The organism is Bacillus sp. FJAT-47783, from assembly GCF_022808615.1.
Taxonomy (GTDB): Bacteria; Bacillota; Bacilli; order Bacillales; family Aeribacillaceae; genus Bacillus_BZ.
The window spans coordinates 57672-115342 of the sequence record NZ_JAKZKS010000010.1 but is presented as its reverse complement, the minus strand read 5'-3'; the positions used below and the strand labels follow the sequence as shown (position 1 = coordinate 115342).

Below are 57671 nucleotides of genomic sequence, written 5' to 3'. Positions count from 1 at the left end.
GGAAAGACAGGAATTCCTATTTTTGATGCGATGATACGGTTTCTTCAAAAAACGGGTTGGATTGATCATCAATCAAGATTAGCTATTGTATCCGTGTTAAAAGAAATGAAAATTGATGAACAAGAGATTGCACGAGAATTAGCGAAACTATTGATCGATTACGAGCCGACTATTCATCTTCATTATATAAAATCTTGCGATAAAGTCATTCATCCGATTAAGCTCTCAAAAAAAATAGACCCAGACGGAGAATTCATTAAACGGAACATTCCGGAATTAAAGCATATACCAACGAAATATATACACGAGCCTTGGAAATATCCCGGATTCTTTTATCTAAAATATGATGCACCCGTTATGGACCTTTACAAAGTATATACAAATAAAAAACGCCCTATGAAAGTACATGAGGAACAACTAACATTTGACATATAAAAAAAGCGATTCGAGCTTACCGAACCGCTTTTTTGTCTATAATTATACATTTGTTATCTATGTGTATGCTGTTTGTTTAATGCTTCTCGATGGAAAACGAAATATAAACCAAAGTTTATAACGCTCAATGTTCCGATTAATACAGATAGGGGTAGCTCTTGCATAAAACCTGCTATAACACCAATTGCTAAGCAAAATATAGCTACTAAAAGATAAAAATATTTCATGACCGAAACGACCATGTCAAAACTCCCCCTTTTTGTTATGTAATCGCTTACACTTAGTATAACGGAAATGTCACAAAAAAGAAACATAAAATTCACAATTTGTTCAAAAAAATATCTTGAATTATGAAATTTGGAAGTATGGTGGGAAAATAAATGAGGCTGTCAAAAAGTCCATTTGTGCGTAAATCTCTCCAAAATTAAGACCTCAAGAATGCTGTGAAATCAACATTCTTGAGGTCTACTTTTTTAGAATTCTGGGCGTAAATACCACTTTTCGGACAACCCCGAAATGAATCATTACGCTTTATCTAGTTTTGGGTTCGGTTTTGGAGCTTTTTTCGGTTTAATATATAGACCGAGTTCTTTTTTCTCTTTTGTTAGTGCTTTATAAAGTGATATCAACATTAACACCATGATAATTGAAAATGGAAATGCTGATATAATTAATGCATTTTGCAATCCTTGTAGCCCGCCTGTGTAAAGAAGAATGAGAGCAATCGTTGATTGGGCAATTCCCCACGTTAACTTCACCGTGTTAGGTGGAGTTAATGAACCGTAAGTCGTTTGCATTCCAAGAACGAATGTAGCGGAGTCTGCCGATGTAACAAAAAAGGTACCGATTAGCGTAACGGCAATAACCGATAAAATGGTGGTTAATGGGATTTGGTTAAATACGGCAAACAATGTCTCTTCTGTCGCATATGCAGTTAAGTCGGTAACACCTGTTGCTTGAATATCAATAGCGGTCACACCGAAAACAGAAAACCATAAAAAGCTAATGAGAGGAGGCATTAATAGTACACCAATTAAAAATTCTCGAATTGTTCTTCCTTTTGAAACCCTTGCGATAAAAATTCCAACAAATGGTGACCAAGACATCCACCAAGCCCAGTAAAAGATCGTCCATCCGTTAATCCAGCTCCGATGTTCTTCATTTAATGGGGCAATTCGGAAGCTCATCCGAACGATATTTTGAATATAAGCCCCAATCGTATCTGTAAACATATTTAAAATCAATAAAGTAGGGCCGATAATAAGTGTTAAAACAAATAAAGATATAGCTAAAATCATATTCGCATTACTTAAATATTTAATTCCTTTACTAAGTCCAGACCATGCACTTATTAAAAAGAGAACCGTTACAATGGCGATAATTAAAAATTGGACAAAGAAATTATTTGGAATACCAAATAAAAAAGAGAGCCCTCCATTAATTTGTGTGGCACCGAAGCCTAAAGTAGTAGCGACACCGACAAGTGTTGCAAATACGGCAATCACATCAATCATAACGCCAACTTTGCCGTCTGCTTTTTTTCCTAATAATGGAGTTAATGATGCACTGATTAATCCAGGCTTGCCTTTTCTAAACTTAAAATAAGCAAGGGATAAAGCGACAAGAGCATAAATTCCCCATGCATGAATCCCCCAGTGGAAAAATGTATAAAGCATTGAATCTTTTATTGCTTTTGCTGATCCGGCTTCTGCAAGAGGAGGACTCACAGCAAAGTGAGAAAGCGGTTCAGCTGCACCGTAGAAGACAAGACCAATCCCCATCCCAGCACTAAAGAGCATCGCAAACCAAGATACACGACTATATTCTGGTTTTTCATCCGGTTTTCCAAGTCTAATCGTTCCAATCGGGCTAAAGATTAAAAAGAAACAAAAGACGACAAATATGGTAACGATAATTAAATAATACCAGCCAAATGTGTTAGTAATCATACTTTGCAATTTGCTTGTAAATGATTCAAAGCTTGTCGGTGTAAATACGCCAAACAACACCATGACAAGGACTATCGATAACGTAATCCAAAAAACATTCGATATTTTCCTCAATTCATATTCCCCTTTCCATGCATAAAAAAAACGATAAAAATCCAATAACGAATAATATTTACCCTTTTAAATTGCCCATTAAACGTCATTTTTAATTATTTACCTTATTTTCTATTAAGTAAAGAAAATTGTTGACAACATGTATATACAAGAATACAATGAAATCATAACATGTATATACATGATTCAAGGGTATGAAAGCGATTTATTTTTTTTAGAAAATATGAAAACGATTTCTAGGGGGGTTAGTATGAATCCGTATCAAGAACAAGTGCATCAAATTATTGACGCCATTGGTGGAAAAGAGAACATTCAAAAAGCGACACATTGTGTAACACGCCTACGCTTAATCCTTCAAGACGAAGGAAAGGTAGATCAAAAAAAACTTGAACAAATTGAAGTTGTCAAAGGATCATTCTCTACAAATGGGCAATTCCAAGTCGTTATTGGTCAAGGAACCGTTGAAAAAGTATACAATGAATTGTTAGCGCAAACAAACCTTGAAAAAGCATCAAAAGACGATGTGAAAGAAGAAGCAGCCAAAAATTTAAATGTTTTGCAAAAACTTATAAAAACGTTAGCTGATATTTTTATTCCGATATTACCTGCTATCGTAACAGCTGGTTTACTTATGGGTATTAACAATGTTTTAACAGCTCCTGATTTGTTTTATAAAGGACAAGCACTTATTGATGTTCATACAGAATGGAAAGATATAGCGGGAATTATTAACTTAATTGCTAATACGGCATTTGTATTTTTACCAGGTATTATCGGATGGTCAGCAGTAAATAAATTCGGTGGAAGTCCATTGCTTGGGATTGTACTCGGCTTAATGCTTGTACACCCTGACCTCTTAAATGCTTGGGGGTACGGTGCTGCACAGCAAGAAGGTGCAATTCCAACGTGGAATTTATTCGGTTTAGTAGTTGAGAAAGTTGGTTATCAAGGACAAGTTTTACCAATCCTATTTGCTTCTTATGTGTTAGCGAAGATAGAAGTATTTTTGAAAAAACGTATTCCGGACTCATTACAATTGCTCCTTGTTGCCCCGATTGCGCTATTAGTGACCGGTCTTGTATCGTTTATTGTCATTGGTCCTATTACATTTACAATTGGGAATGCACTAACAGATGCGGTGGTCGGAATTTTTGACGCCGTACCAGCAATCGGTGGTTTATTATACGGAGGTCTTTATGCACCGCTTGTTATAACAGGTATGCATCATACGTTTTTAGCTGTTGACTTACAGCTAATCGGTACAACAGGTGGAACGTTCTTATGGCCAATGCTTGCGTTATCAAACATTGCCCAAGGTTCTGCCGCACTTGCAATGATGTTTGTAACGAAGGATGAGAAGTTAAAAGGTTTAGCGTCTACATCTGCAATTTCCGCATTTTTAGGCATAACAGAACCAGCGATGTTTGGTGTGAACTTACGCTATCGTTTCGCATTTTTATCAGCGATTACCGGCTCAGCCATTGCTGGATTGTACATTACCGTAAACGGGGTTCAGGCGAAATCAATTGGTGTTGGGGGATTACCAGGAATCATCTCCATTTTTGCTGAAAATTGGGGATCCTTCATCATTGGAATGATCATTGTGTTAGTCGTACCTTTTGTTGCAACTTACTTGATCGCGAAAATGAAACTGAAGAAATAAAACGATATAAAAACGATACGAGTGAAAAACATATTTCACTTGTATCGTTCTCTGTATTTGAAATAGATACAAAGTAAAAGGAGTAAGTGTAGATGAAACAACCTTGGTGGAAAAAATCAGTCGTCTATCAAATTTATCCGAAAAGCTTTTATGATACAACCGGAAATGGTGTTGGGGATCTTAAAGGAATAATTCAAAAGCTAGATTACTTAAAGACATTAGGGGTAGATGTTGTTTGGTTAACACCGATTTATCAATCTCCACAAAAAGATAATGGATACGATATTAGTGATTATTTTCAAATTCATAAAGAATATGGAACGATGGAAGATTTTGATCAATTATTATTAGAAGCGCATAAGCGTGACATGAAAATTATTATGGATATTGTCATTAACCATACTTCAACAGAACATCCATGGTTCCAAGAGGCAAAAAAAGGCAAGGACAATCCGTATCGTAACTTCTATATTTGGAAAGAGCCGAATGAAGACGGGAGTGCTCCGACGAATTGGGAGTCAAAATTTGGAGGAAACGCGTGGGAGTATGATGAAAAGACCGGACAATACTATTTACACTTATTTGATGTAACACAAGCGGATTTAAACTGGGAAAATGAAGAATTACGGGAAAACGTATATAATATGATGCACTTTTGGTTAAAAAAAGGTGTAGACGGCTTTCGCTTAGATGTTATTAATTTAATTTCGAAAAATCAAGATTTCCCAAATGATTACGATGGGGATGGAAGAAGATTTTATACGGACGGTCCGAAAATCCATGAATTTTTACAGGAAATGAATCGCGAAGTGTTTTCAAATTACGACATGATGACAGTAGGCGAAATGTCTTCTACTTCCATCGACCATTGTATTCAATATACGAAACGGGAAAATCAAGAATTAAATATGACTTTTAACTTTCATCATTTAAAAGTGGATTACCCGAACGGAGAGAAATGGACAGTTGCAGATTTTGATTTTTTAGCATTAAAGAACATTTTATCAGAATGGCAAACGAAAATGAACGAGGGTGGAGGTTGGAACGCCTTGTTCTGGTGTAACCATGACCAACCGCGAATTGTTTCAAGATATGGAAATGATGAGAAGTATCATAAAGAGTCTGCCAAAATGCTTGCAACAACGATTCATATGATGCAAGGAACACCTTACATTTATCAAGGAGAAGAAATCGGGATGACTAATCCGAATTTTCAATGCCTTGAGGACTATCGAGATGTGGAATCTATAAATATGTTTCATATTTTAAAAGAAAAAGGAATGGATGAAAAAGAGATATTAACGATTTTACAAAGTAAATCGCGTGATAATTCTCGTACACCTGTGCAGTGGAATCGGGATAAGCACGGTGGTTTTACAAAAGGAACTCCATGGATTAAAGTGGCATCAAATTATGAACAAATTAATGTAGAAGATGCAATAAAAGATCAAGATTCTATCTTTTATCATTATCAAAAGCTGATTCAACTCCGGAAAGAATACGATGTCATCATAGACGGAGATTACCAGCTTATTTTAGCAGATCATCCGGAAATTTTTGCTTATGTTCGAAATGCGGAGAGCGAAAAACTTCTTGTCGTCAACAATTTCTATGGAAACACTACAACATTTCTTTTGCCAGAGGAAATAGATTTAGAAGGTTATAAAGCGGATATTTTACTTTCAAACTATGATGACTCATCCGAACTTTTTGATCAAGTAACACTTCGTCCGTACGAGTCCATTGTATATCATCTGAAAAAGTAAGTAACCGATAAAAGGCATAGGTCGTCTATTAGATGACCTGTGCTTTTTTATCATTCTTTCACCGAAGTGATGAATAAATCTGAGAAAGTGATGAAAAAATGCGAGAAACTGATTGATAAATTTGAAAAAGTGATGAAAAAGACTTAAGAAAGTGATGAATAATGGAGTGAGAGGTGATAAATAACAATAAATTCTTTTGAGATGGTACAATAAATGAGGATTTAATAGTAGAAAGAAGGCTTTATCGTGGAAAAACTCAAATATTCACTCATTATTTTGCTTGGGGCATGTAGTTACGGAATTTTATCGATGATTGTAAAACTAGCTTATTCTGAAGGTTTTACAGCGAGTGAAGTTGTCGGTAGTCAATATTTTCTCGGATGGTTCATGATTCTCATACTATTTCTTTTTACGAACAAAAAAATGGAAAAAGGAAAGTCTCTTTTACTTTTAGGATTAATTGGGATGATGTCTACATTAACAGGAAAATTCTATGGAGAAAGTCTTGAGGAAATTCCAGCATCGATCGCGGTTGTCCTATTGTTCCAATTTTCATGGTTAGGGATACTATTGGATGCTTTCGTAAATCGAAGGAAGCCAACAAGAGAAGAAGTTATTTCGATTTTTGTATTAATGATTGGTACATTCATGGCTGGTGCGATATTTGAAGAAACTTCTTTTCAATGGACATGGCGAGGGGTATTTTTTGGCCTTTTAGCTGCGGTAAGCTTTACATTTTTTATTTTTTTTAATGGAAAGGTAACAACCAATCTATCTGTTACAGCTCGGACATTTATAACGGCTACTGGTTCTGTCATTATGGCGCTTGTCGTTTTGTCACCTGAAGTCCTTTGGAACGGGTCGATTTCCCAAGGGCTATGGAAATACGGGATTCTTCTAGGTTTATTTGGATTGATTATTCCGGTATATTGTTTTAGTATAGGTGTACCGAAAGTAGGAGCGTCTCTATCCTCCATACTAGGAGCATTCGAGCTTCCAACCGCGATTTTAGCTTCCGCCTTTGTTTTGCATGAACATATTTCTCGATTACAGTGGGTTGGAATCTTTCTTATATTAATTGGCATGTTTATTCCTCAACTGGCGAATCGACAGAATCATTCTATACAAAACGAAGAATTGAAAAAGGCTTAAACATAGAACACAGTACTAGTAAATAAAAGTGGTGAAAGTATGCGGAAAAACAAGTATTATGCCATTTATTCTGAATGGGCTGAGAAAATAAAAGCGGGAGTGATGAAACCAGGAGAGACATTACCTTCCGAACATGAATTGACAGAAATGTACAACACAAGCCGTGAGACGATTCGAAAAGCACTGAATTTACTTGCACAAAATGGATTCATTCAAAAGATTCGAGGAAAAGGATCCATTGTATTAGATGTCCAAAAAATGAGTTTACCATTCTCAGGTCTTGTTAGCTTTAAAGAAGTAACTGAACATAGTGGGATGAAGGTGGAAACGGTTGTTCATCAAATGGGGCTAATGAAGCCAAACGAATGGATTAAACAAAAATTAAAAGCTACAAATCAGGACGAGGTATGGGAAGTCATTCGTTCAAGATGTATTCATGATGAACATATTATTTTAGATAAAGATTATTTTTTGAAAAAGTTTGTCCCCTTTTTATCGAAAGAAATTTGTGAGAAATCTATATACGAGTATTTAGAAAAAGACTTACATTTGACTATTAGCTTTGCGAAGAAAGAAATTATTGTCGAGGAATGTACCGAAGAAGACCGAAGTTTACTAGACTTAGATGGCTTTGATCATATCGTAGTTGTGAAAAACTACGTATATTTAGATGATGCGACACTGTTTCAATATACAGAGTCCCGCCACCGTTTAGATAAATTTCGTTTCGTTGATTTTGCAAGAAGAGGTGTTTAAGGCTACCTGAAATAGGTAGCCTTTCTAAGTATTCGGTTTGTCATCATCTCGTGCATTTGGAAGTGGATCAATTTTGTAAGCATCCTCAGAATTGACCGAAGTTTTGATTGTGTATAAGTAGGAGATGATCATCAAAATGAACATGAAGGTAAAAAAGATGGTCGTTAACCAATATCCAACCATAAAAAATCCTCCCCCTTTGTACACATATATGCGAACGGGGAAGGGTACAGAAGTGAAAACTATGACATTTTTCTTAAATTGCCTAGCTCCTCGGCTATTGCCTGCATTTCACTTGGACTAAACATACTTTTCTTCATCACTAAATCATAAATGTCCTTTAATTCTTCATACATTTCCTCGTTAAAATGAGAAGGCTTTATCGCTCCAACATTAAGCATATTAAGCTTCTCGGTAATTTTTGTAATCATATACTCGATATTTTCAGGGGATTTTTGAGATAAGTTCAATGGTTTCATCCTTTCAATGTTCATAGAACGTTTTGGCTTAAATGATTATGTTCTATTGTAACATGTTTTTTTTGATTCAAAACGGTTTGTTGAAATTTAATCACTGGAGCCATATGATAAAAGAAGAACAAGAAGTTTTCATGTAACATCAGGAGGGTAAAGAATGGTAAAAGTATTATTCGTTTGTTTAGGAAATATATGTCGTTCTCCGATGGCTGAAGCGATTTTTCGCGATTTAGTGAAAAAAGAGGGGCTAGAAAATCAAATAGAAATTGATTCAGCAGGAACAGGAGATTGGCATATCGGAAAGCCACCTCATGAAGGAACGCAAAATATTCTCAAGTTAAACGAAATTTCGTATGAGGGGTTAAAAGCTCGACAAGTCGCTGAAAAGGACTTAGAGGAGTTTGATTATATTATTGGAATGGATACACAAAACATTGGAAACTTACGGCGATTAGCTCGAAATAAAAAAACAGGAAGAATCCACCGTTTATTAGATTATGTAAAAGACGCAGATCTAGTTGACGTTCCAGATCCATACTTTACGGGGAATTTTGAAGAAGTATATGAAATGGTAGTGGAAGGATGTAAAGCATTATTAGGAGAAATAAAAAAAGAGTACAACTTTTCATGAGAGGGGAAAATAAATGGGAAACGAGAATAAACTGTTAAAAGGTTTGTTTGTTGGAGCCGCGGTTGGAACGGCGATTGCCTTATTGGATAAACAAACAAGGAAAGAAACGTTGGAAAAAGGAAAGCAAGCAGCGGACTGTATGAAGCAATACATCGATCATCCATCTCTTGTGACAGATATCCTAAAAGAGAAAATGAGTGAAGTAAAAGATACGATAAAAGAAGTCTCGGATGATTTAACGTTTATGAAAGATAAAGTGAACGAATTAAAAGAGCTTACACCACAAGTCATTGACATTATTGAAGAAACAAGAGAGAAATTAAGAAACCGAATGGATGAAAAAGAGCTTCACGATTAAATAGAGGTGATGATATGACTAACCGGCAGACTTACCTGAATTTTTTTAGAGAGATCATTCGCAGGTTCTCACGTCATCAAGTGGCTGGGCTAGCTGCTGAACTCGCCTTTTTTTTCTTACTATCCTTATTTCCATTTCTCATTTTTTTATTTACTCTTCTCGGGTTTTTACCGATTTCAGCTGAGGAAGTACTGCAATTAGTCAGTCAATATGCTCCCGGAAATACGATGGCATTCATTGAAAGTTATGTTCGTTCGGTAGTTGATACCCAAAGCGGAAAACTCCTTTCTCTTGGGATTATCGGAACTCTATGGTCTGCATCAAATGGGATTAATGCGATTGTCCGAGCCTTAAACCGGGCTTATAATGTGGAGGAAACTCGAAATTTTTTAGTCGCAAGGGGAATGGCCATTGTTTTAACGTTTGCGATGATTTTTGTGATCATCTTTGCGTTACTTCTTCCTGTATTTGGTCGAGAAATTGGTCTATTTATTTCATCTGTCTTTGGATTATCTTCGATGTTTTTGACCGTCTGGAATACGATGAGATGGTTAGTTAGTTTCGTTATTTTATGTATCGTTTTCTGTGGTCTTTATTTCTTAGCTCCAAATAAACGTGTGAAAGTAACAGAAATCTATCCAGGGGCACTATTTGCTACTGTCGGTTGGATTGTCGTATCATTAGCCTTTTCTTCTTATGTTGGGAACTTTGGGCATTACAGTGTTACATACGGAAGTCTTGGAGGAGTTATCGTCTTGTTAATTTGGTTTTATTTATCGGGTTTTATTATTATATTAGGTGGAGAAATTAACGCCATTATGTACCAACGATACCACCAAATCCCTTCATAATTGCATTGATTGTTGCACACGTTAAAAGAGAAACATTTTACATTTGGGGGGATTTGCTATGTCAAAGACATCTAAAAAAGGCGGAAATCATACGAAACAAAGCTCAAAAAATAAACCAACACAAAAAACTAGTGGTAGCGCAAATGGACAAAACGGATACCATTAAGACTTGGCTTTTGCCAAGTCTTATTTTATTTCAAAAAAAAATAGACACCCTCATTTGGTGTCTTATGCCGTTTATAACGATTGTTATGTTATTACAGGTAAATTATTCACTCATTTGCATATAGGAATGATACGTCATGGAATAAATATGTTCAATATCAGCATCCGTCATGTACATAATCGACTCTTGGTCAATATCCTTCATTTTTGTAATAAATTGAATCATATTTTTACGCTCTTGTCTGCTCATAATAAATTTTCCTCCCCTTTATTGTTATGATACAGTTTATTAATTTGTTAATCCTATTATATAACAGAATGGTCGAAAAGTTCAAACAATTTTTTAAAAAAAGTGCCCTTTTTTTGCTGTTAACTGTGACTTGTGCATTCATATTTAAAAGCGTTACAGGTTGCTTCCACTATATTCGGAAATTTATCCTTCCTATGCCTTCGTATTCATGGTAATTTTGAAAATAGAAAAAGAGCAAGTATAATGAAAAAGTCAAAGGAGTGGTCAAATATGGAATTTAAGATGAAGGAAATTGGCTTTACAACGAATTTACCATACGGTGAATTACATGTAGCCGGAGATGAAGAATACGGTTTTCGTCCATTTCAATTAATGGTTTCATCGATTGCGGTTTGCAGTGGGGGCGTATTAAGAAAAATATTAAAGAAGAAACGAATAAACATTGAGGACATGACCATTAAAGCTGATGTAGAACGAAATGAAACGGAAGCGAACCGTATCGAAAAAATTCACTTACACTATCGTATTACAGGTCATGACTTAGATGAATCTAAAATCCATAAATCAATCGAACTAGCTCGCAAAAATTGCCCGATGGCTCAGTCTGTTGAAGGAAGCATCGACATTGAGGAGACGTTTGAATTACTTCAGTTGTAAATCATCAATTCTTCGTGTAGTTGGGGGAATTGATGAGTCAGCGAGAGAAGTGACACTAAAAAAGTAATTGATGACAATACTTGTACATAAATGTCCGTTCATCCTAGTAATTATAGAGGGATACATACAATATGTAATTCGGAAAAACAATAGTAGATAGAAAAGAAATTGTGATAAAGGTGGTCACGCTTGTGTTTAATCGAATTTTTCTTTTTATTGTATTAATAGGTATGCCACTTTCGATTGTTGGGAGTTTACTGAATTGGGCATCATTATTCATGTTTGTCATTTATTGTGTAACAATTATTGGTCTTGCAAGTTTTATGGGAAGGGCAACAGAAAGCTTGGCGATTGTAACTGGCCCTCGAATTGGTGGGTTGTTGAATGCAACGTTTGGAAATGCAGTTGAGCTGATCATTTCCATTTTTGCGTTACAGGCGGGGCTCATTGAAGTCGTTTTAGCTTCATTAACGGGATCTGTTTTAGGAAACCTACTATTAGTAGCAGGACTTTCGTTTTTCGTTGGAGGTCTAAAATATAAACGGCAAACTTTTAATGTTTACGATGCACGACATAATGCAGGATTATTGATGTTTGCTGTAATTGTAGCTTTTGTGATCCCGGAAGTGTTTGCTCAAACAATGGACGAACAAAAAACGATTGCTTTAAGTGTTGGGGTGTCCATGATTTTAATTGGTCTTTATTTAGCGGCTTTATTTTTCAAGTTGGTAACACATCGAGGTGTGTATCAACATAAAGAAGAAGAGGTAGAAGCCCATGAGGAAGAGCCGGAATGGTCTGGAAAAATGGCCATCGCCATTTTATTTATTTCAACAATTGCCGTCGCATACGTTTCAGAAAATTTAGTTCATACATTTGAGACGGTAGCGGAAAGACTTGGTTGGAGTGAATTGTTCATCGGGGTTATTATTGTAGCCATTGTAGGGAACGCAGCTGAACATGCATCAGCCATTATTATGGCTTATAAAAATAAAATGGATGTTGCCGTTGAAATTGCGGTCGGATCGACATTACAAATCGCAATGTTTGTTGCTCCAGTATTAGTCCTTCTCTCTCTTTTTTTCCCAACAACGATGCCGCTCGTCTTTAGTTTACCTGAATTAATTGCAATGGCTACGTCTGTTTTACTTATGATTGTCATTTCAAATGATGGCGACACGAACTGGTTTGAAGGAGCGACATTATTGGCAGCTTATATTATTATGGGAATCGGATTTTATTTATTATAGACAATATGAGAAAGTTGCTTTTTGTGTAAAAATGAGAAAGGGAACCATGTTAAAACAGCAAAAAAGGACTCTGTGCCATTACACAGAGTCTTCATCATGTAGGACGAAACGAAAACATTAGGAGAAATAGAAAAAACTTTCGGATACTGCTTATATTTATTATACTACATTTATTTAAGTGTGTAAATATTCTGATTTATTCAATAGAAAGTATGGGGGAAAATGATGTTAAAACGTTTTATTTTTTATTTTTTCGGTTTAATGATTCTTGGCTTAGGCGTTTCATTGACAATTAAAGCAAATATTGGTACAGGAGCATGGGATGCATTAAATGTAGGATTATCTCAAGTTAGCGGATGGACGGTCGGGACGTGGGTAATTCTTGTCGGATTGTTGTTGATTTTTGTCAATTCTTTTATAAGCAAAGAAAGACCGATGATGTATTCGATGTTAACACCTATTCTCATTGGTTTTACGATTGATTTTTGGATTATGGTTGGCTTAGATGATTTACAATTTAATTCTATTTTATTAAGATACATTTTATTTTTCATCGGGTTATTTCTCATTGCGGTTGGTGTTTCTTTTTATTTACAAGCGAATATTGCACCGAATCCCGTGGACCAATTCATGCTTTCATTAAATAAGCGATTTGGAATGAGCCTAATGATGGCGAAAACGATCGGCGAAGTGTTGGCGCTTATTCTTGCGATATTTCTAAACGGACCTATTGGTATAGGAACGATTATTATTACGATTATTATCGGTCCGATTATCCAGCTTTTTTACGGACCCGTTCAATTATTGTACAAAAAATGGAAGGTTGTTTAATAGGATAAATTTTATCCTGCTTGAAAAAACTACACATAAAGGCTTTTTTGAAAGGAGTATAACATAATGAGAAAAGTAGCGTTCTTTTCTTTTATCCTGCTTTTATTATGTAGTTTTTCAAGTCCAACTTTAGCTGCTAATTCAAAATTGAAAATCCCAAATTCCGTCATGGATATTTCTCAGGAAAACACGTATCCAAATCCAACGCAAGATGTACCTGAATTACAACCGAGTGATTTAACGAAGGAATTAATGGAATCGGCTGAGGTAGACATAGAAAATCCGGACTTAATTAAAATGTTGAATGAGTCTAACATCTCTCCTTCACCCGTTGCGATTGGATATCGCGCGACAATTTATTTAGGGCATTGGGCATTAAATTATGAATCAACGGAAACAGCAGCAAACTGGGAATATCAAAAAATCAATATGAACCACAACGATAACCGCGGTGGGAAATCCGCTGTGCAAATGCGGTATAAGCAAGGAGCACAAAAGCGGGTTGCGGGTGGATTAACAGCAAAAATTCCAAAAGCAGAAGATGTCCAAAAAATGATGCTCATAAATGCCGTACAAAAAACAAAATTACCATTATCGTTTGATACGGTTGTAGGTGTAGGAACAAAACTAGATAACGTGTATAATATTCCACCTAAAAAAATGGGGTATTTATACGCATACGTACCAGCCATTAATGAAAAAGGGAAAGTAACGTACGGAGAAGTGTACTTAGTTTTACAAGGAAGTAAGAAAAAGCTTGTCGTAAAAAATATTACGCATCAAGGAATTGGTGCTTGGATCCCGATACAAGACCGCGTTTCACTAGGATTTGTCATTTCAGACCAACCGAGATAATGTTGAAGAAACCGAGCTATTATAGCTCGGTTTCGATGTTTCAGAATAACTATTATTCGTGACTTGCATCAATAACTATAGAGTCGTTTTGAAGAGAGCATTTACTGCTTAATAAATAAACTCATTTTGGTTAATACTTACAAATAAACGATAAAAAGAGGGTAAAGTAAATGATTGAAAAGGGGAAAATTTCAGCCTTTCAATTGGCCATCATGATGTTTCCGACGATTGTTGGCACGGCAATTATTGGCGTTCCAACGGTAACAGGTAAATTTGCGAAGAATGATTTATGGCTTTCACCGATATGGGCCTCTATCACTGGGGTTGTAGCTGTGTATATCGCTTTTCAGCTACACAAATTTTACCCAAAACAGACGATTATTCAATATAGTGAACAAATCGCTGGTCGGTTTGTAGGTAAGATTCTAGGATTACTGTTTCTATTCTTCTACATCTTAATGAATGGTCAAAGTATTCGTATTTATGCGGATTTTATTGTTGGGGCTACTCTTTATAACACTCCGATTAGCATTGTGATTGCGACGATGATTCTTATCTGTACTTTTGCTACTCGTGCTGGGTTAGAAGTGTTAGGAAGAATGGGGCAGCTTTTTTTCCCTGTTTTTACATTTCCGCTTATTATTATGATCATTTTTTTAATTCCTGATTTAGACGTAAGGAATATTTTTCCGATTATGGAGCATGGTCTTTTGCCTTCCATTAAGGGAGCATATGTGCCTCAAGCATGGTTTGCTGAGTTCTTTCTCATTTCTTTCCTCATTCCGTTCGTAACGGATAAAGACAAAGGATTGAAGTGGATGGGAATATCGATATTTTCTGTGATGATTTCCTTTGTGATCGTGAATCTCTTAATTCTTTTTTTTATAGGAGAGATTGGGGCAAAGGATAATAATTACCCCTTGTTAATGGCTGCTCGTTATATTGGTGTTGCTGGCTTTTTTGAAAACTTAGAATCGGTTGCGATCTCAGTATGGGTTTTAGGAAACTTTGTGAAGTTCTCAGCCGTTCATTATTGTATTGTTCTCGGCACTGCGCAATGGCTGAATCTTTCTGATTATCGACCGATTGTATTCCCATTAGGCATGTTGACAATGGTGTTTAGTTTTTGGGGAATGCCAAGTCAAATCGATATCATACACTATCTTGTTTTGACTGGATTTCCTTTATACTCATTATTGATCCAAACGATCATCCCGTTATTGCTGCTTGGGATTGCGATTGTTCGAAAAGGGAAAATGAAAAAAAGAGAGACTTAGTATAAATCATTTTGCTGTTTTCTGTTTATCTCCCCATTTACATAAAAACCAGCAAACGAAAACATTAACACCTATTCCGAGTAGCAATAAGCAAATAAACCCAAAGGGAGTATTTAGAAATTGTTGATAAAAAGCTGTGTCATGCATTTAACATCACCCTTAATAGTTTTAGCTAAGAGGAATATTTGATGAATGTAAAAATCGGGAAATGAAGAAGGGGTTTTTAAAGGTGAAAGGCAAGCTTGAAGACGGGAAAATTTCCAGTTACCAATTTAAATGTTTAGTCATTTTATTTACCATTGGGACTACCATTCTTGTTATACCGAAAGGGTTAGCTTCCAATGCAAAACAGGATGCTTGGATTGCAGCTATTTTTGGTGTTGGTATCGGAGTATTTGTTATTTGGATCTATAATAAGTTAAGTATTCGGTTTCCTCATATGACCTTCGTTCAAATGAATGAGACGGTTTTTGGAAAATGGCTAGGAAAAGGATTTTCCGTAATATTTTTATCAATGTCGTTTACTTATACAGCAATCGTCATGTTTTATACTGGCAATTTTATACGAACACAGCTATATCCTGAAACGCCTCTTGAAATCATTCATATTGTTTTAGCCCTTATATTGGTAATGGGTGTACGTCATGGACTTGAGACATTTACTCGGACGGCAGAAATCTTCCTCTTGTTTTTCTTCTTTCTTTTTGTATTTTTAGTTATTTTTATTTCTCCGCAAATTCAATTTGAAAATATAGAGCCCGTATTCGATGTAGACGCAAAACCGTTGGCAAGTTCCATGTTATCTTTAGTTGTTACATCTTCCATTAATTCAGTCGTACTATTGATGATTTTCCCTGCTTATGTTAATCAAACGAAAGAATCGCAAAAAGCGTTTCTTATTGGAAACCTCCTTGGAGGGTTTGTGATGATCATGATTACATTGCTTTGTATTTTCGTGCTTGGGGCAAATATTACGGCAATGCAAATGTTTCCTAGTTACGCACTTGCGAAAAAGTTAGATGTTGGGAACTTTATTCAACGAATCGAAGCGATGCTTGCCATCATGTGGTTTATATCTGTCTATTTCAAAATGGTGATCTATTTTTATGCTTCATGTTTAGGAATGGCGCAAGTGTTAAATTTAAACGATTATCGGCCGTTGATATTCCCTTTAGGGATGATTAGCGTTGTATTTTCTTTAACAGCTTTTCCTAACGTCGTTTACCAACAAGAGTGGGATACGAAAACGTCTGAACCTTTTTCGATATCAGTTGGCTTCATTTTGCCTCTTTTACTAATCGTGGTAGATAAAATTCGAGAGAAGAAATGTGAAAAAAATAGGAGGTAGCAATTAGATCTTTTCCTTTCATTTCTATATACAACTCCAGAGGTGAAATCTTCTGTTTTCAGAAGTTTCACCTTCTTTTTTTCTGAAGCAATGCAACGATTAATAGTAAAAGGGGGATGATTGTCAGCATAACTGGTAAGTAATAGGGGGTGGCCTTAATATCAAAATCACTAACTTCCATTAAATTTGGAAACCCCCAAAAGCTACATTCAAAGATGAGAATGCCTACAGGGAATATGATTGGTTGGTAGTTGGATAACTGAAGCCATTGAGCGGTTGTGAGTACACTCGCATAATAAAACATTGAAATTTTCACAAAAGAACCTAGAATCCACACCGCCATTAGGACAGATTCTAAGTTTTCGAAGAAATCAGCAACACTCACATATCTCGATGCATTCATTAGTGGAAAAAGGTTTTGTGCTACTGTTTGTCCGTAAACAAAATAAATCGATAAATTGGATAGGACTAAAAATAACATAATGACAAACACTGTAATCATTCCCGATTTCAGCCCATGTTTTTTATTAGCCAAAAAAGGATAAAGAAAGGTGATAAGAGATATTTCTGTGAACCATCCGATCGGAAGTAATGCCCCTTTTAAAGAAGGTGTTAATCCATTTTCTAATATTGGGAAAATATTATCCGTATTATAATCAGGAATAAGTATAAGAAGGAGAACGATGATCGGTACAACGAAAAGAGGGAAGAATAACTGTGCCATTCGTCCTAACGTCTCGATCCCTGTTCGAAAACCTAATCCACATAGAAATAGCATGGAAACAATAATAATGCTAATAGGAGTATAGGCGAAAAATGATGCTGAAAGAAACTCTGCATAGATTCGAACAATTTGTCCTGTTAATAGGATGAAAGAACATGTGTATGCAAAACCTAGTACTTTTCCTGGTATAAATCCAATGATATGCCTGCTATATTGAATAATCGTTTGGTTTGGGTGCATTTTTTGCAATTTGTCGATAATAAAAACGTTCATATATCCAATGAATGACGCCCAAATCGGGGATAGCCACAAATCTTGTTTTGCATAAGAGGCTGTAATACCTGGGACGGTTAAAATGGCCGTTGCGGCAATCGTAGGAAACATGATCAGCCCCATTTGGAGAGCTGATATTTTCCCTTTTTCCATTTTATTCACCATCCTTCCTGCATACTTTTCTGCTATCCATATGTTAATTTTCCATTATTTTAGAAATTGGTTTGAAAATCCATTCAATGAAAGTTGGAGGGCCCGCCATATTTGGTAGATCGAACAAAGATAAAACTCCAGCCAATAAAAGGAGAGTAAGGAATGCGGCTTTATCTTTCAGTGGATTTTGTTTCATTTTCGGCCATTCATACGCGATAATAGCGAAGATTACAAGAATGGCGATCATAAAAGTATCCCACTTCATTTTTTCTTCACCTCATCTTCTGGGAGACCCCCTGGAGTACTAATATAGCCGGGTCTACGAATATATGCTTCTACATCTAAGTCAAGCTTAACTTCAGGAAATTTTTCATCCCATTTTTTCTTTACTTTATCCCATTCCTTTGGATAAAAATGATGGAATTCAGAAGCAACATTCACGACGTCAGCGTTTAAGTCATTCTGAATCACGGCAAACGATGATTGTATTCTGTTTTCAATATCTTCTCGGTATTTTCTTTCAAACTTATCAATGATAGCTGGTTCCATCGTATTATAATTTGTTCCATTTTGTACGATGTCACCTTCCGTCTTTATTTTTACTGTAATTATCCACTGATTGTTTTTTATGGTAGGCTTCAAATTAACGGCCGTTTTAACAGGCATAAGTGATAATATTTTTTCTTCGCCTTCATCATCAATCTTTACATTAGCTGTGTAATCTTTAATTTCTTTTCGGAACCATAATAACCCTCGGGTATTTGTTTGTGAAATTTCTCCAACCATTTTATCTTTTTTAAAAACGGCTGTTCCTTTTATGATCGGTATGGTTTTCGTTTCCTCTTTCCCTTCTTCTGGAGGGAGTATTTCAACGAGAGGAAGAGCGGGAGCTTGGGCTTCACTTGTTAGCATCAGGTCTAGATCTTTCATCGTGACAAGCATCCCAATCTTTAAATCTGAAATTTCCCGGAGAACTTCAGATGAATAGCGTTCAATAGGTGGTATGAGGCTAAGAATTTTTTTTGCTTCACCTTTACTGACATACATATACGCCCTTTCTCTCGGTTGAGGGTGCCGAAGTAAAAAGTCCATCGTTTCTTGAATTCCGTTTTTCGCAAGCTCCTCACCAAAAATAAACACTTTGCAATGTCCCCAGAATATTTTCCTTGGAATATTTACTTGAAGTTTTGAGATGGCATCTGCCAAATTAATCCCAATGCCCGTTCTAACAATGGTTTGTTCATCTCCACCCGTACCCCCTCCGGATTCCCCTCCGCTTGATATAGCACGAGGGATAAATAGTTGAACGGATAGTTTAATTTGATCATCTTCATGATAATCGATCGCAGCAGCTGTAATGATAGCGAGATCATTTACTTCAACTCGATCCCAACATCCGGTTAATAAAATGACAATAATGCAAATAAGCTGTAAAAGACCGAACATTTTCAATGTGAGCCACCCCCTTTCGGATGATAGTTGAAAAAGAGCAAAGGAAGGAAATTTGTCTATTTTATTGGATATATCGAAATGAGCACAAGTTTAAACGGTCATATCTTTCTTATCACTTCGGGAGCTGTCATTTCACTTTATTCTCCTCCTTTTTCCGGGCTAGGTTTCATATGAGGGGCTTGACGAAATTTGTTGTATTCACCTGTTAGATGGGGGCGACTGTTCAACATCCACCAAGGTGATCGTACTAACGTATCCTTTAATTCGCGTCCCTTTAAAGGAGCAAGTGGTGTTAAGTACGGAACTCCAAAAGAACGTAATGTACATAAGTGGATGACGATTGTGATAAATCCGAGCATAATCCCAAGAAGCCCTAACGAACCGCCAAGTAATATCATCGGGAAGCGAAGCATTCGAAAGGAGACCCCAATTGAGTACCGAGGAATCATAAACGAAGCAATGCCTGTAATCGCTACTACGATTACCATAGGAGGAGAAACAAGACCTGCTTGTACAGCGGCTTGACCAATTACTAATGCTCCGACGATACTAACTGCAGCACCGACTTGCTTTGGTAATCGGACCCCTGCTTCTCTCAATGCTTCAAATGAAACTTCCATGATGAGTACTTCAATGATGGCAGGAAAGGGCACAGGCTCACGGGATCCTGCCATACTTAATAAAAGGCTTGTTGGCACCATTTCAGCATGAAACGTTAACACCGCAACATATAAAGAAGGTAAGAAAATGGCGACCGCCATAAACAAATAGCGCAACCAACGAATGAACGTACCAACGAAAAAACGTTGATAGTAATCTTCATGGGACTGTACTAAATTAAAAAAAGTTGCTGGTGCAATTAGTACAAAAGGTGAACCTTCTACAAAGATGGCGACACGCCCTTCTAGTAAATTTGAACAGACGACATCTGGCCTTTCTGTATTCAAAATTTGCGGGAAGGGTGAATAAGGATTATCTTCAATCATTTCTTCAATGTACGAGCTTTCTAATATCCCATCAATTTTAATTCTTTTTATGCGATTGGTTACTTCTTTAATTAATGTTTGATCGGCAAGACCTTCTATATACGAAATCATAATGTTTGTTTGTGTATAATCGCCAATTCGTATCGATTTCATTTTTAAAGCGGGACTTTTAATAATTCGTCTTACTTGCGATATATTGACAGCTAATGTTTCCGTAAATCCTTCCCGTGGTCCTTTAATCCCGACCTCTGCAGTTGGTTCTTCAATATTTCGTTTTTCCCATTTAAATAGCCCATAAATATACCCTTCATTTTCTCCATCAACGAGCAACACTGGTGCTCCAAGGGCAATATATTTAATGCAATCCTTCATCGTAAAGATTTTTTTCGTTTTGGAAATCGGTGTTTTCGATTCTAAAATAAAAGGTAATTTGTTTCGCTCAATATCTTTTTCATTCATTAATGGTGTTAAAATATGCTTGTCTATTTCTTCAACATTGCTGAGCCCTTCGATATATATAAGCGTTGCTTTGTACGTTTTGCTAATAAAAAATGTTCGAAAGACGACATCCTCACAATCCGCATAAATAGATTGAAGGAAATGAATATTTTGTTGCAATTCATTCGAGAGATATTGCTCAGTCTCTTCAAGTGGTTGCTTGGCCGTTTTTTTCTCCTTGATCCATTTCTCCCAAAATCGACTCAATGAAATGCCTCCATTCGAACATAAATATTCCGACCAGTTTAAGGAGTGGTATCTAAATTATTCCTTAATAAAACTATTTTTATGCAGGGATTAAAGGTTAACTCAATCATAAGTGGGCATATGGGACAATTTATGCATCAAAAAAACCTCAGGACATCCTGAGGTATCGTTTTTAACTATTCGTTTTTTCATCATTTGTCATCAACAATCGTTCTTCTGCCATTTTGATATGATGGTCATATAATGTTTGCGCTACTATTTTTCGTGTCTGTTTTGCTGCGTCAAAATAAAAGGAATCATCTACTAAACCCGTTATCGTATATTCATACCCATGAAAATGAGCATTTAACGATGTCATCCCATAGATTTGAAACGGTTCAATGATAGCTCCTGATGAATCTTTTTTCAATTGATGAGAAAGCTGCTCGTTTAATGTTTGACAAGCTTTTTCTAACACGCTGAAAACAAGATCAGGATTTTCATTAAAGCTTACAACTGCACGTTCGATGACACGCATTTTTTCAATATTGTAGTTTTGGATTTGCTTAATTTCTCCGTTACTAATGGTTAAAACTTTTCCGTTCCATTCCCTAATCTTTAAAGACCTAAGCCCAATTTCTTCTACAGTCCCATTAAAGGTATTGTTAATTGTAATAAAATCACCTTGGTGCAATTGTTTTTCATAAATTAGGAAGATACCAGCTAAAATATCACGAATTAAGCTTTGCGCACCAAAACCGATCACGATTCCAGCAATTCCGGCCCCCGCTAAAATACTGCCAAGGTCTTCAACAAACTTGGAAAGAAAATAGAAAATAAACCCGATTGTTGCGACATATTTCGTGATGGATCGGATTAAGCTTTCGATTGTTTTTTCTTTTCGTTCTTCAATAAAATCCGTTTTTTTAAAGAAGTTGTGAACAAATTTATTAACGAGCTGCACCACAACAATTAGAATAATTCCGGCTAATGTTATTTCTATGAACGGGTTTTTCAGCCATTCTTCCATCGTATTCACCTTTTACAAATTGGATTTTCGTGAAGTAAAGTCGATATCTTTATAATAACTATTTTTCACTAAAATATTTGGACCGAGACATTGAACGCTTGGGCAATGACAGCTTAATTGCTTGGCAATAGCTGATTCGTTCCATTTTTCATAAGCTGATAGAAGCGTATCTTGTTGAATGTTTCCAAGCGCTGGTGTATCACCGAAGTCGGTTACAATCACATCTCCCGTAAAAATATTTACATTTAAACGAGAACGACCGTCTGGATCATTACGAACGGTTACATTTTTACTACTATGTAGGCGTTCGATTAATTTTAGATCGTCCGGGTTATTACTACATGCATAGAAAGGTAATGTACCAAAGAGCATCCAAACCGATTCATCACGAATATCTAATAAATGATGAATCGCTTCACGAATTTCTTCAAGTGTCAATGTTTCAAGTGTACTAGCGAAATCACTTGGGTACATAGGGTGCACTTCGTGACGTTGACATTTCATTTCTTCGACGATTTGTTTATGGATTTTTTCTATATAAGGCAATGTTCGTTTGTTTAGCATCGTTTCGGCGGACACCATCACACCTGCATCGACGAGTGCACGGCTATTTTCGATCATGCGATCAAAATATTTGGCTCGTTGCTCATACGTAGGTTTCTTATCCATCATCGCAAAACCACCATCAACGAAATCGTCCAACGTTCCCCAGTTATGCGAAATATGTAGTACATCTAAATATGGAATGATTTTTTCATATCGCTTTAAGTCAAGGGTTAAGTTTGAATTGATTTGTGTGCGAATACCACGATCGTGTGCATACTTTAAAATCGGCACAACATAATTCTCGACTGATTTTAACGATAACATCGGTTCTCCACCCGTAATACTTAAAGAACGCAAAGTAGGCACTTCATCTAGCCGCTTTAAAATTAAATCAAGGGGAAGCGCGTTTGGATCTTTCGGTTGAAGAGTATAACCAACAGCACAATGCTCACAGCGCATGTTACAAATGGTCGTCGTTGTAAACTCGACATTTGTTAACATTAAACTTCCATACTCTTTCATATCTAAATAAGCTTCCCACGGATCATAAGACGGTGTGATTGAAGCTTGTTTATTTTCGACTATCATAAAAACTCGTCTCCTTTACACATTCAGCTAACAACACTGTATGTTATACTTCTTTTTATCAGAACATAGCAATAGATTTGCACCAATTATTTATTTTAGCATGTTAGTATATAATTGTAAGTAGATGTTGGATGTTGTAAAATTTTGACGAATTCAAGTAAGCTAAAGGGGAACACCGATTTTGAAAGGAGAACAATCCATTGGGAAAAGCAGTTTCTAACAAAGACGAGCAAGTAAAATATTTACGGAATCGATTAAGTATGTTTGTAGAAGTACTTGATTCCATTGATCCTGAAACAACAGATATTGAAGATATTGACCGTCTTATTTCCATGCTTGACGATTTAGAAGGAAAATACGAACGGTTCAAAAAAGATTGGGAAAAATAATTCCCAGTCTTTTTTTCTTAATGAACGGGATGTGCAAAAATGCATATCGAGTTGCAAAAGAGAGGGAAGTGATGCAATAGAGGCTTTTGAGATGCAAAAACAACACTTGATGTGCAAATGTTTTTAGATTCGTGCAATTAAGTGAAAAACTCGTGCAATTAATTGTAAGACAGGTGCAATTAAGCGGTTCGAATACGGAAAATCTATATAGAAGATATGATTTTGTCTATGTATCACTCATTACAACACTAAAAATGTTATTTCCACAACTTCCAATGGAAGATGTTACAATTGTAAGCTATTACAAATTCCTTTAAATGAAGAATTGGAAGGAGTATAATAAATTTTGAAAAAGGCAGAATTTTTTTGTTAAAAAGGGGAGAGCGGGATGGAAAAGCTTTTTGAAAGTATGTATGAGCTGATTGTTGAGACATCAACGAATTTACCGAAAGATGTTCGTCGTGCCATTTATAAAGCAAAGTTAAATGAAAATGCGGGAACAAGATCGGCTATGTCATTAGCAACGATTTCCGATAATATTAAAATGGCTGATGAAAAGGTTTCACCGATTTGCCAAGATACAGGGTTACCGACATTTAAAATTAAAGTACCTGTTGGGGTAAATCAACTCAAGGTGAAAGAAGTGATTAAAGAGGCGATCGTGAAGGCAACGAAGGATGGAAAGCTTCGTCCAAACTCTGTTGACTCATTAACAGGCAAGAACTCTGGAGATAACTTAGGTGAAGGATTACCTGTTATGAAATTTGAGCAATGGGAAAAGGATTATATGGATGTTCGTCTCATTCTTAAAGGTGGGGGTTGTGAGAATAAAAACATCCAATATAGTCTTCCGTGTGAGCTAGAAGGTCTTGGCCGTGCGGGACGCGATTTAGACGGAATTCGCAAATGTATAATGCATTCTATTTATCAAGCGCAAGGACAAGGCTGTTCAGCTGGATTTATCGGGGTTGGAATCGGGGGAGATCGTTCCTCTGGTTACGATTTAGCGAAAGAACAGCTTTTCCGCAGTGTAGATGATGTGAATTCGAACGAAGACTTACGCAAGCTTGAAGAATACGTGATGGAGAATGCAAACAAGCTTGGGATTGGAACGATGGGATTTGGCGGTGAAACGACGCTTTTAGGCTGTAAAGTTGGCGTGATGAATCGTATTCCAGCAAGCTTCTTCGTTTCCGTTGCATATAACTGTTGGGCATTCCGCCGTTTAGGAGTCAAAATTGACCCTGAAACAGGTGCGATTACCGACTGGTTATATAAAGACGGGGCAGATGTTGATTTAACAAATCAAGAAGCGAAAGAAGAAGCAGCGGCATCTTCTGAATCTGAAAATCGCGTTGTGACACTCCAAGCACCAATTACCGAAGAACAAATTCGTGAACTAAAAGTTGGCGATGTTGTGCAAATTAACGGTATGCTTTATACAGGCCGTGACGCCATTCATAAACATTTAATGGATCACGATGCACCCGTAGACTTAAATGGCCAAATTATTTACCATTGTGGTCCGGTTATGTTAAAAGATGAAGAAGGCAACTGGGAAGTGAAAGCAGCTGGTCCAACGACAAGTATTCGTGAGGAGCCTTACCAAGGAGATATTATGAAAAAGTTTGGAGTCCGTGCAGTAATGGGTAAAGGTGGCATGGGACCGAAAACACTAAAAGCGTTAAAAGAGCACGGTGGTGTTTACTTAAATGCTATTGGTGGCGCCGCTCAATATTATGCAGAATGTATTAAATCTGTTGAAGGTGTAGACTTATTAGAATTCGGTATTCCAGAAGCAATGTGGCACTTACGTGTCGAAAACTTTACGGCAGTTGTAACAATGGACTCTCACGGTAACAGCTTACACGAAGATGTGGACAAGTCATCTTTAGAAAAGTTAGCGGAATTTAAAGAGCCTGTTTTTAAATAATGGATGAAAGTCGGCAGATTTCTGCCGGCTTTTTTCAAATGGGAAAAAATCGTAGGGGAAAGATATGGACTGGCGCTTATAGCCGAAGTAGATGCGCATAAAGTTGAACTTGTTTCCGAAGTGGACGCCAATCGAAGAAAAGTAGCACATAAATTCACCGAACTAGCAAATAAAGTAGCATATAAAAATGCAAAGTAACTTAAAACCCCTCCAATTCACCCCATGAATTTCCGTACAACCCGTTTATCCCACTCTTAACGGGCAGTAAGACCCCCACCTCAAGATTCTGTAGTAAAGAAAAGAAGATAGGTGGAGGACTGCCCGTAAAGGTCCGAACATAAAGAACACAGACTAAGAGCGCCACGTCCTGTGGCAACGTCTGTGTAACCCACATCCTATGGGTCACAAGGGCCTTTAGGTCATCCCGTAGGGACTAACATTCAGTGGGGGATGAAAAAAACCCCCACTGAATGAAGTTTCACTTTATCCTCCTCCATTCAAAATCTTATTTGGAATTATTACCAGTATGAAGCGTTTCTCTCGTTCAGAAAATAAGAAAAAAGTGTCAGAGGAGGAGAGAACGTTTGAAACGTTTGTTATTTTTCATTAGTTTTTGCACCCTGTTAGTCCTAAATACACACACCACCTTTGCGATATCGAACGAAGCCATTCATTGGGGTTTTAAAAGAAGTACGAACCATGAGCCGCCTTTTGCCGGTAGACTTGACCCGTTACTAGAAAAGCACGGTGCTTTTTATTTAGGTGACACGAGTAAAAAGGACATTTATTTAACATTTGATAATGGATATGAAAACGGGTATACACCAAAAGTTTTAGATATATTAAAGAAGCATAACGTTCCTGCCACTTTTTTTGTCACCGGGCATTATTTAGATGATAAGCCTGAGCTTGTAAAAAGAATGGTGAAAGAAGGCCATATTGTTGGCAATCATTCGTGGAGTCATCCTGATTTAACAAAAGTAAGGGACGAACAAGTAAAAAAAGAACTCGACTTAGTCAGTGAAAAAGTAGAAAAGCTTACTGGTCAAAAAGGAACGATTTATTTACGTCCACCTCGAGGAATATTTAGTGAACGGACATTAGCTTTATCAAAGCAATATGGGTATCATAACATCTTTTGGTCTCTCGCCTTTGTTGATTGGAAAATTGATCAGCAAAAAGGGTGGGAATATGCGTATAATAATATTATGAAACAAATTCATCCAGGTGCGGTTATTTTACTTCATACCGTTTCAAAAGATAATGCAGATGCATTAGATCAAGTTATTCAAGATTTAAAAAAAGAAGGGTATCAATTTAAAAGCTTAGACGATTTAATGGTTGAAAAAGAGTTAGAACATCCGTATTTGTTTTCCCTTTGACAATGCTCGAAGGGTTTTTTATATTTAGGAAAAAGGTTAAGAAGGTGCAGTTAGCGATGTGGAAAAAAACGATTGAAGTAACACCTCCGTATAATTTTGATGAACTGTTAGAGCGGTCTGCCCTTGACCCATTGAATAAAATTGAATTCCATGAAAGAACGATGTATGTTCCTCTATATGATCAAGGCAGTCGGCCTTTTGTCGTATCTGTTCAAGCAACGGGAACAACAGATGAACCGACATTTGTCATCACTGGACATGATGAAAAGCAAAAAGAGCATGCCATACAAGAATTAGAACGTATCTTTCAATGGAATCATTCACTAAATGAGATTTACAACCATTTTTCAAAAACGAGTTTAGCTCAACTTTTTCAACAACATCATGGAACGCCTTTCATGCTTGATTTTCATGTGTATGACTGTTTAATGAAATGTATTATCCATCAGCAGTTAAATTTATCGTTCGCTCATCAGCTAAGTGCATCATTTGCTCGAACATTTGGTACAACTATTGATGGTGTCTATTTTTATCCAAAGCCGGAGGATGTGGCCAGTTTATCCTATGAAGACTTACGTTCAATGAAATTTAGTCAACGGAAGGCTGAATATGTTATTGATACATCGCGGTTAATTGCCGAAGGAAATCTTCCGCTTGATCATCTTTCTGATATGAGTGATGATGAAGTAATGAAAACACTTGTCAAAATACGTGGAATTGGGCCGTGGACAGTACAAAATGTCCTTATGTTTGGGCTCGGTCGGCCAAATCTTTTTCCAGTAGCAGATATTGGTCTTCAAAATGCTATAAAAAAATATTTTAACCTTGATCGAAAGCCGACAAAAGAAGAGATGGAAGCATACAGTAAAGACTGGTCCCCATATTTAAGTTACGCTTCTTTATATTTATGGAGGAGCATTGAAAAGAAACGGAGAGAAACAGAATGAAGAAAGTAGTCACTATTGAAAAAGGACAACAGTTCCCTTTAACGATTAAACGCCTCGGCATTAATGGAGAAGGCGTCGGATATTTTAAGAAGCAAGTTGTCTTTGTGCCTGGTGCCTTGCCAGGAGAAGAAGTTGTTGTGGAAGCAACAAAGGTTCATCCGAAATTTGCCGAAGGGAAGATTCACCGTTTTCGTAAAAAATCTCCCTATCGTGTTAAACCGCCATGTGAATATTATGGGGAATGCGGCGGTTGTCAGCTGCAGCATTTAGATTATCACCAGCAGCTTATTGAAAAACGAGACATCGTCATTCAAGCAATGGAACGCCATACAAAATTAAACATAGAGTCACTCGACATTCGCGATACGATCGGGATGGAGGAGCCATGGAATTATCGAAATAAAAGTCAGTTTCAACTACGAGAGTCTAAAGGGAAAGTCATCGCTGGATTGTACGGGTTAGAATCCCATCGCCTCGTTCCAATCCAATCTTGTATGGTACAGCATCCGCTAACAGACAAAGTGACACGGATTGTCAAACAAGTACTAACAGATTTTAATATTCCGATTTATGAGGAACGAAAGCGAACAGGGGTAGTTCGAACAATTGTCGTTCGCGCAGGGGTTGAAACAGGACAAGTACAAGTTGTCCTCATTACAGCGAAAAATGAATTACCACGAAAGCAAATAGTTGCAGAGGAAATTGTGAAACGAGCACCTGAAGTAAAATCCATTATGCAAAATGTGAACGGACAAAAAACATCGCTCATTTTCGGAGACGAAACGTTTCATATTTATGGGGAAGAAGCGATTCAAGAAACGTTAGGAGATTTATCGTTTGAATTATCCGCTCGTGCCTTTTTCCAGCTAAACCCGACGCAAACCGTAAAACTATACGATGAAGTGAAAAAAGCGGCCCAATTAACAGGTAAAGAAAAAATCGTAGACGCATACTGTGGTGTCGGGACGATTGGTCTTTGGCTCGCAAAAGAAGCAAAAGAAATTCGCGGAATGGATGTCATAAAAGAATCGATCCAAAACGCGAACGAAAACGCCAAAAAGCATGGTATTAAAAACGCCAAATATGTTACAGGAAAAGCAGAAAAATGGATGCCGAAATGGGCGAAGGAAGGATGGCGTCCAGATGTTGTTGTCGTCGATCCGCCAAGAACAGGCTGTGACGAACAATTCCTAAAAACGATTAAAAAAGTAAAACCGAAACGATTTGTCTATGTATCCTGTAACCCATCCACATTAGCGAAAGACATTCAATATTTAGCGGATCAATATAGGGTTGAATACATTCAGCCTGTGGATATGTTTCCGCATACGGCGCATGTGGAGTGTATTGTCTTGATGTCAAGGGTGGAAAAATAATAGTAGTTGAAGAATTGATATAATAAGGTTTTCCAGTGATTTGGAAGATTTCCAATCCTGGAAAATCTTATTTTATTTGGTAATAAATAAGGAGAAAAATCACCATGAAATAGGGTTGAGTTGATAGGACGACTTTTGTATATGTGAATTGACAGAATGAATGACTAATACTAATATTATTATCAAGAAAATATGTATATATATCAAGAAAAAATTGAGTAATATATAAATTTATGATATTGTAACACTAGTAGTTAATTATAGCAGTTTGTTAAAGAGTGGGGTGTTGAAATGAATGTTAGCTATAATAAATTATGGAAATTAATGATAGATCAAAATATAAATAAGACTCAATTAAAAGATAAAGCTCGTTTGAGTACTAATGTAATTGCAAAGTTGGGTAGAAACGAATTTGTGTCAATTGAGACATTATGTAAACTATGTAAAGTTTTAAATTGTAATATAGGTGATATTGTCGATTATGTTCCTGATGAACGAGAGGATTAATAGTATGAATGATTCTTCTCATATTTTGCCGAATAAAAATATTTTAAAACAAGCCACTATACAAGCAATTAAAGATCTTGGTGGAGAGGCTAAAACGAAGGAAATTAATACAAAAGTTGCAGAAAACCTCAATCTATCAGAAGAACTGCTTTCAATTGAAGATGAAAATGGCACGGGTACGATGTACGAATATAGAATGAGATGGATTAGGACAGAATTAAAAGGAAAGTTACATAACCCCAAAAGAGGTTATTGGATTTTAGTAGAAGATTAATAGAGTTGGAGTGTTATGATTTTGACAACAGAAGATATGTACGTATTAAAAAAAGAAGCATTAAAAAATATAGAGAAATTTCAATTAGAAGAGGCATTGAATGATTTTAATTATAAAATTGATAAAGATGGAAATTTGTTAATTCCGTACAAGCATAAAGGCTATACATGTAGTGATAAAAAGGAAGTTTTTGAGGACTCTAATGTTCAGGCACTTAGCTTTTTTTCAGGTGCGGGGGGATTAGATATTGGTGCTCAGCTGGCAGGTGTTAAAGTCTTATCTACTTTAGACTTTTACGAGGACAGTGTAGAGACTATTAAATCTAACAGTTTTTTTGACCATAGCTTACATTTGAATAAAGATATTAATGATGTTAAAGGCATTGATTTCTCGGATATTATTAAGAAAAATAATCCATCAAAGTTAATATTGCTAGGTGGACCTCCTTGTCAACCTTTTTCTAAAGCAGGTTATTGGGTTACTAATAAAAAAAGAAAAAGTTATGATGATCCTAGAAATATGATAGAGCAATACTTTAGAATGATTTCTGAAATTAAACCAGATGGATTTGTTTTAGAAAATGTAGAAAGTATAGTGCATCCGAGTAACAAGCATGCCGTTGAAAATATAATAGACCATATTGAATCATTAGGATATAAATATACAATTTTACGTTTAAACTCTGCTGATTATGGAATCCCACAAAAGCGAAAAAGGGTTTTCTTTTTAGCTACAAAAAAAGACATTAAGGCTGAGTTGGAAATAACGCATTGCGATATTAAAAAAACAAAAGATAATCCTGACTTATTACCATATGAAAGGGTAATTGATTGGATTGGAAAGTTCGATGATCCGGTATATATTGATGAGAAATATGTTAATACTTCCGGAAAGTGGGGAGAAGAGTTAACTTGGGTTCCGCCAGGGAAAAACTATATAGCATTATCGGAAAAAGCAGGTCACCCAAAACCGACATTTGTTGCAGGTAAACGTTATTGGAGCTCTTTATTGAAATTACATCCAGGACTACCATCTTGGACAATTATAGCAAGTCCCGGCCATTGGGAAGGTCCATTTCACTGGAATAATAGAAGACTAAATATAAGAGAAGCTGCGGCACTTCAAACATTTCCAGATGACTATTTATTTTCGGGGAGTTTAAGGTCGCAAAGAATGCAAATAGGTAACGCTGTACCTCCTCTACTTGCGAAAATTATTATTGAAGAATTAAGAAGGTGGTTATAGTGAATAAACCTAAAGTTGTGAGTTTGTTCTCAGGTGCAGGAGGATTGGATATAGGATTTCATAAAGCGGGATTTGAAATTGTTTATGCGTCCGATAATTGGGAAATAGCTTGTGAGACTCTCAGAGAAAACAATATGGCGAAACAAGTTGAGTGTAAGGATGTTAGAGAAGTAGATTTCGCTGATATTAAAAAAAAGAATAAAGACATTGATTGTTTAATTGGTGGTCCCCCTTGTCCACCTTACAGTCAGACTCGCCATTACTTGGTCGGTAAGAAAAATGGTCTAAATGATGAAAAATCTGGTTTTGCAGTACCTGAGTACTTTAGGGCTGTCGAACAATTAGAGCCTAAGGTGTTTTTGTTTGAGAACGTAGATGGTTTTACCTTCAAAACACATACCGAATCATTCGATTATTTAAAAGAACGTTCAGAAGAATTAGGGTATGATATCGAATATAAAGTCGTTAACTGTGCTAACTATGGAGTGCCACAAACTCGAAAACGTTTTTTTTGTGTTGGAGTTAAAAAAGGTCTAACCCCATTTATATTTCCTGAAGAAACACATGCAGACCCTAAAAAGCTAGATGGTAAGATGCCTTGGGTTACTTGTGGAGAGGCAATTGGTGAGTTTGATAATATTACGGAAGAAGAAAAAAAACAACGACCTGGATCGAAACATTATGATTTGTTTGTTGATATCCCACCAGGTGATAATTATCTTTATTATACAGAAAAAAGAGGTTGTAAAAACCCACAATTTAAATGGAAGTCTAGATATTGGACCTTTTTGCTTAAGTTAAGTCCAGAAAGACCTTCTTGGACATTACAAGCTAGCTTTTCAAATAACCAGGGTCCATTTCATTGGAAAAATAGATTTTTAAGAATAGAAGAGGCAAAAAGAATACAAACAATACCAGATGATTATTATTTAGTCGGTGATTTTAAAGAGCAATGGAGGCAAATAGGTAATGCAGTTCCCTCAAAAATGGCCTTTATATTAGCCAAAACTATTAAGGAGAGTTATTTCAATGGAGAGAAATGAAAGATATGAAGTCAATTCTCATGGAGAGATCGTTGTTGGAGAACCACAAACATTAACGCCAACGGAAAGGGATACTTTAATAGAAGAAATGTTTTCAATTAATGGGTGGGAATATACTCTTGTAAATCGAGTATCTGGAAACCATTACGAAATTAAATTAACAAATAATAATCTTGATATTGAAAAAAACATACAATTATTTCACGGGAATATAAGAAAAGAGGACCCTGATAGAAATAGAGCAGAAAAGAAAATACAATTAGGAGGGACAGACCCTAGAGAATATTTTGAAAACGGAATTATTTTAGGCTTCTATGTATTCGAGGATAAAACAACTTTGAGTAATGCAATAATCGTATCTTGGCCTATAGAAGAGGGGAAAAATTATCCAGGTAATCCGAGTCTTCGTGTAAACGCAAATACTGAAATTCAACCAGCTAAAAACGTTGGTTATTATATTGACAAAACTAGCGGTAAAAATTTAATAGTTTTTCGTCCAGAGTTTATTTATCATTTTCTAGAAAACTACAAATCGATTCATTATTCAGCAAATGTCGTAGGGGAAGCTGAGCAAGTAGGAGAAGGGGCACTAACTTTTGAAACTGGTTATAGGTCATCTTCAAACTTTCCACATAATCGAATTTTGTTCGGTGCACCTGGTACAGGGAAAAGCTTTAAATTAAAGAACGATATAGAAAAATTGTTAGAAACAGGAGGTGAATATGAAAGAGTAACTTTTCATCCTGATTATACTTATGCAAATTTTGTGGGAACTTATAAACCTGTTCCATATGTAAATGAAGAGAATAAAAATGAGATAACTTATGACTTTGTTCCTGGTCCTTTTATGAGAGTTTATGCGAAAGCATTACTTAGTAGTAAAACCGATAATCCAAAACCACAATTACTAATAATTGAAGAAATTAACAGGGCGAATGTGGCTGCTGTGTTTGGTGAAGTGTTTCAATTGCTAGATAGGGATGAAAAGTTTATCAGCGAATATCCTATTCAACCATCAGAAGATATAAAAAAATATTTAGTTAAGACAGTAGGAATTGAGTTTGAAGATATAGATGAAATAAGAATTCCCGATAACATGTTTATTTGGGCAACAATGAATAACGCAGATCAGGGAGTTCTTCCTTTAGATACAGCATTTAAAAGAAGGTGGGATTTTGAATATTTAAATACTGATAATGAAGAAAATCAAATTGCAAATAAATTCGTTGTTTTAGGAAAAGGGTCTTCTGCGAGAAGGATAGTATGGAATGAATTAAGAAAAGCAATAAACGATCGATTGTCTGCATTAAAGGTCAACGAGGACAAACTTTTGGGAACATTCTTTATCAGTAAGCATATAGTTGTGCCTGAAGAAGGTGATGAAATCGATTCAGAAACATTTACAAAAGTATTTAAAAATAAAGTATTAATGTATTTATTTGAAGATGCAGCTAAACAAATAGGTTCCTCATTATTTAAGGGGTGTAAAAACACTACAAGATATTCATACATATGTGATGAGTTTGATAAGAGAGGCATTGAGATATTTGGAAATGAAATCAGCGACTTGTTTCCAAAAGAAGATGAAATTGAAACGGATTCTTCGGAGGAGTCTGAATGATATCTAAATTTGTACGTGAAGAAAAGCATTATTCAAGAGATGAATTATTGAATATCTTTGAATGTAATTCTGAGGAATTAGTTCGTATTATAGATGATTTAAAAAAGCATGGTATATTAAAAGTTGTGAAGGCTAGTGATAAAGAACAAGACTTATCTGAACTTATAAGTCAAGATTTGGATATGATAGAAATTGATATAAAAAACACTGAATATAACTATGCATTTAAATTTGTTGGAGTTATTGCTATCAGAAATTATATAATAAAATGTTACCCTAAGTATATAAGGAAAGATAATCCCGTTGATGAATTGAAAGTGATTATAAAGGTATTAGAAAAATATAATTCAGACCAACAGTTTATCCAAATGTTTAATGATCTTGAGAGTACAATTAGTTTGAACTACTTGTCAGTAATAATATATATATTAAATGATTATTATGAGTACGGTATTTACACAAATACTAGCAACACCTTTGAAGTAAATGGAAATGGTGAAATTGATTGGAATAAAACAATTAATGGAACTTATCCGATTATCGCAGAAAATCGTCCATATTATACAACACTGTTCACAAAAAAAAGAACTGTGGATGAGTCAGATTACTTCAAGAGATTACATGAATGTGTTCTAACAAAACTTTCGCAGGACTTAGAAAAGGCGAATTTAATAGAACTTTTTGATATTTCACCTATATATTTATCAGATGAAGATTTAGACGACTTTGGGGATAAAGATTACATACTTTATCGACTTGAAAACGAAATAAATAGCCAGTTTATAACTCATAAACAGCTATTGTTAAAAGCATTATATGCTTATATAAGTAACGAGAATAATATATCAAAGATGGACGGATTTAGTTTTTTTGGTACTAAAAACTTCAATTTAGTATGGGAGAAAGTATGTGCTGAAGTATTAGATAATCATTTAAAGCGACCTTTGGGGACATTTAAGTTACCTCAATCCCTTCATGAAACTTATAATCAAGAAGACTCTTTAATATCATTAATTGAGAAGCCAATATGGACAGGGTATACAGTCCAAGGGGAAAGTTTTGATAAGGAAGCATCAAGGACTTTAACTCCGGATGTAGTAAATATCAAAGCAGATAAAGGCTCATATTCACTTATAATATATGATGCAAAATATTATAATATTACTCTTGAAAAGGATAAGAAATTGAGTGGACAGCCAGGTGTTTCGGATATAACCAAACAATATTTATATCTTTTGGCATTTAAAGATTTTCTAGAAAAACACTCAATAAGACATGTGGAAAACTATTTTTTACTTCCATCCGAACATGAAATCTTGGTTGATAAAGGATTTGTTCAAATGAGTATGTTTAATAGGATGAATCTACCCTTAATTAAACTGAAAATGCTACCTGCAAAAACAATATATGAGTATTACCTTAATGATACTGAGATTAGTTTATATGAATTAGAACATATGAACTGAAACTTTAAGGGGGAATTGTATATGGCGAGCAATCGTTCATTTAAAAATTATGTGGCGGTTAAGTTTGAAGATGAGCTATTTGCCGCCATAGAGTCCTTTATTGGAGAAAATAAGTATGATATTGATTTTCGGTTATATCGTGTTCAGAATATAGGGGATATTTATTTATCAGATATTGAAGTAAAATTCGTTTAAGTAAATAGTTTACCAGACACGAAAATTGAGTTTGATGTATGAGTAAAATATTTGTGGGATAAATAAATGAACCTCATTCCTAGTGAATGGCTACTAGAAGCCATTCACTAGGAATGAGGCCACCAAGCGATAGCGCGGTAGTATGCAAAATACGTGAAAAAGGGACTCTCTTTTTGTACAGTATTGTTTTGGAAAAACTTGCAAAGGAGAGAGTCCCTATGAGATATTTTACTGAAAAATTCCCAAGTTTAAAAGAGCTAGAACAAGGTTTGTTTTTTCTTTTACAACAAACATTTGAAAAAGTGTTTACAGAGATCTTGGAAGAGATTGATCGAGAAATCGCAGTGAGTCGAGACAAGAAACGATTTCAGATGAAGGACAAGCGTGGAGTCCAACTATATAAGTTGAACTAAAGAAATTCCTGAATGGCATTTGACTCCATCCTTACACAGAGGCGGTCAATGACTTTAATGGGATTTAAATTCTCCATAAAGGCATGGACGTTCTTCCGAATCTCAGCCGTCGTATGATGGAAAATAAGCATGAAGATATTATCAATCTGTTAAAAGAAATAACTAAATCTTTCAATGTAAGATATATTTCTGAGGATAGCAATGAAGACTTTGAAGAGCTAGCTAAACTATATGAGATTTTAGGATTAAGTATAACTATTGAATTTGATAAAATAACAGTTTCTGCTTGCATGGAAAGTGACTTTGCTAGAGTAGGTGAGATGTTTTCTGTTGAGTCCTGGATTAAAATAAATCATAAAGAAGTATATGATTCTTACAAATCTGCAATCGATGCTTATACTCAAGGTCATTCCGGCACTTGTATTGAATCTTGTAGAACGTGTATTGTAAGTCTATTTTCAAAATATAAAGGGACGGAAAGTTTTGCAAAGTGGATGAGAGGTGTTTTTAACACAAGTGGAGACAATGCAACATCAACAATTTCTGATTTAGATAAGGCCCTCAAAGCAGACCTAAGAAAAGCAGACTTAGCAGATTTTTTCAATGAAAATAGAGATGGAAAGCTAACAAAGACAAAGACAATTTATATGATTTACTCCATGATGTCAGATTATGGGACTCATAGAAATGAGAATAATATTGAAATGCCTACTATTGAAGATGCGCTGTTTTGTTTAAGACTAACGGATAGTATTCTGTTTTGGGTTTATTTGAAGAACAAATAGCTGCTTTATCAGGGAAAGTTTGGGTTAGCACCTGTCATAACCCCATTTTGTGAATATTTACCGTAAAACAAAATTTTGATAAAGTATTTAATCTTGTATGGGGATAGGAGACGATAATCTATGTCAACCATTAATGAGAGAGAATCATTTTTTGAAAGTATGTACGCTAATCATCCGGAAAAGTTCAATTCTGATTGGGAAATATATTCAAAACAAGAATGGGTTGCAACAAATCTGAGATGTGATGTTATTTATAAAAGCAAAACGGACGAAACACTTCACTTGGTTGAGATTAAACGCCATGAGGCTGATTACCCAAATATCGCACAGGTGATGGAGTACTTTGCAAAGTTAAAAATGAAAAGTATTAATATACATAAAGTTTATATATTAGCAAAAGGTTTTTCAGAGGAGTTAGAATCGGCTATGGAATACTGCAATATTACTCCTATGAAAATTAATTTTGAGACCATTGAGGAAATCAGAAGTTTTACGAATGATGAGATCGAAGGAATTTACAGTGAACCTTTAACCGTGATAAATAATGTTATTGGTGAGCTGCCTCAGTTTCCAAAAGAAATAGAGAATATTGATTATATGTTTAAGCAGTATAAAGATACACTAACGAGTACTCCACAGTCGCACTATTTTGAAATATGGGAGTTTAAAGTACCAAATCCGGGTAGGCAGTATTACCTGTTATCCATTAAGTATAATGGAGATTTGTATCACTTTAAAAGTAAGTTTGATTATATGGCCGGGACTAAAAAAAGTCTAATGGATTCTACAAGGAATTTTGCTTGGGATTTTTTCAAACTACATTGCTTGGATAAGTCCTACAAAAACGTCATCATTAGGTCGTACAATCCAACTAGAGGAGGAAAAAAATTAGAGGATACTTAACTGAAAATTGACGAATTTTTAATGGGAAATGTGAACCCTGAGTTGCATTAAAGTAGTGGAATTAATTCATAGATGAACGGGTCGCACATGGTTAAGACGGTTTTGTTTTCCGTGAAGATTGATATGTTCCCGTCTACCGATAGCCCCAAAAAAGCAGTAGATATGTTTCCGAGAACGGACACATTAAAATGACATTCATTCTGTCCTCTCGAGCCATGTGGAGTGTGTGGCATTATTAACCTTGATATAAGAGTATTTGTGTTCCAGAGCGCTTGAATGTGTTAGGGTACAATTGTTCACTCTCGCACGCTCTCGAAATGTTATAAAAAGGAAAAAACTAATAGGGGGAGTGGAAATGACCTTAAGTCACGATTCCTTTGTACCTTTAGAAATGTTTTACGAGATGAGGGAAAAGAGTGAGCAATTGTTAGAATATATTGATGGTGTAATATACATGTCACCTTCTCCATCTACAAAACATCAAAGAATATCGAGCCGTCTTCAATTAAGAATAGGGAACTTTCTTGAAGAGGAATCATGTGAAGTGTTTGTAGCCCCTTATGATATTGAATTAAAAAGTGAAGGAATAGAAGGAAATAAGATTGTGATTCCTGATATTAGTGTTATTTGTGAAAAAGGTGGTTTTACTGAAACAAAATACATCGGTGTTCCGACCCTGATAGTGGAAATCCTTAATCCGTCCAATCAATCGCATGATTTGATTACAAAACTAAATCTTTATATGAAGTATGGAGTAAAGGAATATTGGATTGTTAACAATCGTAACGGGTTCGGTCTCCTATCTCAAAATGTGAATTTACAAAAAAAATATAAAGTAAAATGCATATCAAATTACATCGCATATTCCGATGCTTTTTGTTCAAAAAATTAAATAGCCTAGTCTGTAAGGATTGGGACAACGCTAAGCACATTTCCAAGACGATTCCACCAACGGTAAAAAAACGCCCTCAACCAAAGAATGGGCTGGGGGCGTTTCTTGCCGTTTTATTTATTTAAATTCTTAATAGCATAATCGGCTTCTTCTTGTGTGAATTTTTCACCATGTTCAGAAGTCAGTTGGTCTCTTATCGCTTCTGGCGACATACTCATTGTTTCCTGATAACTTTTTGCCTTTTCCAAGGCGTTTTTATTAAAGTCTGCTTTCATATTATCAATTGCGTATTTTGCTTCGTCTTCAGAAAACTTTTCACCGTGTTCTGAAATAAGTTGTTCATAAATTCCTTGTTTTGACATATACATAGTTTCAGAGTAAGATTCAGCCTTCATCAAAGCGTTTGCTTTCCAATCAAACTCAAGATTATCCATTGCATACTTAGCAGATTCCACAGAAAACTTTTCACCATATTCTGAAACTAATTGATCAAAAATAGCACTTTTGGACATGTTCATAGTTTTTGCATATGATTCAGCTTTATTCAAAGCAGACTTATATTCTGCAGGAATATCATCCTCTGCCTTCGTATCTTCATTTTTTTGTTCCTCTTTTTTCTCCTCTGGTTTATCCTTAGTTACCGACTCAGTGACATCCAATTTACTTTCTTCTTTGTTTGCGTCCTCTTTTTCATCATCGTTGCCGTTGACAGCAGCACCAATAATAAGAATCGCAATTATCCATACCCACCATTTTTTATAGAACGGTTTTTTCTTTTTTTGTTGTTTCTCCACTTCCTGTACCACCTTTATATCATTTTGTATAAAATTATATGGTCAATCACCGTAACTTGGAGGAGTGAAATAAAATCCATAACTTGTTGTCCATTACAAACATCTATTTTACATTCATAATTGCAAAAAAATGGGGAAATAGAGATAAGTACATATTTCATAGAAATTATCAACCCCGACTTTTGGTGATGAGCCAATTATATCATATATCTAGTAAAATAGTATCATTATTTAAATAGCCTTAAATAAAAATTCCGCCCATTGGATTCGTTTTACAGTTGTCGACTGTTACATTTTCGTTCGCTTTAATGGACTCTATATAGTAGCGATTTCTACTTCCTTCATTAATAACATTTCATTCTGTTTTTTCTTCAAATAGAGTTCCACAATTATCAGTATTGAAATAGATATATAGTGTAAATCATCACTTTATTCCCTCTAAAAACCTTTGAAAATTTTCATATTCCTCCAGAACTTACATGACACGCCTCTGAGATTATATGCTACATTTTTTGCATATTATTTGGGGGAGTGTTGAACGTGATCATTTCCTATGATTTAGGCATCGGTTTAAAAGAATACGCAAAAAGAGAAAAGATGAATGCCTTTCCTGTGCTTGATACTTGTCCAAAAATGTCAGTGTCACGGACCAGGCAACCTTCATCGGAATGGGTATTACTTTCGAAATGGCATTTCAGAAGAGATGGAAGTGAGAATTCCTATCTGTCGTTTGAGGTGCTTAAACTGTGGAATCAACATTTCTATTCTACCAGATTTTCTCATCCCCTACTTTCAACATACCATTCAAACTATTTTAGATCGTATTCATCAATTTCTTGTAGATAAAAGAGTTAACAGAAGTCGCCATCTATTACGCTTCCACCTCCAGCGATTTCTCCCAAAACTCAATTGGCTCCATACGTACTTCGTTGGCTTAGGAAAGGTGGGTGGACGTATACAGGATCCATTCCAAGAAGCGATCAGGTACATTTCTTTGATTTAGGATGTGGGCGAATCTCCTTTTCTACGAACGAGTTGGGGACATTACTCTTGTCATGTCCCCCAAGTCTTGCCCTGAGTAAAATCATGCAGTACTTAAAAGGAAGGTCATCAAGGTTATTGCAAGATGAATTTCCAGAACTGAAGAAGAAATATTGGGGTTATCACTTATGGGCAAGGGGATATTTTTGTGCAACAGTGGGAACCGTGGCAGAGGAAATCATTCGAAATTACATCGCCAATCAATTTCGTGATGAAAAGAACGACATCTTCAGAATTGAGGAATGAGTTTAGTCAAGTTTAGTGTGCTTAAGTATAGATGCTTTAAGGTGACTTCTCAGTCTTAGATAACGACTTTAGTCGTCGACATTTATGTCTAAATCCACCTGCTTTAGCAGGTGGTCGTTTAAGAGTTTAATTTATGAAGAAAATCTAGTTAGACAACCAAAATATCTTGAGAGAACGTGGGTAGCCATAGGCATCAAAGGGTATCGAGTCGACTTCGATTTCGATGCTTGTCCCTTAGCGCTATTTAGGGACAAGTACTATTACTTTTGTTCAGATGGTACTCACATGTAGTTAATACTAGTAACATGTTGGGGGACTAGCACGGCTTAAACAATTTTCGCTGACATTTTTGTTAGCTCTTGCAACATTGCTTCGTTTATTACGATACCTAATCCTGGGGTGTCAGGTATCGTAATGTGAGGCGGTTCATACGTTAAGTTGCCGATATCTTTGCTAAACATTAATGGACCAGTAAGCTCATTGCTTAGAATATTTTTCTTAGCTGTAGCTAGGTGTAGCCCGGCTGATGAGGCAACAGACGATTCGACCATCGAACCAATTTGACATGTCAAGCCTGCCATTTCTGCTTGATGGACTAATTTTGTTGCTGGAAAAAGCCCTCCACATTTCATTAGCTTAATATTAATTTTATCTGCTGCTCGCTTTGAAATAACTTCTCGCATTTCCTTATTTCCATGTAATCCTTCATCAATCATGACGGGGATTAATGTTTTTTCTTTTACTTCGAGCAATGCGTCCATATCGTCGGCTAATACAGGCTGCTCGATCCAATCAATATCGCAATCTTTTACTCTTTGTAAAACATAGAGCGCATCTGAACTATACATCCATCCTTGGTTTGCATCAACTCGTATTGGAATGCCAGACCCTACAGCTTCACGCACTGCACGAATACGTTCCACATCCTTTTGTTTATCTGTACCGACCTTTAGCTTTAACTCTTTGTAACCATTCGCTATTGCCTCTTTAGCAATGGACGCCATTTCATTTGATTCTAAAATACTAATTACTTTAGCAATCTTTAATGAATCACGATATTTACCACCAAGAAGATTATAGACAGGTTGGTTAGCCGCTTTCCCCATTAAATCATAGCAAGCAATATCAATAGCTGCTTTCGCAGTTGGAGCTCCATATATTTTTTTATTCATTTTTTCATGAATTTTCTCGATATTAAAAGGGTTTTCACCAATAAGTTCGGGTGCAAGGATATTTTTAATCATTTCATAGGTGCTCTTCCATTCTTCCCCAGTTACATGCTCATCAGGAGTGCCTTCTCCATACCCTATTAAACCGTCATCCGTTTCTATCTTTACAATAATCGAGGGCATGTCATTGTATGTGTGATAACTGACAATAAATGGTGTGATAAAAGGGAGTCTTATTCCAAACAATTCGATTGACTTAATTTTCATCTTCTCTGCACTCCTTCAGATAACGTAAAACAGAAGTCGATATGAGTTCGACACCTCTGATTAACATTTGCTCATCGAAATCAAATTTAGGATGGTGATGACCGTGTATATACGTAGAATTACCAACACCGATAAACGTATAAACAGCTGGGATTTCTTTTGAGTAATAGGAAAAATCTTCACTTCCTAAAACGGGATCAATGGTCATTACGCTTGTTTTGCCATAAAGTGTTTCTGCTTCAGTTCGAATCATTTGTACGAGCTTTTTATCATTTATAACGGGTGGATCTCCGTGATTATGGTCAAATTCATAAGTTGCTCCAAAGGATTTACATACACCATCAAGAATCATCTCTATGCGACTACGTACTTGTTTTGATATGCTTTCATGAAAATGGCGTACTGTTCCAGACATATATGCCGTGTCAGGAATAACATTATAGGTTGATCCTGCTCGTATTTCTCCAAGACTTAAAACAGCTTGTTCAAGTGGATGTAGCGATCTGCTTACAATTGAATGCATTTGTGTAATGGCATGTGCAGCAATAAGTGTAGGATCAACTGTCTCATTCGGCATCGAACCATGTCCACCCTTGCCGTAAATAGTACAAGAAAAGCGATCTGCACCAGCCATCGTTGAACCTTCCCGAATACCGATCATACCTGTTGAAAGAGGCTGCCAAAGGTGATACCCAAAAATGGCATCAACTCCATCTAGTATATTTTTCGATACTAGCTCTTTTGCTCCACCAGGAACACTTTCTTCAGCATGCTGGAAAATAAATAAAATGGTTCCATGAATTTCTTCTTGAGCTTCAACGAAAGTTTTTGCAATGCCTAACAAAATCGCCATATGACCATCATGACCACATGCATGCATAGCTCCATCATGTTTTGATGCAAATGGAAGGTTTGTTTCTTCTTTAATCGGTAACGCATCCATATCCGCTCGAATCGCAACGGTCTTACCAGGGTGATTCCCTTCTAATACTGCAACCACATCTTTTCCAGTTAAAGAATAGGTACGGAGCCCAAGTTTCGTTAATTGTTTTTCAACATATTTTTTTGTTTCTACTTCTTGGTGGGATAGCTCTGGGTACTGATGGAAATATCTTCGTTGTAGAATAACCCATTCTTCTATCTTTTGTTTCGTCGTCATAGCAACAATCCTCCTTCTCATGAAAAACCAATTAGATGTGCTACAGTAACGAAAATTGCACCTAAAACATAATGAATTAAAATTAATGGTAAAATCCACTTCGCCCATTTAATCCAAGAAATACCCGCTAATGCTAACCCTGCCATAAAATAACCTGATGTCGGAGAAAAAATATTTGAAATACCATCTCCAAATTGAAAAGCTAGAACAGCTGTTTGACGAGAAACACCGACTAAATCTGATAATGGTGTCATAATTGGCATCGTTAGCGCAGCTTGTCCACTTCCTGAAGGAACGATAAAATTTAATATACATTGGACAAGGTACATCCCGACTGCAGCAAACTCAGCTGGTAAACGATCAACCGCTCTAGCTAATGTATATAAAATGGTATCCATGATCTTACCATCTTGAAGTACAACGAGAATGGCATGAGCCACTCCAACAACTAATGCACCAACAACTAAAACTTTGCAACCGTTAATAAAAGATTCCGCAATTTCGTTTAAAGACATTTTCCCAACTAAGCCGATCATAATGCCCATTAATAAGAACAATCCAGCAATTTCTGGAATAAACCATTTTAGCTTTATGACACCGAATGCAAGAAATACAAGTGTTGCTAGTAATACAATAAAAATCGCTTTATGTTGGCTCGTAAGCTCTGTTTTTTCTTTTTTAGTAAACTCATTCAATTTTTGATCTTCCTGATAAACGAGGCTCCTTGTCGGATCTTCTTTTACTTTTTTGGCATACCTCATAACGTACCCAATACTCACTGTTAGAAAAATGATGAACAAAATGATTCTTAGACCCATTCCAGAAAAAATAGGTATTTCAGCTATTCCTTGTGCAACACCAACTGTAAACGGATTCATAAATGCTGCTGTGAAACCTGCAGAAGTCCCTAATAATACAATGGCTGTACCAACGATCGAATCAAAACCTAGCATAATGACTAACGGAACCATAATCGTGATGTAAGGAATGGTTTCCTCTGCAAGTCCAAGCATGGCACCTGATAAGGCAAAAAACGTCATGAAAACAGGGATGAGCATCCGTTCTTTTCCGCTTATTTTTTCTGAAATACTGCTTACCGCTCCTTCGATGGCTCCAGTTGAACGTAAAATGCCGAATGATCCTCCAACAATAAAAATATAAAAAATTATACTTGCTGAAGTAACCATCCCTTTATGAATCGATCGAAAAATAGACCAAAAACCAGCTGGGGAAGACTCCACAGTATGAAATGTACCATCAACAACAACCGTTCTACCTTCATCATTTAGGACCCGTTCATATTCACCTGCGGGAACAATATAAGTGGCAATCGCTGCCAATACGATGACAAAAAACAAAATCACAAAGACATGCGGCACTTGAAACTTCTTTTTTGTTGCTGCTGTTACTTCTAATTTTGAATGGATCAACAATTTCCCTCCCATCGATAACGACATATGTCGCTATCAAGTCGCTAATTAATTACATCATACAATTAAATTGTTTGTTTAGTCAATATTTTCTTAATATTTAAAAAACAATAAGAAAAAAGCAGGCTCTACAAGGGTAGAAGCCTGCAAATATGAAGAGGGTCTATTCTGTTTTTTTATTAAGATTTGGCAGGTTCAATGTATAAATGGCACGCGGTCTACCACTTTGATGTGGCTGTTCTTCCCCAATAGTATGAAGATAACCTTGATCAGCAAACTTTTTTAAAAGCCTTTCAGCTGAACGACGACTCACTTCTAAATAGTCGGCAACATCATTAGAGGTGAAACTTTTTCCTGAACGAGCATCTAAAAATTGCTGGATTTTTAATAGATTGGTTGTACTAATTTTTAATTTCTTTGCTAATTCTCTTACTTGTTCATTTTCAACCTTCAGTTGTACTCGCTTTACCTTATCATTAAACGGGCCTATGACGGTTTGCTCTTCAGTTACAATATAAGCAGCGCTACTCATTTCTGTTTTTTTTGCGTAATCTAAAGCGATTTTCGCATGCTTTTCTGCCTCTACTGTTGTCATACCTAAACCAAATCCGATGCTAATCGTTCTAGCCAATTTTTCTTCCATTTCGATCAATCGTTGCAATGAGAGGAAATGTTCTGTGAGGTGTTCAATACTTCCTCTTGTTCCATATAGCACAAATTGCTCATTTCCGATGTGCTGAACAGAGCAATTTATTTTTTTGGCGAATTGTAATAGAAGTTGGTGCGTTTTCAATATGTGTTCTTGACTCGTAATATCTGAAGCAAGCACTGTTTCAAAGCCATTCATTGAAATAAGACCAACAGCTATTTGAGATCGTTGACTTTGGTGGAGTTCACCTAACACTTTAGCTTCTTTTAAACTGTCAATAATATTTTTCTTAGGATCGATCATTCGCATACAAGGAATATTTTTTTTCTGTAGTTGATCATATACGGCATGGATACTCGTTAAAACGAGATCGATTTTCTTTTCTTTCCATAGTTGAATATGCTTTGATACAATTTCGTCTAGATGAAATTCTTTTGTATAATTTTTTTCTATAATCCAACGATACTCTTGAATATGTAGCATTGAAGGTTGTAACTGTAAAGCTGTTAACACATTATGAACATAAACACGATCAGGTAAGTCGATGGATAAACGTTCAATTTCAATGTCTTGATGGTAGTAAATGGAAAATAAAGCTAATGATACATTCAAATCATTTACCGGTATATAGACTGATGGGATATTTAATTTACGAGAGGATCTTTTTGTCAAATAATATGGTAATGGTCCCGTAAATAAAAAAACATCACATGTTGATGCATCCATTATAAGTTGTTCGATCTCATTTGGGTAATCATATACGAAAGGAACAATATTGATATTGTCAACATCAAATTGACATTCTCGAACTCGGTTAATCATTTCTTCAGATCCGAAAACAGCTATCTTCATTTGCATACATATTCCTCCACTTCAAAAACACTTCGCTAAACCATTCACTCCTTATTAGAATACATTTTCTCATAAAAAATAAAAACCCCGAAGAGAGTTGCTTCACACTTTAACTCGTAGGGGGAATAGGCGCTATTTACTCTATACAACAATTACAAGACGGCATACCAGGTACAACACCGCTTGAAGGTGATAATCTTTTTTGACGACATTGTTCATTAAGAGCAGAGATCAATAGCTCTTTTACAACAATTGATTGAGGAGTTTCAAAAGCTGGGTTCGCTAAATTTTTTTCTTCTAGCGGATCAGTTGTTAAGTTGTATAGCTCAAATTGATCAGGAACGGGACGTTTTTTAGTCGTTGTGACACAAACCGAGCATTCGGTATTTGATTCTGTATGAGTTGAAGAGCCTGAGCTTGTGATTTCGTCCTTACATCCTGGATCGCTCCAGAATTGAGGGTTATCGAAATAACGGGAAAGCTTCCAAATTTCATTTTCTCTATCTTTGCCAGTTGGGAGTGTGGTAATGATTGCTTCAATGTGATTAGGTTGGATAACGGATTTGTAAGGTTCACCAGTTTCGCTAACTTGGTTTAATCCTCTCGTCACATCATCATCGCTCATAAAATAGATAGGTTCATCAGCACGGTAAAAGCTTTCTTCTCCTCGGAAAAGTGGTGTAAGGTTCCGCCCAACTAAAGGATGTACCTCTGTATGGTCAATACGCAGTTTTTCTTGAATGTCCACGACATTGATGTTAGCTAATCCTAGCATGGTTGGAAGTACATCAACGTGGCTTGTTAGCATATTCGTGCTTTGGCGTCCTGAGAAAAGCTTAGGATTGTGGATAATAAAAGGGACATGGATGGATTCTTCATACGTATTGTACCACTTTTGAAATAAGCCACCGTGAGCTCCTAATAATTCTCCATGATCAGATAGGAAAATAACAATTGTATCTTCGTAAAAAATAGAGTTTTTTAGCGCTGTAAAAACTTTTAGCATTTCTTGGTCGGCTTGCTTTTGCAGTGAATAATACAACTGGCGGTAAAAGAGGGTGTCTCGTAAAGGTTGAAAAGCTTTTTGATATGTAATGCGATAGCTTTTTTGTGCAGTTGGTTTCGTATCTAACGTTTCGTTTGCAGTAGGAGCTTCTGGAATAAAAGGAACAGATGGATCAACCTTAAAGTTGAATAAAGGACTAAGCTCTGAATAGGCGCCAAATAGCGCAATATCATGTGGGTTTACAAAAGAAGACATAATGAACCAAGGGTGTGCTTCTGATGTTTGTGCCTCCTTTTCAAGTGCCTGAATTAATTCAACTACCTCAGCAGAATAGACGGTATCTCGGCCGCTTAAGCCAATGGCTGCCGAAGATCCTGAATTTCGTGGAGCTGAACCGTGAGGCTCTGGACCAACCCATCCCGAGAAGCCAAATAAGTTTAAACGGTTTGCATGAAGATACATTTGGACTTTTTTAGGATCTGGAATACCTGTAGATGTATAGCTTGGAAAGGCATCGTTTGTTCCCGGAATAATAATATCTTCATCGGAAGCGTGCCATTTCCCTTTCCAATAAGTACGATATCCTGCAGCGCGAAAATAGTCACCCATTGTCGGAACACTGTTTGGATCAAGCCAAAACATATCAGGATCAAAAGCGCTTTTTGCAGCTCCGCTCGTTTGTGTTACACCGTGAAGGGATGGATATTGCCCTGTATAAAGAGTAGCTCTGCTAGGTGAACATGCTGTACTTCCTGCGTAATGCTTATTAAATTCAAAGCCATTTTCACGTAAAAGTTCTTGGGTTATTAAGTGATCTCTACGCCACTTTTTTAATTCATTATTTTCATAAACGGGTGGAAACCGCTCTTGATCCACCATCAAAATGAGGAAATTTGGTTTCTTCTGTGAACGATTAGAAGGTTTGGTCTTAGAAGGTGCAGTATCTATCTCAATTTTTCCCAATTATTTAATACCTCCCTTAAATAAAAAATTCTCGTACAGCCATTCTTTCAGTAATCATCCTTCTACAATATATGTCAGTGACGATAGGTTATGCAGGTGTTAAGAAGTGCTTGCACCCTGATTTTATTGAATAGACCACGGATGGGAGGGTGGTTTACATACATTTGTCATAAAAATACTACCTGACCCCGCAATAGGAACAATTTTATGTATTAAGGATCATGTATCTAAGTTTTTCTTTTTCCGTATTCTAGCCATAATCAAGAGAACGATCGGGAGAAATAGCCCAAAAGTTGACGTATATACCCACCATGTAGAAAGAACAAATTGATTAAAATAGCTTACATTTGGCACAGAGGCAAGTGATGAAATGATCGTGATAATGGCTAGCGGAATTAAAAGTGCTTTATAATCTTTTAATTTTAATAGTTGGGAAATCCCTAGTGATGTTGCATAAAAACAAATGGTTAACTTAACAAAAAGGGTAAGAATCCAAATGGTCGCCATTATGACTTCAATACGTTCTAAAAACTGACCAATACTAATTTTCTTGCTTAGCAAATAGCTTGGAAAAATATTGCGTTCTGTAATGTCGACACCGAGAACAAGGAGAGATAGTAAGATAACCATAAATAATAAAATAGAGCCAATTCCCATACCAATGATATAAGAATATGTTCCGCTTTTAGGGCTATTTACATAAGGGAAAATCATGAGCAAGATAATCGTTTCAAAATAATAACCAATTAATGGGACAGATCCGCTCAATACACCTTTAACACCACTTTCAAACACGGGTTGGATTTTCATTACATCAATCTGTGGTAAAAGGAAAAAAAATAATAGGATTAATAAAATTAAAACAATCGGAAAAAGGATTTCAGTTGTACGTGCAAATGTTTCCACTCCAAGACGAATGGCATAGATGACAATGCTTAAAAAAATCATTAACTCAAATTGTATCGGTGTTTCGATTAAAATTTGCGAAGACATAAAGTCGCCAACTTGCCATAAAACAACTGTACAATCAATAAAAAAATAAAAAACAAGAATAACTCCGATCCCTTTCCCTATTACTTTACCGAATGCTGACTCCACTATTTCAATAAGCGTTTGATTATTAAATTGGGTACCGATGTAACTATAAATAGATACACAAATAATGCCAATAAACAACGCAAAAAGTGCAGAGATCCATGCATCTTGACGACCGTGAACTGTAACATTTGATGGTAAAAATAAAATCGTATCACCAATGACAAATAGTGATACTAATATCGTAAATTGATGGGAAGAAATCTTGATTTTATCCATCATAATGACACCTACTATCTATTCTAAAAATCCGAAAATAAAATCACTAAAGGGCTTATAGATAAATGTTATGGCATCTAACGGGTTTGGTAGTTCTATTTGTAAGCTTTCTAAAATGCTTAAAACAACGCCAATGAATAAAAGAATGGAAAAGACGTAAAGTTCTTTTGTTTGCTTCTTTTTTAATAGGGAAGGAACTTCAATATATATCACGATAATTGCTACCATTAAAATGCCGAGGATTTGCCACATAGATCTCACCTCCAAATATACGAAATACTTCATTCAGTGGGGAGTTTTTTCATTCCCCATTGAATGTTAGTTCCCTATGGGATAACCTAAAGGCCCTATGACCAACAGGATGTGGGTTACGCGGACGTTGCTACAGGACGTTTCGCTCTTAGTTCGGATCTTTACAGGTAGTTGTCCTCGCCTATCTTCTTTGCTTTAGTACAGAATCTTGATGGGGGTCTTACTGCCCGTTAAGAGTGGGATAAAGTAGCCTCCGCATTGGATTGTGCGTAAAATGGAGGCAATGATTGTTCACTCTTTTTCTTCCTTATCCGTCTTCATTTCTTCAAGGAAAGAATTTCCGACTGTTCCGAGGCGACGAATTTTAAAATTAGACTTTACATGTACAGGTAGTTGAGTAAATGTTTCATCCCAATTCTTCTTTAACTTTTTCCATTCCTTTGGATCGGCGCGATGAATCGCCTCTCCAAAACCGAAAATATCGGATTGAAGCTCCTTCTGTGCTTTATTAATGGCAATGTTCGCTACCTCTTTTACACGTTTGTTGGCGATATGTTCAAGCTCGGTAACCGTTTCAGGTTTTGTTAAATCAATTTGGCAATTCACTTCCGCAATGTTTGATTCTGCCCAAATATCGACCGTAATTTCAGGTTTTCCATTTTTCACTTTCCCTTTTATATCTGCTTTTGTTCTAATTTGCTCTGTAATAATTTCTCCCCCTTTTGGGCACGAAAGAGGACCAACTGTATTTGTTACATTTCCGATAATATAATTGAATCCTTTACTTTCATTTTTATCGAGCCATCCGATGAGTTTATCTTTTTTAAACACTCCTAAATTTTCATACCGTAGTTCAGCTGGTGGCTTTATTTCGTGAACATTTTCCGAACTAGCTCCTATTTCTTCATCTCCAATAACTGTAATGGCAGTTAATACAGGTTCTATCCCTTCACTTACTAAATTGGATATTAACTCATCAAGAAACACCCCTTTAGTTGGTGCCCACGATTTTTCAGACATTTCTAGCGATGCAAACATTTTGTTGGCTGGAATTTTTTCTAATTGTGTTAAAGTGCTCAAAACTTCCTCGGCCCTATCCTCTTTTGCGACAACAATAAAAAAGTCTGTACGGAATTCGTGATCTCTTGAAAAAAAATCAAGTACATCTTTAATGCCTTCTCTTGCAAGCTCCTCTCCAATGACGAGCATACGAATATGAGCAACATATATTTTTCGAGGACTAACGGTTGTCAGCTTCCTCATTCCTTCCATAATGCTTCCTGCTTTTGCTTGGTATGTCGTAACAGGTGTATATTTTGCACCACCGCCACCCCCAGTTTTTGCAGCAATTTCACCTGGATTAACGATTTGAGTGGAGACAAGATACTGGCCATCTTCTGCTTTGTCAATGCCAATCGCAATGGCAATGGCAAGATCATTTAATTCGCGTCGACTCCAGCAACCGGTTAAAGCTGTACAGGTCAAGAGGAAAATAATAAGCATGTAAACGAATCGTTTCAAACCAAATCACCTCGTTTTCGGTGAAAGTCTATTTTTTTGGCGGTTCCGGTTTTGGCGTTTGTTCACGTACTGTGTCTAATTGACTAATGAGCCGTGGACGAGAACGCATTGCCCATAACGGGAATCTTAAAATGGTATCTTTTTGATCAGATAGATTCATCGGAGCTACTGGTGACATGTAAGGAACACCAAAGGATCGTAAACTGCATAAATGTAAAACAATGGCGATTAAACCAACAATAATACCGAAAAGTCCAAAAGATGCAGCAAGCGCCATTAAACCGAACCTCAAAATTCGAATCGGAATACCCATAGAAAAAGACGGTAATATGAAGCCGGAAATGGCGGTAATCGAAACGACGATGACCATTGCAGGAGACACAAGACCTGCCGCAACGGCTGATTCACCGAGAACGAGAGCACCAACAATAGAAATGGCAGGGCCAATCGCTCTTGGCATTCGAATTCCAGCTTCTCGTAAAATTTCAAACGTTGTTTCCATCATTAATGCCTCAATAAATGCAGGGAAGGGAATTCCTTCACGTTGAGCGGCAATACTAATTAATAAAGAAGTTTGTAGCATCTCCTGATGGAACGTTGTAATCGCAATATATAAAGAGGGTGCTAATAAAGATATGAAAAGAGCGATATATCGTAAAAGCCGAATAAGCCCAAAGTCTGTACGATGATAATAATCTTCAGCTGTTTGTAAAAACTGGACAAATAGGGCTGGGACGAGTAAAACGTTTGGACTACCATCAACAATGATGGCGACTCTACCTTCTAAAAGGCCACCAGCAATGGTGTCAGGCCGTTCAGAGTTAAAGATTGTTGGAAATGGTGTAAATGTCTTGTCTTGTATTAGCTCCTCGATATATCCGCTTTCTAAAATGCCATCAATGTTAATTTGATCTAACCGTCTATGAATTTCCTCAACGACTTTGTCATTTGCAACACCCTTAATATACATAATCGCGATATCGGTTTTCGTTCGGGTTCCGATTTGTCTTGACTCAAGCCAAAGGTTTTGATCTCGAATTTTTCTTCTAATAAGCGCAGTGTTTGTCCTTAGTGTTTCAGTAAATCCTTCATGTGGACCTCGAATTACAGTTTGTGTTTGCGGTTCAGCAACATTTCGGCTTTCCCATGATTTTGTATCTGTTACAAATCCTTGATTAAACCCGTCGAATAATATGACCGTATCACCTGAGAGAACAGACGTGTACAGTTTGTCAAAGTCACATAGATCCTCTACGTTTGCCATAGTAAGAATTTGTTCTTTGATTTCGGTTAAATTGTATGGCGTTGTTTTGAGCTGATCATCATTCATTAGTGGTTCCATAATAAAATCATTAATAAATGTTTCATTCGCCAATCCATCTGTAAAAATGACCGCTGCTTTCATCGAACGTGCATGTCCGATTCGGAACGGACGGATGGTTACATCTGTACTATTTCCAATAGCCTTTTTAAATTCTTCCAAGTTTTTTTGTAAAGAAGAATACAACTGAGTCTGTTGATTTCGATCTTTCACCTGTTTTAACAAATCTTTTGAAGAAGGGATAGGTTGATTGTTGTTTATAGAAAAAAGAGGTTTCTTTTTTCCTTTTAGAAATTTCATGGAAAACCCCCTTTTGGAAACATTCATATATTGTAGGTATTTCCTGCCGCACATGGAATTATGCAGAAATATGCAATGTCTATCATTTATATCTTGATGGGATGAATGTATTCCTTTTGCTAATGGAGAAAGTGAATAAGACATGATGGGTTGGAAAAACTTATATAAACTTTGTTTTTTCGGAGGATATGTCGTTTATGGTTTCGAATGAAAATATAAGTACCGCACATTTTTTTACATATGTTTTTATGTTTACGATTGGGAGTACGATTTTAATCATTCCTTCCTTTTTAGCAGAGAGTGCCAAACAAGATGCTTGGTTTGCGGCCATTGTCGGAGTTGGAATAGGTAGTATACTTGTATTCTTATTTAGTAGTATAGGTAAACGGTTTGAAAACAAAAGCTTATACGAAATAAATGAAGAAGTTTTTGGGAAATGGATAGGAAAAATCACTACCTATTATTATAGCTTCTACTTTTTAGTGTTATCTGCTCTGTTAGTTCGAGAAGTGGGGGATTTTTTAACACAGAATGTTATGCGGGAAACACCTATTCAGGCTATCATGATGATCTTTATTCTCGTCATCGTTATGGGGATAAAGTTAGGTTTATCGGTATTATTTAATGCAGCACAATTGTTTTTACCAATTATGTTGCTTCTTCTTTTTATCTTTTTTGCAGGCCTACTTCCACAAATTGATATCAATAACCTCTTTCCAGTACTTGAGGAAGGGATAAAACCAATTTTAAAAGCCGATTACTACTTTATTGGCGTTCCATTTTTAGAGCTGATTATTTTTAATATTGTATACCCGTTTGTAGATGAACAAAAAAACCTCCGTAAGGTTTTTTTGTTTGCTGTATTAGGCGGGGGAGGTGTCCTGATTGTATTAACACTTCTACATATTTTAGTATTAGGGGGACATCTAACAGCTCATTTTGCACATTCAAGCTACTATTTAGCCAAAAAAATAAATGTCGGAAATTTTTTGAATCGCATTGAAGTTGTCATGGCCATTATTTGGTTTATATCTTTGTATTTTAAAGCGGCTCTGTGCTTTTATGCAACAAATGTTGGAATCATGCATCTATTCAATTTGAAAAGTTATGGTTCAATCGTTTTCCCTTTTGGCATGATCTTAACGATATTCAGCTTAGTTATTAGCCCCAATTCTGCTTATTTTCATACATTTGTAGCATACTCTTGGACACCTTATTCATTGTCTATTGGTCTTGTCTTGCCGTTAATTTTATTAGCGGTACATACAGTTAAGAAGAAACGAAATACTGAATTGTAAATATCTGTCCTTACATGATCATACCCCACGCTTTTCTTTTTTCGTTCTGCTTATGTAAACTTTTTTACAAAATATCATTCCATATAATTTTAAAGATATGCTAGTATATATGTGAATATATGTGGATTTTTGTGTTCTTATGATTTTTTTTAAGGGAGTGCAAAGGATGCTCGTTCAACAGAGGTACGACCGGATTTTAGAGATTTTAGAAGAAGTTCATTCTGTTAGAGTCTCTGAATTAGTGGAAGAGTTTGGGGTGTCAGTGGAAACGGTTAGACGCGATTTAGAATATCTAGAATCGATTGGGAAGTTAAAAAGAGTGCATGGAGGTGCGATTCTCGAAATTGATAATTCAAAAGAGGAAACCTTTACGAAAAGGGAAACGTTAAATATTGAAAAAAAGAAAGAAATTGGGGAAATTGCTACTCGTTTTGTAAAAGAAAACATGGTTATTGCGATGGATGTTAGTACGACAAACACAGAGTTTGCAAAAGCGCTAAAGAAGAAGTTTAAAAGTTTAACCATTATTACGAATTCTTTGCCAATTGCTTATGAACTGTCTGAGATGCCTCAATATACCATTATTCTCATAGGTGGAATGTTAAGGAATCAAGAACTTTGTGTCGTTGGGGAAATGGCAGAGAAGTTTTTAGAACCATTTCATATTGATCGCTTATTTTTAAGTATGAGCGGAATATCCCTTTATGCGGGTTTAACGGATTATGGAGTAGGGGAGTGGAATATTAAAAAAAAGATGTTAGCACAAGCTAACTCTTGTTACGTTCTAGCTGATTCAACGAAGTTTGATGCAGTTTCTATGCTGAAGGTTTGTTCCTTTGATCAAATAAATGGAATTATTACCGATTCTGGTCTTTCCGAGAAAATAAAACAAAAATATGAAGAAAAAAACATTATGATTATTAATTCCTAAATCATATGAAGACTGTATGAAGCGTGGCTTTGTACAGTCTTTCTTTTATGTGTGTGATTTTGTGTAAAAAAGTGTGGATATTAACGTTTTGTTAATATTGACCTAATATTCTCTTAACATTTACCACTTATGATAAAAGTAACAAATGGATAAGGGGAAATGATTTATGCAAACTGTTTTAAAAAAAGTCACACGTACATTTAACCTGTTCCCGAATCAATTTTTATTTTCAATACATTCATCGATACAAGGTTGGTTATTTACGATTCCAGCACTCATCCCAATTGTCGTGTTTTGGATATATCCGATGATTGCGTCTTTTTATATTAGTTTGACAGACTGGGATTACATGTCTCCGAGCTATAACTTCGTGTGGTTTGAGAACTACATAGATTTATTTACGGATTCAAGTTTTTATCAAGTTTTATCGAACACGGTATACTTTTCCATCGGTACCGTTTTACCGATTATCTTCGGTGGACTTGGATTGGCGATGCTATTAACGAGTAAACTTCAAGGTCTGTCATTTTATCGAACGATCATCTTCTCACCATGGGTCACACCAACCGTTGCCGTCTCGATTGTTTGGTCGTGGATTTATGAGCCGAACGTTGGACTAGCAAACTGGGTTTTATCATTATTTCATTTACCTGCTTTAGAATGGACAAGCAGTTCCACATGGGCAATGCCGGCTATTATCATTGTGACCATTTGGAAAGGAGTTGGGTATAGCATGATTTTTTATCTTCATGCGCTAAAACGTGTTCCGGAGCAGTTATATGAAGCGGCATCTGTAGATGGGGCATCCAGCTGGACGAAATTTTGGAAAATCACGCTTCCGCTCATTTCACCGACTACATTGTTTTTATTAATTGTTTCAACGATTGAAGCATTACAAGCATATGATCAAATTCAAGTGTTAACACAAGGTGGACCTGCTGGAAGTACTCGTACACTTCTTTATATGTTCTATCAATCGGCTTTCGAAGAATTTAACATGGGTTCAGCGACTGCTGTATCTACCATCATCTTACTTATCACGGCTTTATTAGCTGTTTTGCAATTTATCATATCAAAAAAATGGGTGCACTATTATTAATGTTTCTAATCTTTTGCACAACGATTAAAGAAGGAGTTTACGTATGAGGAAATTAGTTTACTTTTCAACGATTTCAATACGGCATGCTGTTCTTCTCGTCGCAAGCTTCGTGATGTTTTTTCCATTCTTATGGATGGTAACGAATTCGATTAAGACGAATGAAGAAATTTGGTCGTTTCCCCCTATTTGGTGGCCAAAGTCCCCAGAGTGGCATAACTTCATAGATGCTTGGACGATGGCCCCTTTTAGTCAATATATATGGAATAGTGTTTTTACGGCAACATGTATTGTTGGTATTCAGCTCATTAATTCAGCGATGATGGCATATGCATTGACTCAATTCCGCTTTCCTGGAAAAAACATTTTGTTTGCTATCATCTTATCGAGCTACATGCTTCCGGTAGCAGCGACATATGTTCCAAGTTATGTAACACTTGCGAATTTAAATTTACTAGACACCTATACTGGGATCATCATATCGAACAGTGCTAGTGTGTTTGGAATCTTTTTACTTAGGCAGGCGTTCCTTCAAGTTCCGAAAGAAATGGTTGAATCAGCGAGAATGGATGGGGCGAGCCATTGGCAAATATTATGGAAAATTTATTTTCCGCTAACAAAGCCTAGCTTTATTACACTTGGTTTAATCAGTTTCATTCAAATGTACAATAACTATTTGTGGCCATCGCTCATTGTGAAAAGTGAAGAGAAAATGCTCATTACACAAGGGCTTCGTCAATTCTTTATTCAAGAGGGGGCCTATGGAATTAATTGGCCACTCATTATGGCAGCAAGTACTTTTACAATTGTTCCACTACTTTTACTCTTTGCCTTTATGCAGAAGTGGTTTGTTTCAGCCATCAGTAGTGACCAAGGGGTAAAAGGGTAATCTATTCAGATAGATAGATAATCTCATAGATCTGTCTACATATAAAAACATCATCCTAAGGAGGAAAACGAAATGAACGTATTCAAAAAATCGATGTCGCTATTTGCACTCATTCTTATCGTGATGACGGCATTATTTGGTTGTTCTTTTAGCCAATCTTCTGAATCAAGCGCAAGTGGAAGCTCAAATGGACCAATCGAGATTGAGTTTTGGTATGGGCTTGGTGGAAATTTAGGAGATAATGTCGAGCGAATTATTCAAGAGTTTAATGAGAGTCAAGACGAAGTGATTGTAAAAGGTGTAGCACAAGGGAATTATGATGAGACATTCCAAAAGCTTCAAGCGAGTATTGCAGCGAAAAATGTACCAGCTGCCGTATTACTTGATGATGGAACGGTTAATGCACTTGGAAACAAAGGTGTATTAGCACCAATGGATGAATTCATTTCAGCTGATGAAAATTTCAACAAAGAAGATATGCTTGAATCTTTTTATAAGCAAGGAACAGTAAATGGCAAACAAGTGGCACTACCTTTATATGGGACAACACAAGTTATGTACTACCGTAAAGATCTTTTTGAA

58 protein-coding genes (2 of these 58 cut by a window edge) are annotated in these 57671 nt (G+C 36.2%); 37 read left to right on the top strand and 21 right to left on the bottom strand.

Annotated features, from left to right (window positions below):
- Window positions 1-435, top strand: partial view of an FAD-binding domain-containing protein gene (locus MLD65_RS09505; protein ID WP_243291639.1) — the end only. It extends 855 nt beyond the left edge of the window; the window shows 435 of its 1290 coding nt (coding positions 856-1290); the start codon falls outside the window, past its left edge; its stop codon occupies window positions 433-435.
- A gap of 53 nt (window positions 436-488) precedes the next feature.
- Here MLD65_RS09505 and MLD65_RS09500 read toward each other — a convergent pair whose 3' ends face one another.
- Together MLD65_RS09500 and MLD65_RS09495 are read right to left on the bottom strand one after the other, a co-directional pair.
- Window positions 489-677 (bottom strand): hypothetical protein, encoded by a 189-nt coding sequence (locus tag MLD65_RS09500; protein ID WP_243291638.1) that lies wholly within the window; start codon window positions 675-677, stop codon window positions 489-491.
- A 282-nt stretch (window positions 678-959) separates the two neighbouring features.
- Complete coding sequence (locus MLD65_RS09495; protein WP_243291637.1) at window positions 960-2498, bottom strand: glycine betaine uptake BCCT transporter; 1539 nt, start codon at window positions 2496-2498, stop codon at window positions 960-962.
- 250 nt (window positions 2499-2748) lie between these two features.
- Here MLD65_RS09495 and treP point away from each other — a divergent pair, with 250 nt between their 5' ends.
- The 4 genes from treP to treR all read left to right on the top strand — a co-directional run bounded on the left by treP (window position 2749) and on the right by treR (window position 7835).
- A complete protein-coding gene (treP, locus tag MLD65_RS09490; RefSeq protein WP_243291636.1) occupies window positions 2749-4161 on the top strand; it encodes a PTS system trehalose-specific EIIBC component in 1413 nt (470 codons plus the stop codon).
- Between the two features lie 92 nt (window positions 4162-4253).
- A complete protein-coding gene (treC, locus tag MLD65_RS09485; RefSeq protein ID WP_243291635.1) occupies window positions 4254-5927 on the top strand; it encodes an alpha,alpha-phosphotrehalase in 1674 nt (557 codons plus the stop codon).
- 246 nt (window positions 5928-6173) lie between these two features.
- Window positions 6174-7079 (top strand): EamA family transporter, encoded by a 906-nt coding sequence (locus MLD65_RS09480; protein ID WP_243291634.1) that lies wholly within the window; start codon window positions 6174-6176, stop codon window positions 7077-7079.
- 39 nt (window positions 7080-7118) lie between these two features.
- On the top strand, window positions 7119-7835 hold the full coding sequence (gene treR, locus MLD65_RS09475) for a trehalose operon repressor (RefSeq protein ID WP_243291633.1): 717 nt from the start codon (window positions 7119-7121) through the stop codon (window positions 7833-7835).
- A 24-nt stretch (window positions 7836-7859) separates the two neighbouring features.
- Here the strand turns inward: treR and MLD65_RS09470 are convergent, their stop codons facing one another.
- Both MLD65_RS09470 and MLD65_RS09465 read right to left on the bottom strand, forming a co-directional pair.
- Complete coding sequence (locus MLD65_RS09470) at window positions 7860-8018, bottom strand: hypothetical protein (protein WP_243291632.1); 159 nt, start codon at window positions 8016-8018, stop codon at window positions 7860-7862.
- A gap of 59 nt (window positions 8019-8077) precedes the next feature.
- Complete coding sequence (locus tag MLD65_RS09465; protein ID WP_243291631.1) at window positions 8078-8305, bottom strand: DUF1128 domain-containing protein; 228 nt, start codon at window positions 8303-8305, stop codon at window positions 8078-8080.
- 163 nt (window positions 8306-8468) lie between these two features.
- Here MLD65_RS09465 and MLD65_RS09460 point away from each other — a divergent pair, with 163 nt between their 5' ends.
- Genes MLD65_RS09460 through MLD65_RS09450 form a run of 3 tightly spaced genes read left to right on the top strand, consistent with a single transcriptional unit; the run spans window position 8469 to window position 10151 of the window.
- On the top strand, window positions 8469-8942 hold the full coding sequence (locus tag MLD65_RS09460; protein WP_243291630.1) for a low molecular weight protein-tyrosine-phosphatase: 474 nt from the start codon (window positions 8469-8471) through the stop codon (window positions 8940-8942).
- A gap of 13 nt (window positions 8943-8955) precedes the next feature.
- On the top strand, window positions 8956-9300 hold the full coding sequence (locus MLD65_RS09455) for a YtxH domain-containing protein (RefSeq protein ID WP_243291629.1): 345 nt from the start codon (window positions 8956-8958) through the stop codon (window positions 9298-9300).
- A 14-nt stretch (window positions 9301-9314) separates the two neighbouring features.
- Complete coding sequence (locus tag MLD65_RS09450; RefSeq protein WP_243291628.1) at window positions 9315-10151, top strand: YihY/virulence factor BrkB family protein; 837 nt, start codon at window positions 9315-9317, stop codon at window positions 10149-10151.
- 268 nt (window positions 10152-10419) lie between these two features.
- On the opposite strand, the gene MLD65_RS09445 is transcribed toward MLD65_RS09450, so the two are convergent.
- The gene (locus tag MLD65_RS09445; protein WP_243291627.1) at window positions 10420-10566 is read right to left on the bottom strand and encodes a BH0509 family protein; all 147 of its coding nucleotides are present in this window, start codon (window positions 10564-10566) and stop codon (window positions 10420-10422) included.
- A gap of 270 nt (window positions 10567-10836) precedes the next feature.
- Between MLD65_RS09445 and MLD65_RS09440 the strand changes: the two genes are divergently transcribed.
- From MLD65_RS09440 to MLD65_RS09415, 6 genes are all read left to right on the top strand, one after another.
- The gene (locus tag MLD65_RS09440; RefSeq protein ID WP_243291626.1) at window positions 10837-11223 is read left to right on the top strand and encodes an OsmC family protein; all 387 of its coding nucleotides are present in this window, start codon (window positions 10837-10839) and stop codon (window positions 11221-11223) included.
- Window positions 11224-11414: 191 nt separating this feature from the next.
- Window positions 11415-12473, top strand: a complete 1059-nt coding sequence (gene cax, locus MLD65_RS09435) for a calcium/proton exchanger (protein ID WP_347709286.1) — start codon at window positions 11415-11417, stop codon at window positions 12471-12473.
- Between the two features lie 222 nt (window positions 12474-12695).
- Entirely contained in the window at window positions 12696-13304 is a 609-nt protein-coding gene (locus MLD65_RS09430; protein WP_243291625.1) for a YczE/YyaS/YitT family protein, read from the top strand.
- A 63-nt stretch (window positions 13305-13367) separates the two neighbouring features.
- Window positions 13368-14159 (top strand): YfkD family protein, encoded by a 792-nt coding sequence (locus MLD65_RS09425; RefSeq protein WP_481748512.1) that lies wholly within the window; start codon window positions 13368-13370, stop codon window positions 14157-14159.
- Window positions 14160-14329: 170 nt separating this feature from the next.
- Window positions 14330-15436, top strand: a complete 1107-nt coding sequence (locus tag MLD65_RS09420) for a GerAB/ArcD/ProY family transporter (RefSeq protein WP_243291623.1) — start codon at window positions 14330-14332, stop codon at window positions 15434-15436.
- Between the two features lie 229 nt (window positions 15437-15665).
- Complete coding sequence (locus MLD65_RS09415; protein WP_243291622.1) at window positions 15666-16784, top strand: GerAB/ArcD/ProY family transporter; 1119 nt, start codon at window positions 15666-15668, stop codon at window positions 16782-16784.
- Window positions 16785-16851: 67 nt separating this feature from the next.
- On the opposite strand, the gene MLD65_RS09410 is transcribed toward MLD65_RS09415, so the two are convergent.
- From MLD65_RS09410 to yfkAB, 6 genes are all read right to left on the bottom strand, one after another.
- Window positions 16852-17934, bottom strand: a complete 1083-nt coding sequence (locus MLD65_RS09410; RefSeq protein WP_243291621.1) for a GerAB/ArcD/ProY family transporter — start codon at window positions 17932-17934, stop codon at window positions 16852-16854.
- 43 nt (window positions 17935-17977) lie between these two features.
- Window positions 17978-18199 (bottom strand): hypothetical protein, encoded by a 222-nt coding sequence (locus MLD65_RS09405; protein ID WP_243291620.1) that lies wholly within the window; start codon window positions 18197-18199, stop codon window positions 17978-17980.
- On the bottom strand, window positions 18196-19380 hold the full coding sequence (locus tag MLD65_RS09400; RefSeq protein WP_243291653.1) for a Ger(x)C family spore germination protein: 1185 nt from the start codon (window positions 19378-19380) through the stop codon (window positions 18196-18198). Before MLD65_RS09400 ends, MLD65_RS09405 begins: the two co-directional genes overlap by 4 nt.
- Window positions 19381-19523: 143 nt before the next feature.
- The gene (locus tag MLD65_RS09395; RefSeq protein WP_279326026.1) at window positions 19524-21077 is read right to left on the bottom strand and encodes a spore germination protein; all 1554 of its coding nucleotides are present in this window, start codon (window positions 21075-21077) and stop codon (window positions 19524-19526) included.
- Between the two features lie 172 nt (window positions 21078-21249).
- Window positions 21250-22086, bottom strand: a complete 837-nt coding sequence (locus MLD65_RS09390) for a mechanosensitive ion channel family protein (protein WP_243291619.1) — start codon at window positions 22084-22086, stop codon at window positions 21250-21252.
- Between the two features lie 12 nt (window positions 22087-22098).
- Entirely contained in the window at window positions 22099-23220 is a 1122-nt protein-coding gene (gene yfkAB, locus MLD65_RS09385) for a radical SAM/CxCxxxxC motif protein YfkAB (RefSeq protein ID WP_243291618.1), read from the bottom strand.
- A 200-nt stretch (window positions 23221-23420) separates the two neighbouring features.
- Between yfkAB and MLD65_RS09380 the strand changes: the two genes are divergently transcribed.
- The 16 genes from MLD65_RS09380 (at window position 23421) to MLD65_RS09305 (ending at window position 38591) form a co-directional block, all read left to right on the top strand.
- Window positions 23421-23609 carry an SE1561 family protein gene (locus MLD65_RS09380; RefSeq protein ID WP_243291617.1) on the top strand — a complete coding sequence of 63 codons (189 nt, stop codon included), beginning with the start codon at window positions 23421-23423 and terminating at the stop codon, window positions 23607-23609.
- A gap of 388 nt (window positions 23610-23997) precedes the next feature.
- On the top strand, window positions 23998-25542 hold the full coding sequence (locus MLD65_RS09375; RefSeq protein WP_243291616.1) for a fumarate hydratase: 1545 nt from the start codon (window positions 23998-24000) through the stop codon (window positions 25540-25542).
- Window positions 25543-26135: 593 nt separating this feature from the next.
- Complete coding sequence (gene pdaA, locus MLD65_RS09370) at window positions 26136-26924, top strand: delta-lactam-biosynthetic de-N-acetylase (protein WP_243291651.1); 789 nt, start codon at window positions 26136-26138, stop codon at window positions 26922-26924.
- A 56-nt stretch (window positions 26925-26980) separates the two neighbouring features.
- Window positions 26981-27871 (top strand): DNA-3-methyladenine glycosylase family protein, encoded by an 891-nt coding sequence (locus MLD65_RS09365; RefSeq protein WP_243291615.1) that lies wholly within the window; start codon window positions 26981-26983, stop codon window positions 27869-27871.
- Window positions 27868-29247, top strand: a complete 1380-nt coding sequence (rlmD, locus tag MLD65_RS09360) for a 23S rRNA (uracil(1939)-C(5))-methyltransferase RlmD (RefSeq protein ID WP_243291614.1) — start codon at window positions 27868-27870, stop codon at window positions 29245-29247. Before MLD65_RS09365 ends, rlmD begins: the two co-directional genes overlap by 4 nt.
- A gap of 291 nt (window positions 29248-29538) precedes the next feature.
- Window positions 29539-29754, top strand: a complete 216-nt coding sequence (locus tag MLD65_RS09355) for a helix-turn-helix domain-containing protein (RefSeq protein WP_243291613.1) — start codon at window positions 29539-29541, stop codon at window positions 29752-29754.
- A gap of 4 nt (window positions 29755-29758) precedes the next feature.
- On the top strand, window positions 29759-30028 hold the full coding sequence (locus tag MLD65_RS09350) for a winged helix-turn-helix domain-containing protein (protein ID WP_243291612.1): 270 nt from the start codon (window positions 29759-29761) through the stop codon (window positions 30026-30028).
- Window positions 30029-30049: 21 nt separating this feature from the next.
- Window positions 30050-31273 (top strand): DNA cytosine methyltransferase, encoded by a 1224-nt coding sequence (locus MLD65_RS09345; protein ID WP_243291611.1) that lies wholly within the window; start codon window positions 30050-30052, stop codon window positions 31271-31273.
- Window positions 31273-32316 (top strand): DNA cytosine methyltransferase, encoded by a 1044-nt coding sequence (locus MLD65_RS09340; RefSeq protein ID WP_243291610.1) that lies wholly within the window; start codon window positions 31273-31275, stop codon window positions 32314-32316. Before MLD65_RS09345 ends, MLD65_RS09340 begins: the two co-directional genes overlap by 1 nt.
- Window positions 32303-33937: an AAA family ATPase gene (locus MLD65_RS09335; protein ID WP_243291609.1), complete on the top strand. Its 1635-nt coding sequence runs from the start codon at window positions 32303-32305 to the stop codon at window positions 33935-33937. The genes MLD65_RS09340 and MLD65_RS09335 overlap by 14 nt, the downstream gene beginning before the upstream one ends.
- Window positions 33934-35403, top strand: coding sequence for an LlaJI family restriction endonuclease (locus MLD65_RS09330; RefSeq protein ID WP_243291608.1), 1470 nt, complete (start codon window positions 33934-33936; stop codon window positions 35401-35403). Before MLD65_RS09335 ends, MLD65_RS09330 begins: the two co-directional genes overlap by 4 nt.
- A gap of 21 nt (window positions 35404-35424) precedes the next feature.
- Complete coding sequence (locus MLD65_RS09325; RefSeq protein ID WP_243291607.1) at window positions 35425-35598, top strand: hypothetical protein; 174 nt, start codon at window positions 35425-35427, stop codon at window positions 35596-35598.
- A 218-nt stretch (window positions 35599-35816) separates the two neighbouring features.
- The gene (locus tag MLD65_RS09320) at window positions 35817-36011 is read left to right on the top strand and encodes a UPF0236 family transposase-like protein (protein WP_243291606.1); all 195 of its coding nucleotides are present in this window, start codon (window positions 35817-35819) and stop codon (window positions 36009-36011) included.
- Window positions 36012-36094: 83 nt separating this feature from the next.
- Window positions 36095-36796, top strand: coding sequence for a hypothetical protein (locus MLD65_RS09315; protein WP_243291605.1), 702 nt, complete (start codon window positions 36095-36097; stop codon window positions 36794-36796).
- 120 nt (window positions 36797-36916) lie between these two features.
- On the top strand, window positions 36917-37699 hold the full coding sequence (locus tag MLD65_RS09310; RefSeq protein ID WP_243291604.1) for a hypothetical protein: 783 nt from the start codon (window positions 36917-36919) through the stop codon (window positions 37697-37699).
- A 355-nt stretch (window positions 37700-38054) separates the two neighbouring features.
- The gene (locus tag MLD65_RS09305; protein ID WP_243291603.1) at window positions 38055-38591 is read left to right on the top strand and encodes a Uma2 family endonuclease; all 537 of its coding nucleotides are present in this window, start codon (window positions 38055-38057) and stop codon (window positions 38589-38591) included.
- A 113-nt stretch (window positions 38592-38704) separates the two neighbouring features.
- On the opposite strand, the gene MLD65_RS09300 is transcribed toward MLD65_RS09305, so the two are convergent.
- Window positions 38705-39385, bottom strand: a complete 681-nt coding sequence (locus tag MLD65_RS09300; RefSeq protein WP_243291602.1) for an Ltp family lipoprotein — start codon at window positions 39383-39385, stop codon at window positions 38705-38707.
- A 601-nt stretch (window positions 39386-39986) separates the two neighbouring features.
- On the opposite strand from MLD65_RS09300, the gene MLD65_RS18380 reads away from it, so the two are divergent.
- Together MLD65_RS18380 and tnpA are read left to right on the top strand one after the other, a co-directional pair.
- Window positions 39987-40388, top strand: a complete 402-nt coding sequence (locus MLD65_RS18380) for a DUF6431 domain-containing protein (protein WP_481748510.1) — start codon at window positions 39987-39989, stop codon at window positions 40386-40388.
- Entirely contained in the window at window positions 40295-40672 is a 378-nt protein-coding gene (tnpA, locus tag MLD65_RS18265; RefSeq protein ID WP_347709285.1) for an IS200/IS605 family transposase, read from the top strand. The genes MLD65_RS18380 and tnpA overlap by 94 nt, the downstream gene beginning before the upstream one ends.
- Before the next feature lie 326 nt (window positions 40673-40998).
- On the opposite strand, the gene MLD65_RS09290 is transcribed toward tnpA, so the two are convergent.
- From MLD65_RS09290 to MLD65_RS09250, 9 genes are all read right to left on the bottom strand, one after another.
- Window positions 40999-42108, bottom strand: coding sequence for a mandelate racemase/muconate lactonizing enzyme family protein (locus tag MLD65_RS09290; protein WP_243291600.1), 1110 nt, complete (start codon window positions 42106-42108; stop codon window positions 40999-41001).
- Entirely contained in the window at window positions 42098-43267 is a 1170-nt protein-coding gene (locus MLD65_RS09285; protein ID WP_243291599.1) for a M20 metallopeptidase family protein, read from the bottom strand. The genes MLD65_RS09290 and MLD65_RS09285 overlap by 11 nt, the downstream gene beginning before the upstream one ends.
- 17 nt (window positions 43268-43284) lie before the next feature.
- Window positions 43285-44697, bottom strand: a complete 1413-nt coding sequence (locus MLD65_RS09280; protein ID WP_243291598.1) for a YfcC family protein — start codon at window positions 44695-44697, stop codon at window positions 43285-43287.
- A 163-nt stretch (window positions 44698-44860) separates the two neighbouring features.
- Complete coding sequence (locus MLD65_RS09275) at window positions 44861-46204, bottom strand: transcriptional regulator (protein WP_243291597.1); 1344 nt, start codon at window positions 46202-46204, stop codon at window positions 44861-44863.
- A 130-nt stretch (window positions 46205-46334) separates the two neighbouring features.
- Window positions 46335-48167 carry a sulfatase family protein gene (locus tag MLD65_RS09270; RefSeq protein ID WP_279326024.1) on the bottom strand — a complete coding sequence of 611 codons (1833 nt, stop codon included), beginning with the start codon at window positions 48165-48167 and terminating at the stop codon, window positions 46335-46337.
- A gap of 219 nt (window positions 48168-48386) precedes the next feature.
- Window positions 48387-49484 (bottom strand): GerAB/ArcD/ProY family transporter, encoded by a 1098-nt coding sequence (locus MLD65_RS09265; protein ID WP_243291596.1) that lies wholly within the window; start codon window positions 49482-49484, stop codon window positions 48387-48389.
- Between the two features lie 15 nt (window positions 49485-49499).
- The gene (locus tag MLD65_RS09260; RefSeq protein ID WP_243291595.1) at window positions 49500-49733 is read right to left on the bottom strand and encodes a hypothetical protein; all 234 of its coding nucleotides are present in this window, start codon (window positions 49731-49733) and stop codon (window positions 49500-49502) included.
- A 291-nt stretch (window positions 49734-50024) separates the two neighbouring features.
- The gene (locus tag MLD65_RS09255; protein WP_243291594.1) at window positions 50025-51254 is read right to left on the bottom strand and encodes a Ger(x)C family spore germination protein; all 1230 of its coding nucleotides are present in this window, start codon (window positions 51252-51254) and stop codon (window positions 50025-50027) included.
- A 28-nt stretch (window positions 51255-51282) separates the two neighbouring features.
- Entirely contained in the window at window positions 51283-52875 is a 1593-nt protein-coding gene (locus MLD65_RS09250; protein WP_243291593.1) for a spore germination protein, read from the bottom strand.
- A gap of 197 nt (window positions 52876-53072) precedes the next feature.
- Between MLD65_RS09250 and MLD65_RS09245 the strand changes: the two genes are divergently transcribed.
- The 5 genes from MLD65_RS09245 to MLD65_RS09225 form a co-directional block, all read left to right on the top strand.
- Window positions 53073-54173, top strand: a complete 1101-nt coding sequence (locus tag MLD65_RS09245) for a GerAB/ArcD/ProY family transporter (RefSeq protein WP_243291592.1) — start codon at window positions 53073-53075, stop codon at window positions 54171-54173.
- A gap of 166 nt (window positions 54174-54339) precedes the next feature.
- Window positions 54340-55104: a DeoR/GlpR family DNA-binding transcription regulator gene (locus MLD65_RS09240; protein WP_243291591.1), complete on the top strand. Its 765-nt coding sequence runs from the start codon at window positions 54340-54342 to the stop codon at window positions 55102-55104.
- Window positions 55105-55270: 166 nt separating this feature from the next.
- The gene (locus MLD65_RS09235) at window positions 55271-56203 is read left to right on the top strand and encodes a carbohydrate ABC transporter permease (RefSeq protein WP_243291590.1); all 933 of its coding nucleotides are present in this window, start codon (window positions 55271-55273) and stop codon (window positions 56201-56203) included.
- A 43-nt stretch (window positions 56204-56246) separates the two neighbouring features.
- Window positions 56247-57089, top strand: coding sequence for a carbohydrate ABC transporter permease (locus tag MLD65_RS09230; protein ID WP_243291589.1), 843 nt, complete (start codon window positions 56247-56249; stop codon window positions 57087-57089).
- Between the two features lie 72 nt (window positions 57090-57161).
- Window positions 57162-57671 carry the 5' end (the start) of an ABC transporter substrate-binding protein gene (locus MLD65_RS09225; RefSeq protein WP_481748509.1) on the top strand. Its footprint extends 804 nt past the window's final position, so only the first 510 of its 1314 coding nucleotides appear in the window; its start codon is at window positions 57162-57164; its stop codon lies off the right edge, out of view.

Bases quoted from the DNA above. Each gene is read 5' to 3' on its own strand.
- MLD65_RS09500 (WP_243291638.1), bottom strand. From the start codon at position 677: ATGGTCGTTTCGGTCATGAAATATTTTTATCTTTTAGTAGCTATATTT.
- treP (WP_243291636.1), top strand. From the start codon at position 2,749: ATGAATCCGTATCAAGAACAAGTGCATCAAATTATTGACGCCATTGGT.
- treC (WP_243291635.1), top strand. From the start codon at position 4,254: ATGAAACAACCTTGGTGGAAAAAATCAGTCGTCTATCAAATTTATCCG.
- treR (WP_243291633.1), top strand. From the start codon at position 7,119: ATGCGGAAAAACAAGTATTATGCCATTTATTCTGAATGGGCTGAGAAA.
- MLD65_RS09470 (WP_243291632.1), bottom strand. From the start codon at position 8,018: ATGGTTGGATATTGGTTAACGACCATCTTTTTTACCTTCATGTTCATT.
- MLD65_RS09460 (WP_243291630.1), top strand. From the start codon at position 8,469: ATGGTAAAAGTATTATTCGTTTGTTTAGGAAATATATGTCGTTCTCCG.
- MLD65_RS09455 (WP_243291629.1), top strand. From the start codon at position 8,956: ATGGGAAACGAGAATAAACTGTTAAAAGGTTTGTTTGTTGGAGCCGCG.
- MLD65_RS09450 (WP_243291628.1), top strand. From the start codon at position 9,315: ATGACTAACCGGCAGACTTACCTGAATTTTTTTAGAGAGATCATTCGC.
- MLD65_RS09445 (WP_243291627.1), bottom strand. From the start codon at position 10,566: ATGAGCAGACAAGAGCGTAAAAATATGATTCAATTTATTACAAAAATG.
- MLD65_RS09440 (WP_243291626.1), top strand. From the start codon at position 10,837: ATGGAATTTAAGATGAAGGAAATTGGCTTTACAACGAATTTACCATAC.
- MLD65_RS09430 (WP_243291625.1), top strand. From the start codon at position 12,696: ATGATGTTAAAACGTTTTATTTTTTATTTTTTCGGTTTAATGATTCTT.
- MLD65_RS09420 (WP_243291623.1), top strand. From the start codon at position 14,330: ATGATTGAAAAGGGGAAAATTTCAGCCTTTCAATTGGCCATCATGATG.
- MLD65_RS09410 (WP_243291621.1), bottom strand. From the start codon at position 17,934: ATGGAAAAAGGGAAAATATCAGCTCTCCAAATGGGGCTGATCATGTTT.
- MLD65_RS09405 (WP_243291620.1), bottom strand. From the start codon at position 18,199: ATGAAGTGGGATACTTTTATGATCGCCATTCTTGTAATCTTCGCTATT.
- MLD65_RS09400 (WP_243291653.1), bottom strand. From the start codon at position 19,380: ATGTTCGGTCTTTTACAGCTTATTTGCATTATTGTCATTTTATTAACC.
- MLD65_RS09390 (WP_243291619.1), bottom strand. From the start codon at position 22,086: ATGGAAGAATGGCTGAAAAACCCGTTCATAGAAATAACATTAGCCGGA.
- yfkAB (WP_243291618.1), bottom strand. From the start codon at position 23,220: ATGATAGTCGAAAATAAACAAGCTTCAATCACACCGTCTTATGATCCG.
- MLD65_RS09375 (WP_243291616.1), top strand. From the start codon at position 23,998: ATGGAAAAGCTTTTTGAAAGTATGTATGAGCTGATTGTTGAGACATCA.
- MLD65_RS09365 (WP_243291615.1), top strand. From the start codon at position 26,981: ATGTGGAAAAAAACGATTGAAGTAACACCTCCGTATAATTTTGATGAA.
- rlmD (WP_243291614.1), top strand. From the start codon at position 27,868: ATGAAGAAAGTAGTCACTATTGAAAAAGGACAACAGTTCCCTTTAACG.
- MLD65_RS09355 (WP_243291613.1), top strand. From the start codon at position 29,539: ATGAATGTTAGCTATAATAAATTATGGAAATTAATGATAGATCAAAAT.
- MLD65_RS09350 (WP_243291612.1), top strand. From the start codon at position 29,759: ATGAATGATTCTTCTCATATTTTGCCGAATAAAAATATTTTAAAACAA.
- MLD65_RS09335 (WP_243291609.1), top strand. From the start codon at position 32,303: ATGGAGAGAAATGAAAGATATGAAGTCAATTCTCATGGAGAGATCGTT.
- MLD65_RS09330 (WP_243291608.1), top strand. From the start codon at position 33,934: ATGATATCTAAATTTGTACGTGAAGAAAAGCATTATTCAAGAGATGAA.
- MLD65_RS09325 (WP_243291607.1), top strand. From the start codon at position 35,425: ATGGCGAGCAATCGTTCATTTAAAAATTATGTGGCGGTTAAGTTTGAA.
- MLD65_RS09320 (WP_243291606.1), top strand. From the start codon at position 35,817: ATGAGATATTTTACTGAAAAATTCCCAAGTTTAAAAGAGCTAGAACAA.
- MLD65_RS09315 (WP_243291605.1), top strand. From the start codon at position 36,095: ATGGACGTTCTTCCGAATCTCAGCCGTCGTATGATGGAAAATAAGCAT.
- MLD65_RS09310 (WP_243291604.1), top strand. From the start codon at position 36,917: ATGTCAACCATTAATGAGAGAGAATCATTTTTTGAAAGTATGTACGCT.
- MLD65_RS09305 (WP_243291603.1), top strand. From the start codon at position 38,055: ATGACCTTAAGTCACGATTCCTTTGTACCTTTAGAAATGTTTTACGAG.
- MLD65_RS18380 (WP_481748510.1), top strand. From the start codon at position 39,987: ATGCCTTTCCTGTGCTTGATACTTGTCCAAAAATGTCAGTGTCACGGA.
- MLD65_RS09290 (WP_243291600.1), bottom strand. From the start codon at position 42,108: ATGAAAATTAAGTCAATCGAATTGTTTGGAATAAGACTCCCTTTTATC.
- MLD65_RS09285 (WP_243291599.1), bottom strand. From the start codon at position 43,267: ATGACGACGAAACAAAAGATAGAAGAATGGGTTATTCTACAACGAAGA.
- MLD65_RS09275 (WP_243291597.1), bottom strand. From the start codon at position 46,204: ATGCAAATGAAGATAGCTGTTTTCGGATCTGAAGAAATGATTAACCGA.
- MLD65_RS09265 (WP_243291596.1), bottom strand. From the start codon at position 49,484: ATGATGGATAAAATCAAGATTTCTTCCCATCAATTTACGATATTAGTA.
- MLD65_RS09260 (WP_243291595.1), bottom strand. From the start codon at position 49,733: ATGTGGCAAATCCTCGGCATTTTAATGGTAGCAATTATCGTGATATAT.
- MLD65_RS09250 (WP_243291593.1), bottom strand. From the start codon at position 52,875: ATGAAATTTCTAAAAGGAAAAAAGAAACCTCTTTTTTCTATAAACAAC.
- MLD65_RS09245 (WP_243291592.1), top strand. From the start codon at position 53,073: ATGGTTTCGAATGAAAATATAAGTACCGCACATTTTTTTACATATGTT.
- MLD65_RS09240 (WP_243291591.1), top strand. From the start codon at position 54,340: ATGCTCGTTCAACAGAGGTACGACCGGATTTTAGAGATTTTAGAAGAA.
- MLD65_RS09235 (WP_243291590.1), top strand. From the start codon at position 55,271: ATGCAAACTGTTTTAAAAAAAGTCACACGTACATTTAACCTGTTCCCG.
- MLD65_RS09230 (WP_243291589.1), top strand. From the start codon at position 56,247: ATGAGGAAATTAGTTTACTTTTCAACGATTTCAATACGGCATGCTGTT.